This window comes from Mesorhizobium huakuii (assembly GCF_030160235.1).
Lineage (GTDB): Bacteria > Pseudomonadota > Alphaproteobacteria > Rhizobiales > Rhizobiaceae > Mesorhizobium > Mesorhizobium huakuii.
The window spans coordinates 1-54,204 of record NZ_BSNY01000041.1 but is presented as its reverse complement, the minus strand read 5'-3'; the positions used below and the strand labels follow the sequence as shown (position 1 = coordinate 54,204).

At 63.8% G+C, this 54,204-nt stretch carries 57 protein-coding genes and 1 pseudogene (1 of these 58 only partly in view); 34 read left to right on the top strand and 24 right to left on the bottom strand.

All coding sequences use genetic code 11. The annotated features are described in order from the left end of the window. Positions 1-519, top strand: the 3' portion of a protein-coding gene (locus QQK95_RS21330; protein ID WP_284276399.1) for a TerC family protein. Its footprint begins 249 nt before the window's first position; 519 of the gene's 768 nt are visible here — the last part of the coding sequence; its start codon lies beyond the left edge, outside the window; its stop codon occupies positions 517-519. Between the two features lie 117 nt (positions 520-636). Here the strand turns inward: QQK95_RS21330 and QQK95_RS21325 are convergent, their stop codons facing one another. From QQK95_RS21325 to QQK95_RS21310, 4 genes are read right to left on the bottom strand one after another with little or no spacing between them, the layout of a single operon-like run. After that, positions 637-1,104 (bottom strand): SRPBCC family protein, encoded by a 468-nt coding sequence (locus QQK95_RS21325; RefSeq protein WP_284276397.1) that lies wholly within the window; start codon positions 1,102-1,104, stop codon positions 637-639. A gap of 26 nt (positions 1,105-1,130) precedes the next feature. Further along, entirely contained in the window at positions 1,131-1,493 is a 363-nt protein-coding gene (locus QQK95_RS21320; RefSeq protein WP_284276395.1) for a hypothetical protein, read from the bottom strand. A 55-nt stretch (positions 1,494-1,548) separates the two neighbouring features. Next, positions 1,549-1,941 carry a VOC family protein gene (locus QQK95_RS21315; protein WP_284276393.1) on the bottom strand — a complete coding sequence of 131 codons (393 nt, stop codon included), beginning with the start codon at positions 1,939-1,941 and terminating at the stop codon, positions 1,549-1,551. A 23-nt stretch (positions 1,942-1,964) separates the two neighbouring features. Further along, positions 1,965-2,447, bottom strand: coding sequence for an SRPBCC domain-containing protein (locus QQK95_RS21310; RefSeq protein ID WP_284276391.1), 483 nt, complete (start codon positions 2,445-2,447; stop codon positions 1,965-1,967). A 51-nt stretch (positions 2,448-2,498) separates the two neighbouring features. On the opposite strand from QQK95_RS21310, the gene QQK95_RS21305 reads away from it, so the two are divergent. The 3 genes from QQK95_RS21305 to QQK95_RS21295 all read left to right on the top strand — a co-directional run bounded on the left by QQK95_RS21305 (position 2,499) and on the right by QQK95_RS21295 (position 4,128). Next, positions 2,499-2,822: an ArsR/SmtB family transcription factor gene (locus QQK95_RS21305; protein WP_284276389.1), complete on the top strand. Its 324-nt coding sequence runs from the start codon at positions 2,499-2,501 to the stop codon at positions 2,820-2,822. 212 nt (positions 2,823-3,034) lie between these two features. Next, the gene (locus tag QQK95_RS21300) at positions 3,035-3,784 is read left to right on the top strand and encodes a YebC/PmpR family DNA-binding transcriptional regulator (RefSeq protein WP_284276387.1); all 750 of its coding nucleotides are present in this window, start codon (positions 3,035-3,037) and stop codon (positions 3,782-3,784) included. 11 nt (positions 3,785-3,795) lie between these two features. Continuing rightward, complete coding sequence (locus QQK95_RS21295; protein WP_284276385.1) at positions 3,796-4,128, top strand: Rdx family protein; 333 nt, start codon at positions 3,796-3,798, stop codon at positions 4,126-4,128. A gap of 24 nt (positions 4,129-4,152) precedes the next feature. Here QQK95_RS21295 and QQK95_RS21290 read toward each other — a convergent pair whose 3' ends face one another. Together QQK95_RS21290 and QQK95_RS21285 are read right to left on the bottom strand one after the other, a co-directional pair. Continuing rightward, on the bottom strand, positions 4,153-4,629 hold the full coding sequence (locus tag QQK95_RS21290) for an anthrone oxygenase family protein (RefSeq protein ID WP_284276383.1): 477 nt from the start codon (positions 4,627-4,629) through the stop codon (positions 4,153-4,155). A gap of 1 nt (position 4,630) precedes the next feature. Next, complete coding sequence (locus tag QQK95_RS21285; protein ID WP_284276381.1) at positions 4,631-5,458, bottom strand: NAD(P)H-binding protein; 828 nt, start codon at positions 5,456-5,458, stop codon at positions 4,631-4,633. 124 nt (positions 5,459-5,582) lie between these two features. Here QQK95_RS21285 and QQK95_RS21280 point away from each other — a divergent pair, with 124 nt between their 5' ends. Next, positions 5,583-6,212 (top strand): TetR/AcrR family transcriptional regulator, encoded by a 630-nt coding sequence (locus QQK95_RS21280; RefSeq protein ID WP_284276379.1) that lies wholly within the window; start codon positions 5,583-5,585, stop codon positions 6,210-6,212. A 16-nt stretch (positions 6,213-6,228) separates the two neighbouring features. Here the strand turns inward: QQK95_RS21280 and QQK95_RS21275 are convergent, their stop codons facing one another. Next, entirely contained in the window at positions 6,229-7,302 is a 1,074-nt protein-coding gene (locus QQK95_RS21275) for a helix-turn-helix domain-containing protein (protein WP_284276377.1), read from the bottom strand. A 158-nt stretch (positions 7,303-7,460) separates the two neighbouring features. Between QQK95_RS21275 and QQK95_RS21270 the strand changes: the two genes are divergently transcribed. Beyond that, the gene (locus QQK95_RS21270; protein ID WP_284276375.1) at positions 7,461-8,168 is read left to right on the top strand and encodes a hypothetical protein; all 708 of its coding nucleotides are present in this window, start codon (positions 7,461-7,463) and stop codon (positions 8,166-8,168) included. A 56-nt stretch (positions 8,169-8,224) separates the two neighbouring features. Here QQK95_RS21270 and rpmE read toward each other — a convergent pair whose 3' ends face one another. Continuing rightward, on the bottom strand, positions 8,225-8,446 hold the full coding sequence (gene rpmE, locus QQK95_RS21265) for a 50S ribosomal protein L31 (RefSeq protein WP_096451251.1): 222 nt from the start codon (positions 8,444-8,446) through the stop codon (positions 8,225-8,227). Positions 8,447-8,649: 203 nt separating this feature from the next. Between rpmE and QQK95_RS21260 the strand changes: the two genes are divergently transcribed. Next, the gene (locus tag QQK95_RS21260; protein WP_284276363.1) at positions 8,650-10,452 is read left to right on the top strand and encodes an ABC transporter transmembrane domain-containing protein; all 1,803 of its coding nucleotides are present in this window, start codon (positions 8,650-8,652) and stop codon (positions 10,450-10,452) included. A gap of 36 nt (positions 10,453-10,488) precedes the next feature. Here QQK95_RS21260 and QQK95_RS21255 read toward each other — a convergent pair whose 3' ends face one another. Next, complete coding sequence (locus QQK95_RS21255; protein ID WP_284276361.1) at positions 10,489-11,976, bottom strand: carboxypeptidase M32; 1,488 nt, start codon at positions 11,974-11,976, stop codon at positions 10,489-10,491. Positions 11,977-12,118: 142 nt separating this feature from the next. Here QQK95_RS21255 and QQK95_RS21250 point away from each other — a divergent pair, with 142 nt between their 5' ends. Continuing rightward, positions 12,119-12,472 (top strand): DUF1304 domain-containing protein, encoded by a 354-nt coding sequence (locus tag QQK95_RS21250; protein ID WP_284276358.1) that lies wholly within the window; start codon positions 12,119-12,121, stop codon positions 12,470-12,472. A gap of 94 nt (positions 12,473-12,566) precedes the next feature. Here QQK95_RS21250 and QQK95_RS21245 read toward each other — a convergent pair whose 3' ends face one another. The 7 genes from QQK95_RS21245 to QQK95_RS21215 form a co-directional block, all read right to left on the bottom strand. Further along, positions 12,567-12,992, bottom strand: coding sequence for a hypothetical protein (locus tag QQK95_RS21245; RefSeq protein ID WP_284276356.1), 426 nt, complete (start codon positions 12,990-12,992; stop codon positions 12,567-12,569). Between the two features lie 248 nt (positions 12,993-13,240). Then, positions 13,241-14,272 carry a peptidoglycan -binding protein gene (locus QQK95_RS21240; RefSeq protein ID WP_019861763.1) on the bottom strand — a complete coding sequence of 344 codons (1,032 nt, stop codon included), beginning with the start codon at positions 14,270-14,272 and terminating at the stop codon, positions 13,241-13,243. Between the two features lies 1 nt (position 14,273). Next, positions 14,274-15,299 (bottom strand): MotA/TolQ/ExbB proton channel family protein, encoded by a 1,026-nt coding sequence (locus QQK95_RS21235; RefSeq protein WP_027047497.1) that lies wholly within the window; start codon positions 15,297-15,299, stop codon positions 14,274-14,276. A gap of 104 nt (positions 15,300-15,403) precedes the next feature. Next, entirely contained in the window at positions 15,404-16,090 is a 687-nt protein-coding gene (trhA, locus tag QQK95_RS21230) for a PAQR family membrane homeostasis protein TrhA (protein ID WP_284276353.1), read from the bottom strand. A gap of 82 nt (positions 16,091-16,172) precedes the next feature. Then, positions 16,173-16,973 carry an inositol monophosphatase family protein gene (locus tag QQK95_RS21225; RefSeq protein ID WP_284276351.1) on the bottom strand — a complete coding sequence of 267 codons (801 nt, stop codon included), beginning with the start codon at positions 16,971-16,973 and terminating at the stop codon, positions 16,173-16,175. A 24-nt stretch (positions 16,974-16,997) separates the two neighbouring features. Further along, positions 16,998-17,564 (bottom strand): elongation factor P, encoded by a 567-nt coding sequence (gene efp, locus QQK95_RS21220; RefSeq protein ID WP_019861758.1) that lies wholly within the window; start codon positions 17,562-17,564, stop codon positions 16,998-17,000. Between the two features lie 116 nt (positions 17,565-17,680). After that, a complete protein-coding gene (locus QQK95_RS21215) occupies positions 17,681-18,538 on the bottom strand; it encodes a LysR family transcriptional regulator (RefSeq protein WP_284276340.1) in 858 nt (285 codons plus the stop codon). 104 nt (positions 18,539-18,642) lie between these two features. Between QQK95_RS21215 and QQK95_RS21210 the strand changes: the two genes are divergently transcribed. Continuing rightward, entirely contained in the window at positions 18,643-19,659 is a 1,017-nt protein-coding gene (locus tag QQK95_RS21210) for a zinc-dependent alcohol dehydrogenase family protein (RefSeq protein WP_284276338.1), read from the top strand. A 14-nt stretch (positions 19,660-19,673) separates the two neighbouring features. Here the strand turns inward: QQK95_RS21210 and QQK95_RS21205 are convergent, their stop codons facing one another. The 3 genes from QQK95_RS21205 to QQK95_RS21195 form a co-directional block, all read right to left on the bottom strand. Beyond that, positions 19,674-20,714, bottom strand: coding sequence for a tetratricopeptide repeat protein (locus QQK95_RS21205; protein WP_284276336.1), 1,041 nt, complete (start codon positions 20,712-20,714; stop codon positions 19,674-19,676). Between the two features lies 1 nt (position 20,715). Beyond that, the gene (locus QQK95_RS21200) at positions 20,716-21,363 is read right to left on the bottom strand and encodes a thiamine phosphate synthase (RefSeq protein ID WP_284276335.1); all 648 of its coding nucleotides are present in this window, start codon (positions 21,361-21,363) and stop codon (positions 20,716-20,718) included. A gap of 159 nt (positions 21,364-21,522) precedes the next feature. Beyond that, positions 21,523-22,428, bottom strand: a complete 906-nt coding sequence (locus QQK95_RS21195) for a DMT family transporter (RefSeq protein ID WP_284276333.1) — start codon at positions 22,426-22,428, stop codon at positions 21,523-21,525. A gap of 131 nt (positions 22,429-22,559) precedes the next feature. Here QQK95_RS21195 and QQK95_RS21190 point away from each other — a divergent pair, with 131 nt between their 5' ends. From QQK95_RS21190 to QQK95_RS21180, 3 genes are all read left to right on the top strand, one after another. Beyond that, positions 22,560-23,018: an Lrp/AsnC family transcriptional regulator gene (locus QQK95_RS21190; RefSeq protein ID WP_284276332.1), complete on the top strand. Its 459-nt coding sequence runs from the start codon at positions 22,560-22,562 to the stop codon at positions 23,016-23,018. A gap of 82 nt (positions 23,019-23,100) precedes the next feature. Further along, a complete protein-coding gene (locus tag QQK95_RS21185) occupies positions 23,101-23,829 on the top strand; it encodes a class I SAM-dependent methyltransferase (protein WP_284276330.1) in 729 nt (242 codons plus the stop codon). A gap of 115 nt (positions 23,830-23,944) precedes the next feature. Further along, positions 23,945-24,715 carry a sulfite exporter TauE/SafE family protein gene (locus QQK95_RS21180; RefSeq protein ID WP_284276328.1) on the top strand — a complete coding sequence of 257 codons (771 nt, stop codon included), beginning with the start codon at positions 23,945-23,947 and terminating at the stop codon, positions 24,713-24,715. A gap of 39 nt (positions 24,716-24,754) precedes the next feature. Here QQK95_RS21180 and QQK95_RS21175 read toward each other — a convergent pair whose 3' ends face one another. After that, entirely contained in the window at positions 24,755-25,306 is a 552-nt protein-coding gene (locus QQK95_RS21175; protein WP_284276326.1) for a DUF2269 family protein, read from the bottom strand. Between the two features lie 334 nt (positions 25,307-25,640). Here QQK95_RS21175 and QQK95_RS21170 point away from each other — a divergent pair, with 334 nt between their 5' ends. From QQK95_RS21170 to QQK95_RS21145, 6 genes are all read left to right on the top strand, one after another. Beyond that, the gene (locus QQK95_RS21170) at positions 25,641-26,021 is read left to right on the top strand and encodes a hypothetical protein (protein ID WP_284276324.1); all 381 of its coding nucleotides are present in this window, start codon (positions 25,641-25,643) and stop codon (positions 26,019-26,021) included. Positions 26,022-26,447: 426 nt separating this feature from the next. After that, complete coding sequence (gene rcdA, locus QQK95_RS21165; protein ID WP_284276322.1) at positions 26,448-26,981, top strand: protease adaptor protein RcdA; 534 nt, start codon at positions 26,448-26,450, stop codon at positions 26,979-26,981. 93 nt (positions 26,982-27,074) lie between these two features. Next, positions 27,075-27,587: a crossover junction endodeoxyribonuclease RuvC gene (ruvC, locus tag QQK95_RS21160; protein ID WP_013892528.1), complete on the top strand. Its 513-nt coding sequence runs from the start codon at positions 27,075-27,077 to the stop codon at positions 27,585-27,587. Between the two features lie 13 nt (positions 27,588-27,600). Next, entirely contained in the window at positions 27,601-28,221 is a 621-nt protein-coding gene (gene ruvA, locus QQK95_RS21155) for a Holliday junction branch migration protein RuvA (RefSeq protein ID WP_284276314.1), read from the top strand. A 43-nt stretch (positions 28,222-28,264) separates the two neighbouring features. After that, positions 28,265-29,302, top strand: a complete 1,038-nt coding sequence (ruvB, locus tag QQK95_RS21150; protein WP_284276312.1) for a Holliday junction branch migration DNA helicase RuvB — start codon at positions 28,265-28,267, stop codon at positions 29,300-29,302. Between the two features lie 159 nt (positions 29,303-29,461). Further along, positions 29,462-30,358 carry a metallophosphoesterase gene (locus tag QQK95_RS21145; RefSeq protein WP_284276310.1) on the top strand — a complete coding sequence of 299 codons (897 nt, stop codon included), beginning with the start codon at positions 29,462-29,464 and terminating at the stop codon, positions 30,356-30,358. 15 nt (positions 30,359-30,373) lie between these two features. Here the strand turns inward: QQK95_RS21145 and QQK95_RS21140 are convergent, their stop codons facing one another. Next, complete coding sequence (locus tag QQK95_RS21140) at positions 30,374-31,621, bottom strand: glycoside hydrolase family 5 protein (RefSeq protein ID WP_284276309.1); 1,248 nt, start codon at positions 31,619-31,621, stop codon at positions 30,374-30,376. 57 nt (positions 31,622-31,678) lie between these two features. Between QQK95_RS21140 and ybgC the strand changes: the two genes are divergently transcribed. The 9 genes from ybgC (at position 31,679) to ftsH (ending at position 41,811) form a co-directional block, all read left to right on the top strand. Then, entirely contained in the window at positions 31,679-32,149 is a 471-nt protein-coding gene (gene ybgC, locus QQK95_RS21135) for a tol-pal system-associated acyl-CoA thioesterase (protein WP_284276308.1), read from the top strand. Between the two features lie 431 nt (positions 32,150-32,580). Further along, positions 32,581-33,291, top strand: a complete 711-nt coding sequence (gene tolQ / locus QQK95_RS21130; protein WP_010912029.1) for a protein TolQ — start codon at positions 32,581-32,583, stop codon at positions 33,289-33,291. Between the two features lie 10 nt (positions 33,292-33,301). After that, positions 33,302-33,754 (top strand): protein TolR, encoded by a 453-nt coding sequence (gene tolR, locus QQK95_RS21125; protein ID WP_091578780.1) that lies wholly within the window; start codon positions 33,302-33,304, stop codon positions 33,752-33,754. Between the two features lie 7 nt (positions 33,755-33,761). Beyond that, entirely contained in the window at positions 33,762-34,919 is a 1,158-nt protein-coding gene (locus QQK95_RS21120; protein ID WP_284276303.1) for a TonB family protein, read from the top strand. Between the two features lie 40 nt (positions 34,920-34,959). Further along, a complete protein-coding gene (tolB, locus tag QQK95_RS21115; protein ID WP_284276301.1) occupies positions 34,960-36,270 on the top strand; it encodes a Tol-Pal system beta propeller repeat protein TolB in 1,311 nt (436 codons plus the stop codon). A gap of 234 nt (positions 36,271-36,504) precedes the next feature. After that, positions 36,505-37,011: a peptidoglycan-associated lipoprotein Pal gene (gene pal / locus QQK95_RS21110; protein WP_010912025.1), complete on the top strand. Its 507-nt coding sequence runs from the start codon at positions 36,505-36,507 to the stop codon at positions 37,009-37,011. A gap of 210 nt (positions 37,012-37,221) precedes the next feature. Beyond that, positions 37,222-38,334, top strand: a complete 1,113-nt coding sequence (gene ybgF, locus QQK95_RS21105) for a tol-pal system protein YbgF (protein WP_284276299.1) — start codon at positions 37,222-37,224, stop codon at positions 38,332-38,334. 58 nt (positions 38,335-38,392) lie between these two features. Continuing rightward, on the top strand, positions 38,393-39,760 hold the full coding sequence (gene tilS, locus QQK95_RS21100) for a tRNA lysidine(34) synthetase TilS (protein ID WP_284276297.1): 1,368 nt from the start codon (positions 38,393-38,395) through the stop codon (positions 39,758-39,760). Between the two features lie 122 nt (positions 39,761-39,882). Further along, positions 39,883-41,811: an ATP-dependent zinc metalloprotease FtsH gene (gene ftsH, locus QQK95_RS21095; RefSeq protein WP_284276295.1), complete on the top strand. Its 1,929-nt coding sequence runs from the start codon at positions 39,883-39,885 to the stop codon at positions 41,809-41,811. A gap of 382 nt (positions 41,812-42,193) precedes the next feature. Here ftsH and QQK95_RS21090 read toward each other — a convergent pair whose 3' ends face one another. After that, positions 42,194-42,646: a hypothetical protein gene (locus QQK95_RS21090; protein WP_284276293.1), complete on the bottom strand. Its 453-nt coding sequence runs from the start codon at positions 42,644-42,646 to the stop codon at positions 42,194-42,196. Between the two features lie 287 nt (positions 42,647-42,933). Beyond that, a complete protein-coding gene (locus QQK95_RS21085) occupies positions 42,934-43,770 on the bottom strand; it encodes a hypothetical protein (protein WP_284276291.1) in 837 nt (278 codons plus the stop codon). A 368-nt stretch (positions 43,771-44,138) separates the two neighbouring features. Here QQK95_RS21085 and glmM point away from each other — a divergent pair, with 368 nt between their 5' ends. From glmM to serA, 5 genes are all read left to right on the top strand, one after another. Continuing rightward, positions 44,139-45,491: a phosphoglucosamine mutase gene (gene glmM / locus QQK95_RS21080; RefSeq protein ID WP_284276289.1), complete on the top strand. Its 1,353-nt coding sequence runs from the start codon at positions 44,139-44,141 to the stop codon at positions 45,489-45,491. A gap of 251 nt (positions 45,492-45,742) precedes the next feature. Beyond that, positions 45,743-46,603: an outer membrane protein gene (locus QQK95_RS21075; RefSeq protein ID WP_284276287.1), complete on the top strand. Its 861-nt coding sequence runs from the start codon at positions 45,743-45,745 to the stop codon at positions 46,601-46,603. A 252-nt stretch (positions 46,604-46,855) separates the two neighbouring features. After that, on the top strand, positions 46,856-47,638 hold the full coding sequence (locus QQK95_RS21070) for an outer membrane protein (protein WP_284276285.1): 783 nt from the start codon (positions 46,856-46,858) through the stop codon (positions 47,636-47,638). 201 nt (positions 47,639-47,839) lie between these two features. Then, positions 47,840-49,015 (top strand): phosphoserine transaminase, encoded by a 1,176-nt coding sequence (locus tag QQK95_RS21065; protein ID WP_284276283.1) that lies wholly within the window; start codon positions 47,840-47,842, stop codon positions 49,013-49,015. 62 nt (positions 49,016-49,077) lie between these two features. Beyond that, on the top strand, positions 49,078-50,679 hold the full coding sequence (serA, locus tag QQK95_RS21060; RefSeq protein ID WP_284276281.1) for a phosphoglycerate dehydrogenase: 1,602 nt from the start codon (positions 49,078-49,080) through the stop codon (positions 50,677-50,679). 54 nt (positions 50,680-50,733) lie between these two features. On the opposite strand, the gene QQK95_RS21055 is transcribed toward serA, so the two are convergent. Further along, positions 50,734-51,645, bottom strand: a complete 912-nt coding sequence (locus QQK95_RS21055) for a DMT family transporter (protein ID WP_284276279.1) — start codon at positions 51,643-51,645, stop codon at positions 50,734-50,736. 213 nt (positions 51,646-51,858) lie between these two features. On the opposite strand from QQK95_RS21055, the gene QQK95_RS21050 reads away from it, so the two are divergent. Both QQK95_RS21050 and QQK95_RS21045 read left to right on the top strand, forming a co-directional pair. Next, the gene (locus QQK95_RS21050) at positions 51,859-53,157 is read left to right on the top strand and encodes an adenylosuccinate synthase (RefSeq protein ID WP_010912013.1); all 1,299 of its coding nucleotides are present in this window, start codon (positions 51,859-51,861) and stop codon (positions 53,155-53,157) included. Between the two features lie 75 nt (positions 53,158-53,232). Beyond that, positions 53,233-54,204 (top strand): annotated as a pseudogene (locus QQK95_RS21045) (hypothetical protein); the annotation flags it as partial.

The following is a 54,204-nucleotide window of genomic DNA, read 5'->3' as shown; positions in this document are numbered from 1 at the left end:
CCGGTCTTCACCGCCTTCGGCCATGGCTTCTCGTGGCGCGACCTGATCCTGATCGCCGGCGGCCTGTTCCTGGTGTGGAAGGCGACCAAGGAGATCCATCACACGGTCGATCCCGACGACCACAAGGACACGATGATGGGCGAGACGATCAAGATCTCGCTTGCCGGCGCGATCTTCCAGATCCTGCTGCTCGATCTCGTCTTCTCGATCGATTCCATCATCACCGCCGTCGGCATGACCGACGAGATCGCCATCATGTACATCGCCGTGATCGTGGCCGTCAGCGTGATGATGCTGGCGGCGGGTCCATTGGCCGACTTCATCGCCAAGAACCCCAGCATCGTCATGCTGGCCCTGGGGTTCCTGTTGATGATCGGCATGACGCTGATCGCCGACGGCATGGGCTACCACGTGCCCAAGGGTTATATCTACGCGGCGATGGGTTTCTCGGCCCTGGTCGAAGGGCTCAACATGCTGGCGCGGCGGCGCAAGAAAGCGAAGTCCGGCGACGGGCATTGAGCATCGGCGTGCTGGGCAGACTGGAGCGGTTCACCGTGGAAACGCCGAACCGCTCCGTCTCTTACTTCGACGCAATTCCGGACGGGAAAACCGCTTTACACTTTTCCTGAGATTGCTCTAGCGCCCCGGCACACCCTTCGGGTGGCGATCGCCGATCAGGTCCAGTGTCAGGCCCTGCTCCAGCCAGGCCTTGGCGCCGGCCAGCACCAGTGTGAAGCCGCCGGTCGAGCCGATCGCCTCTTTCACCTGCTCGTCGGGCGTGCCGGAGAAGCCGAAGTTGCGGACCTCGAGAAAGGTCGCATCGCCGGGCATTTCGGTGAAGGTCCAGACCACGGTGGTCGGCGGATCGCCCCATTGCATGACGATTTTTTCGTTCCTGACGATCTCGCTGGCCTTGGCGGTCGTCGAGACGCCATACATGCGCCATTCCCAGCGGACCTCCGTGCCGCTGTCCAGCCGGCCGTTGCCATGGGTGAACCAGAATCTGGCGGTGATGGCCGGATCGACGATGGCCTCGAACACCTCGGCGACAGGCCGCCGGATCAGCATGCCGGCTTCGGCGGTCGGGGTTTCGCGGATCTCCATGGCGGTCTCCTCTCCGGCGTTGGCGCTCACCAGGCGTCGGGCTCGCGCAGCATGTGGACGATGCTGGCCGGGTTGGTGATCCAGCCGCCGCGAAAGCCTTCGCCCAAGGGCTCGATGGCATCGCAACGCACGATGCCGGCCTCGGCGAGGTGTGCGGCAGCGGTGGAAAAATCTTCGGTGAACAGTTCCAGCCAGACCTCGGCCTGGCTCAACATCGGCGCCTCGTCGATCCACAGGCGGTTAGGCCCGAGCTCGAAGCCGATGGCCGGCGCCTTGGCGGTGAATGGCTTCAGCCCAACGATGTCGCGGTAGAAGGCGATCGTCGCTTCATACTGATGCGGCGGCACCTTCATGGCGATATTGATGCCGCCGGTGATCTTTTGGGTCATTGCAGGCTCCGTTGTCATGTTCTGGTGCTGTCGGTCGGATCGGTCCTAGGGGCGGCTATGGCAGATTGATCTGCCATGAGACGCCGAACCTGTCGTTGAGCCAGGCGAAACGGCGGCTGAAACCGTAATTGTCGGGAGGCATCAGGAACCCGCCATCCTTCGCCAGTGCGTCGACAATGCGGTCCAGTTCCTCCGAGGAGGAGCAGTCGACATAAAACGAGACCGACGGCGTGAAGGTGAACGCGTGGTGCACGGGGCTGTTGAAGACCATGACGTCGAGGCCGGCGATGGAAGCGCGCGCCAGCTTCACCGTCCCTTCCGGGCCATCCTCGCCGGCGCCATAGCGGGTGATGTCAAGGATGCTGCTGCCGGGAATGGTCTCGCAATAAAGGGCCATCGCCTCCTCGGCCTTGCCCTCGAACATCAGGAACGGTGTCACTTTCGCCATCGCGGGCCTCCGTTTTTCCTTGCTCAAACATTGGTCTCGTTGGCGGGTTCGCCCTTCATCTCGCTGCGGTAATAGCCGTCGCGCAGATTGATGCCGTATTCGACATAGGCCTTCATGCAGGCCAGCATCTGCGACCAGCCCTCGCAGTTGAGATAGGATTTCTTCAGGCCGACCGCGCCTTCCTGCCAGCCGCTTTCGGCGATGGTGACGAAGGTGCCGCCATCGTCCAGCGGCTCGAAATTCATTTCGATGCGGGTCTTGTAGGCAGGCTTGCCGTCGGCATCCGTGGCGTCCCAGCGCAGCACGATGCGGCTGTCCTTGACCACTTCGTCGACCTCGACCGGCACCTTGCCCCACCAGACGACGCCAACACCGGTTTCAAGCGGCGCGCTGGCGCCGCCGATGGTGGTGAAATAGCCGCTCAGCTTCCTGGGGTTGACGACGGCGTCGAAAACTTCGGCGACCGGTTTGCCGATGCGGCCGGAAACGCGGAATCCAAGAGACATATCCACAGCTCCATCCTTGATCGGTTCGACGATATGTTATAGAAATATAACATGTCAAGCCGATCGCAAGATGACAATGTTTTCAAGGCGCTGGCGCATCCGCGCCGGCGCGAAATGCTCGATCGGCTGAAGGATGAGCCGAAGACCACCGGCATGCTGTGCGAGGCCTTCCCCGACATTGACCGCTGTACCGTCATGCTGCACCTGAAGGTGCTGGAGGAGGCGGAGCTGATCGTTGCGCGCCGCGACGGACGCGAGCGCTGGAACCATCTCAACGCACTGCCGATCAAGCAGATCCACGACCGCTGGATCAGCCAATATGCCGGCCATGCGCTCAGCATCATCGATCGGCTGAAGTCCGATCTGGAGGCGTAGGCATTGCAGCAGCCTGTCCGGTCGCGTCACGCGCGCGGTGCGGCTGGACGAATTGAGCCGATTTATCTATAAGCCGGCCATTCCGACAAAGAGCGCCGTACGTCCTCCGGACGCATCAAGGACGTTCCGAGATTTTGAATTCGAGCATTTTGCAAAAGGCGAGGTAATGCATCTCGCTGCAGAACGCTCTAGCCGAACACGACAGGGGTGCCATGGCTGGCCATTCACAGTTCAAGAACATCATGCACCGCAAGGGCCGCCAGGACGCGGTGCGGTCGAAAATGTTTTCCAAGCTGGCGCGCGAAATCACCGTGGCCGCCAAGAGCGGCACGCCCGACCCATCGATGAATCCGCGCCTGCGCCTGGCGGTCCAGAACGCCAAGGCTGTGTCGATGCCGAAGGACAACATCCAGCGCGCCATCAACAAGGCGTCGATGGGCGATGCGGAAAACTACGAGGCCGTGCGCTATGAGGGCTATGGCCCGGGCGGCGTCGCCGTCATCGTCGAGGCGTTGACCGACAACCGCAACCGCTCGGCGTCGAATGTGCGCGCCGCCTTCACCAAGGCCGGCGGCGCGATGGGCGAAACCGGCTCGGTGTCCTTCATGTGGGACCGCGTCGGCGAGATCTACTATCCGGCATCGGCCGGCAGCGCCGACAAGGTCATGGAAGCGGCGATCGAAGCCGGCGCCGACGACGTCGAAACCGACGACGAAGGTCACACGATCTATTGCGCCTTCGAGAATCTCGGTGAGGTGTCGAAAGCGCTGGAAGCCTCGCTCGGCGAGGCGGAATCGGTGAAGCTGATCTGGCGGCCGCAGAACAATGTTCCGGTCGACGAGGAGCGGGCGCAGTCGCTGATGAAGCTGGTCGCCACGCTCGAGGACGATGATGACGTGCAAAGCGTCTACGCCAACTTCGAAGTCGACGACGAAACCTTGGCCAAGCTCAGCGCGGCGTGATCGGCCGGGATATGAGCAAAGCTCAATCCGATACAAGCGAGGCGCCGTTGCCCGCCATCCGCATCAGCTATTGCACGCAGTGCCAGTGGCTGCTGCGCGCCGGCTGGATGGCGCAGGAGCTGCTCTCCACCTTCGGCACCGATCTTGGCGAAGTGACGCTGGTGCCCGGCACCGGCGGCGTCTTCACCATTTCCTGCAACGACGTGCTGGTCTGGGATCGCAAGCGCGACGGCGGCTTTCCCGATGCGGCAAAGCTCAAGCAGCTGGTGCGTGACGTGATCGACCCCGATCGCGATCTCGGTCATTCCGACCGCAAGGGCCACACGCAAAAGGACCCCGCCTGAGCGGGGTTCTTTGGGTTCCGCACCTTACAGCAATGCGAAGATAAAGCAGGCCATGGCCACGATGGCGGTGATGGTGCGGACGTGGTTCCACATCACCCATTGGCTCAGATGGTTCGCCCACACGGCGGCGCCGGTGCTGCTGGCCGGGTCGACGGCGGCGAGCGCATCGTTGAGCGGCACGTTGAAGACCATGGTCACTATCGGGTTGCCGATCACGTAGATCACCGCGCCGGCCAGCAGCCAGTACGAGCCGGACTGGCTCCAGCCCATGAAGGCGGCGGCGATAAGCACCAGGCAGAGCAGGCCAGTGCCGAAAAGCGCCGTCATGAAAGTCGGCGTGATCACCGTGACGTTGATCGAATTCATCGCGGCGATGCCTTGCGGGACAGGCAGCCGGGCAAGTGCTGCCATGACGAAGTTGGAAAAGGCGAAGAAGACGCCGCCGACGACGCCCGAGCCGATTGCGGCGATGATGGTGAGGGCGGGAACAAGCTTGCTCATCTCAGTTACTCCAGATGCCTGTTGCGGCGGTTTCGGTTGCGTAGGCGGAAAAGTCTTTCGGTGCACGGCCGAGCACGCGTTGGACGCCGCCGGTAAGCGATTCGTTGCGACCGTCGAGCACCTTGGTGAACAGCTCATCGAGCAGCCAGACGATTTCGGGCGGCAGTTCGTGCGTCGCGACAGCGGCGGTGAACTCGTCATGCGTAATCCTGACAAAGCGGATATCGCGTCCTGCCGCCTTGGCAATTTCGCCGACCGCGTCGGCGAAGTTCAACAGCCGCGGCCCCGTGAGCTCATAGAGCTGGCCGACATGACCGGGCTCGGTCAGCACCGCTTCGGCGGCGTCAACGATGTCGTCGACATCGACAAAGGGTTCGCCGACAGGCCCGACCGGCAGGGCCACTTCGCCCGCCAGCAATGGCTCGACGAGAAAGCCTTCGCTGAAATTCTGCGAGAACCAAGCGCAGCGCAGGATCGTCCAGTCGGCCCCGGAAGCTTTCAGCATCTCTTCGGCGCGCTGCGCCTCGTGCTCGCCGCGCCCCGACAACAGCACCAGCCGGCGAACGCCATGCTCCACGGCAAGGCGGGCGAAGGCATCGATCACTTCGGCGGCACCTGGCACGGCGATGTCGGGATAGTAGCTGATGTAGACCGCGCTGACGCCTTCGAGCGCGGGAGCCCAGCTCGCGGGAGCCTCCCAGTCGAAGCGCGGCGTGCCGGAACGGGAGCCTATCCGTACCGGTATGCCGCGCGCCGTCAGCCGCTCGGCAAGTCGGCGGCCGGTCTTGCCGGTACCGCCGAGGATCAGAGTTGGTTTGGTGTCGGTCATGGTGTTTTCCTATGTTCAAAAACATGAGTAATCCTCACATTTGCAAAACGTGATAAACCCTCGTATTTTGTGAGTCAAGCCATTTTCTCGGCGATTGTGCCGAATGCGTTGTTGGAGACAGTCCATGGAAGGCACGCCGGCTAACGAGCAGATCGCTTCGCCACGGCGGGCGCCAAGCCAGCAGCGCAGCCGCGAGCGGGTGGAGCGCATGCTGGCCGCGGCCTCGGCGCTGATCACCGAGCAAGGCAGCGACGCCATGCGCATGGGCGAGGTCGCGGAACGGGCAGGGGTGTCGATCGGTTCGCTCTACCAGTTCTTTCCCGACAAGCGGGCGATCATCTGGGCACTGGCCGAGCGCTACACGGCCGAGAGCCAGGCCTGTATCTCGGCAGCGCTCAAGGATGTCGGCGACGCCGAAGGCTTGCGGCGGGCTTTCTCGGAGCTGGTCGACATCTACTACGGGCTGTTCCTGGCCGAGCCGGTGATGCGCGACATCTGGTCGGGCACGCAGGCCGACAAGGCGCTGCGCCAGCTCGAGCTCGCCGACAGCCGTGCCAATGCGGAGTTCCTCGTGGCGGTGCTGAAGCGCTTGCGCCCCAGCGCCGACCCCGTCGGCCTGGAGACCACGGCGTTTCTCATCTGGCAAATGGGTGAGGCCGCGGTGCGGCTGGCCATATCGGTCGACCGGCAGGAGGGCGACAGGCTGGTCGCCGCCTACAAGCGCATGGCGCTGCGGGAACTGGCTGGAGACTGAATGGCGCCGCGCCTGTTCACGTTTCTTGGTTCGACCTCGCCGACACCGCACTGCCTGGCGGCTGGTGCTCAAGCCGCCAGGCCTTCGGACTCAGGCCGGTGATGCGCAGGAACTCACGGTTGAAGTTCGATTTGCTGAGGAAACCGGCGTCGAACATGATGCGGGTGATCGGTTCGTCCGTCGTCGCCAGCAGGCGGCGCGCCTCGTCGATCCTCTGGTTGTTGACATATTGCGACACGCTCGATCCGTGGATGCGATTGATCGCCGACGACACTTGCCGGGCCGGCAGGCCGAGCCGCCTGGCGATGCGCCCAAGGTTGAGATCGACGTCCTTGTAGAGCTCCTTCTCCCGCATCAGCGCGTCGACCGCCGCCGCGATCGCGGACTCTTCGCTGGTTGCCCGTGGCATGGTCTGCGCCCGAGGCCCTTCGTCTTTCTCCTCGTCTTCGTCTGGAGCAGCCGCTTCGCTGGCGACAGCGGCGGCGCCGCCGAGCAATAGCAGCGCCAGCACGTTGCCGCCGGCAATGACCGCGCCGGAATGAACGCCGCCGGTCCATTGCATGTCCAGGCTGATGATGATGTCGGTGATGGGCGATGCGAGGATCGCCAGCGCGGTCACCCACAGCGATCGGTAGGACCGCAAGACGCCGTCGAGGCGCGATTCGACCAGGATATCCGGGCCGGCCAGCGCAAGCCAAAGCAGGGCCACCCCATACGACAGGAACACCAGGATGATCACCGGCCCGACCGGCTCGCGCCAGAAGATCAGCAGCAGGGCAACCAGGCAGGCCGGCAACAGATGCGGCCACAGCCGTGTCAGGCGACGCGCCGACCGTTCCTTCGTCAGGCCGCTGAAGGTGATCCAGGCAAGCGGCGCGATCAGCGCCGCCAGCACCGACAGGACCGGCATGACGACCCTGGCATCATAACCCCAGCGAATACCGATCAGCACCGACTGCAAGGCGTAGACCGCCATCAGCAGCATGAAAGAGATGTTCTCGCGCAGGTCCGTCTCGCTTCGGCGGATCATCTGTATGAGCAGGATGACGAGCAACAGGGAGACGACGAACGGCAGGGGAATGAAGATCATGATCGCAGGCGTGGTTCCGAGGCTGGCAGCGACCGACAATGACCTGGATTGCGTTCACGGTCGTCCCGGATCGCGATCGAGGTCGCGGAAATCGACATTCCCGATCACTCCGACAACGCCACGGTCCAGCCAGGACCGTCACATGATCGGAGATATCGATGAAGTCCGCAATTCTCGCCTTGCTGTCATTTGGCAGCGTAGCACTTGCGTCGCCGGCAAGCGGTGATGCCGGCAAGACACTCGATCTCGCCGGTGTGAGCGCCGTCATCATATCGGGCGAAGCCAGTTCCGTTAGGCTCACCACTTCGGTCTCGGCCCCTTACCAGGCGACGATCGGCAGCCGCCGCGAAGGCTGGTTCGCGCGCTGGTATTCGAACTGGTTCGCCAATGACTGCAGCCTCGCCAGCGACATGAGGCTGGAGGCCTCGACATTGCGTATCGACGTCGCGCCCTCCTCATGGCTGGATCCCTCCGACTGCAGGGTCGAGATCAACGCCAACATTCAGCCGGAAAGCTCGGTGTCGATCGAACAGGCGGCGCTGCAGGTCAAAATGGCGGGGAATTTCTCCGCCATCGCCATAACCGGCAAAGCGGCCGATGTTTTACTGGAAGGGCATGCGTCCACCGTCGACCTCAAAAGCGATGCGCTGAAAGCCAATCTCGCCTTTGGCAGCGTCAGGCAGGACGAAAACATCGCCATCACCGGCAAGGTACTGGATGCCACGCTGTCTTTCGGGCAGGGGGCTGCGATCAGCTATTCGGTCACCGCCACGGCGTCCTTCGTCGAGAGCACGCTTCCCAACACCGCCGGCGCCAAGCCCTCGGTCGTCATGAAGGGCGACTTTGTCAGGGCAACCATTCGCTGAACAAAAAAACCCGCCACAAGGGCGGGTTTTTGATCTGCGACAATGCCGAAGTGGGCTTAGAGGCCGAAACCTTCGAAACGCTTCTTGAACTTGGAGAGGCGGCCGCCGCGGTCGAGCAGGGTCTGCTGGCCGCCGGTCCAGGCCGGGTGGGTGGTCGGGTCGATATCGAGGTTCATCGTATCGCCTTCCTTGCCCCAGGTCGAACGGGTCATGTATTCGGTGCCGTCGGTCATGACGACCTTGATGGTGTGGTAGTCGGGATGAATAGCGCTCTTCATGGTTCGGTTCCTGGCTTGTCGACGCGGCTGACGGGCATGAGCCTGCGTCGATGCGCCTCTTTTTAAAACTCGAAGCCGTAGCTATTGAGGAGCCACGGCTTCTAAAACGGTCGGCGAGCCTATACATCAGCCGAAATTGAATCACAAGGCCGCGTCCAACGCATATTGATGGCGCGCACGAAAAGGGCCAGAGGAAAACGGTCATGGCGGACATCAGTGGCGATGCGGACGAGCGTCGGCGCTCGCTCAAGCCGCTCAGGCGCCTGTTCCCCTATCTTGGCCGCTACCGGAAACTGGTGATCGGTGCCATGATCTCGCTGACGGTCGCGGCGGCGACGACGCTGGCCTTGCCGCTGGCGGTGCGGCGAATGATCGACCACGGCTTTTCGGCATCGGATTCCAGCTTCATCGCCGAATATTTCGGCATGCTTGTGGTGATGGCCGCCGTGCTGGCGGCGGCGTCGGCCTGCCGCTACTATTTCGTCATCACGCTCGGCGAACGTGTTGTTGCCGACATCCGCAACGACGTGTTCAGCCATGTGACGACCCTGTCGCCATCCTTTTTCGACACGTCGCAGTCGGGAGAGATCGTATCGCGGCTCGCGGCCGATACGACGCAGGTCAAGTCGGCCGTGGGGGCCACCGCCTCGGTCGCGTTGCGCAACGTCATCCTCGGCCTCGGAGCCGTGGCGATGATGGTCTTCACCAGCCCGAAGCTGTCCGGCCTGGTCATCGCAGCCATTCCCGTCATCGTCTTGCCGCTGGTCGCCTTTGGGCGCTCGGTGCGTCGCAAATCGCGGCTGGCGCAAGACACGCTGGCCAATGCGACCGCCTATGCCAGCGAGCAGATCGGCGCGGTGCGCACGCTGCAGGCCTTCACCAACGAGAAGCTGGTCACCGGTCGCTTTTCGTCCGCCGTGGAGGCTGCGTTCGAGGCTGCGCGCGCCTCGATCTTTGCCCGCTCGTTCCTCACCTTCTTCGCCATTTTCATGATCTTTTCCTCTGTCGTGGCGGTGCTGTGGTTCGGTTCGCGCGACGTGCTCGAAGGCACGCTGTCGCCAGGCACGCTCGGCCAGTTCCTGCTCTATTCGGTCTTCGCCGCCGGCGCCCTCGGCGCGCTGTCGGAGGTCTGGGGCGAGCTTGCCCAGGCAGCGGGCGCGGCCGAACGGTTGACCGAGATCCTCGCCGAAAGGCCGGCAATCCAGGCGCCGGCCGAGCCGAAGCCGCTGCCGGCGGTCGCCAAGGGCGCGATCGTCTTCGACGACGTCTCCTTCTCCTATCCGGCGCGGCCCGACCGTGCCGCCGTCCACGGCTTGAGTTTCCAGGTCATGCCCGGCGAGACGGTGGCGATCGTAGGCCCCTCGGGGGCGGGCAAGAGCACGGTCTTTTCGCTGATCCTGCGCTTCTACGATCCCGAAACCGGCAAGATCCTTGTCGATGGCATCGACGTGCGCGAAGCCGATCCGGTTTCGGTGCGCGAGCGCATCGCCATCGTGCCGCAGGACGTCACCATCTTCGCGGCGAGCGCGCGCGACAATATCGGCTTCGGCCGGCCGGGCGCAGGCAATGCCGAAATCGAGGCGGCCGCGAAGGACGCGCTGGCCGATGAATTCATCCTCAAGCTCGAGAACGGCTATGACAGCCAGGTCGGCGAGCGCGGCGTGACGCTGTCCGGCGGCCAGCGCCAGCGCGTGGCGATCGCCCGCGCCATCCTGCGCGATGCGCCGATCCTGCTGCTCGACGAAGCCACCTCGGCGCTGGACGCCGAAAGCGAGACGCTCGTGCAGACGGCGCTGGAGCGGCTGATGCAAGGCCGCACCACGATCGTCATCGCGCACCGGCTGGCAACGGTGCTGAAGGCCGACAGGATCCTGGTGATGGATGGCGGCCGCATCGTCGAGGAAGGCACGCACCAAAGCCTGGTGGCCAAGGGCGGCATCTATGCCAGGCTGGCCAAGCTGCAGTTCGAGACCGGCGCCAGTGCCTTCAGGGGCGCGGCGGAGTAGGCAGGCCTTATCGGCCTTGCGGTTCCCTCCCGAGCCTCACGCGGTTCCATAACGTTTGCGCAGGTGATCGACGAAATACACGGCGTTGAGCTTTTCGCCCGTGGCGCGTTCGAGCAGGTCCGGCGTCGACCAGCGCGAGCCCTGCGACCATATCTTCTTGCGGCGCCAGTCGTTGATGGCGGTGAAATTGCCTTTCGCCAGGTCGTCGTCGGCGGAGGGATGTTCGCGCGTCAGCGCGGCCCATTGCTGCGCCGCCATCATCGCGCCCAGCGTGTAGGACGGGAAGTAGCCGAAGGCGGCGCCCGGCCAGTGCACGTCCTGCATCGGCCCGTCGGCCGGGTTGTCCAAAGTGGAGAGGCCGAGATAGTCGCGCATCTTGGCGTCCCAGGCTTCGGGCAAATCGGCAACCTCCAGCCCGCCCGAGACCAGCTCCTGCTCCAGCTCGTAGCGCAGGATGACATGCAGGGGGTAGGTCACCTCGTCGGCGTCGACGCGGATCAGGCCGCGCTCGACGCGATGCACATGCGGCAGGAGATCGTCGAGCGACCAGGCCTCGCCGAGATGTTTGTCCACCACCGGCAGCGCCCAGCGCCAGAAGGCGGGATTGCGGCCGATCTGCTTTTCGACGAACAGGCTCTGGCTTTCATGCACGGCCATGCCGCGCGCCTTGCCGAGCGGCCAGTGCGACCACGCCTTCGGCAGGTTCTGTTCATAGAGCGCATGGCCGGTCTCGTGCAGCACGCCCATCAGCGCCGACAGGAAATCCGATGTCTTGTAGCGGGTGGTGATGCGCACGTCGCTGGGCACGCCGCCGCAGAAGGGATGGTGCGACACCGACAGCGAGCCGTGCGTCAGGTCGAAACCGACCGCCGCCATCATGGCAAGGCCGAGTTCGCGCTGCTTGTCGATCGCGTAGGTGCCTGAAAGCGGCTTCAGCGGATGCTTGCGCAGCCGCGCTTCCTGGATCGCCAGCGCCTCCGGCACGAATCCTTTGAGGAAAGCTTTCAAATCAGCGAAGACAGGGGTGATGTCTGATGTACGGTTGCCGGGGTCGAATTGCTCCATCAGCGCATCATAGGGGGCGAGGCCGAGCACGTCGGAACGCAAAGCCGCCTCTTCGCGCACCAGCGCCACCACGCCCTCGAGCGCCGGCTGGAAACCCGCCCAGTCGTTCTTGGCGCGCAGGTCGCGCCACAGCTGCTCGCAGCGCATGCGCGCCGTCGTCTGGCGTTCGACGAATTCGACCGGCAGGCAGGTCAGGTTGGTGTATTGCCGCCGCAGTTCGCCAAGCGCCGCGCGCTGTTCGTCGTCGAGCGCCTCGCCTTCGGCGGCGGCGATCCAGTCGGCGATTTCCGGCGCGGTCGCCCTGGTGTGGTACATGCCGGCCAGTGCCGCCATCGCCTCGGCGCGCTTCTCGCCGCCGCCGACGGCCATGTGCGTGGCTTCGTCAGCGCCGAGGATGGCCAGCGCATGCTCAAGCGCTTCGAGCTTGTGGCCGAGATCGTCGAGTTTCTGAAAGGACATGGCGGCTTCCGTGATTGAGGACGGCGCGAAAAGACACCAACGCAAAAGCGTTGGCAACCCTCAGATATCGTCCGGCAGATGCACCTTGCGCAGGCGCTGCCACACATGAAATGCTGCCGGCAACGCATGGAGGGGGAGCAAAATGATCGGCAACATCCTGGTCGGGCTGGTGGCCTTGGTCCACGTCTACATCGTCTATCTCGAGATGGTGCTGTGGGACACGCCGCGCGGGCACAAGACATTCCGCCTGACGCCGGAATTCGCCAATGCGTCGAAGGTGCTGGCCGCCAATCAAGGCCTCTACAACGGATTTCTCGCCGCCGGCCTGATCTGGGGGCTTTACCTCGGCGCCGCCGGTTTTCAGGTCAAGGTGTTCTTCCTGTTGTGCGTGGCCATTGCCGGCCTTTACGGCGCGGCAACGGTCGGCCGCAAGATCCTGTTCATCCAGACCGTGCCGGCGGTGGTCGCCCTGATCGCGATCTGGCTTGGTTGGTAGGCAGGCCGGGCTGGCGAGAGGAAAAAGGACGCCCGCGGGATTGGGGTCCCGAAGGCGCCAGGTGGTCCCTTCCTCTTGGACCTTTCCAGAGGCCTCAGCCGTTCGGATAGTTTCCGCCGTCCGAGCCATCACCCATCATGAAACCGCTGCCGGTATCGACCCGCAGCCGCTGGTCGACATTGTCGAGACGGCGCAGCAGGTCATGATATTGCGCGGCCGGTATCCTGCCGTGATCGGACGCGGCTATCTTTTCGGCTGCCTGGCTGATGCGGGCGGTGCGCATTTCCAGGCGCTCGGCCACCGCCGGGGTGATGTTGTTGGCCTGCCTGGCGTCGACTATGCCCTGGTGGACGCCCTGGACCTGTTCGATGAGAGCCTCGACACGCGGGCCCGTCAGGTCAGTCGGGTCGCTCACGTCCAGAGCGCCCTTGTGATGGCCCGCGGCATAGGCGCCGGCGAGCGGGGCGGCAATGAGAACGGCGGCAAGCGTTGCCGTCTTGAGAGATGCTGATGTGCGCATGGGGCGCTTCCTCCTGCTAGGAAGGGAGCGGTCGCGCCGCCTCGCCTTCCGACCGTTTGGGTCGTCCAGTTCCGTCGCGTCGCGATGGGAGGCATCGCCGGCGGTTCTCGGCCCTGCGTGGCAAGCTAGGAGCGCTCCGGCGGGAAGTGTAATTAAAAAAAGATAATCTTTTCAGGCCTTGCCGGCCTCGGCCTGCGCCCTAGAGTTGAGCCGGCGAACAAATTCGCGTGAGTTCGCGTGATGAGAAATCAACGTTCGGTGAGCTTCAGTTCAATGCGGCGGTTCTTGTTGCGCGCTTCGTCGGTGTCGGCGGGGTCGAGCGGCTGGAACTCGCCGAAGCCGGCGGCGACCAGGCGGTTGGCCGGCACGCCATTCTCGATCAGGAACTTGACCACCGAGGTCGAACGCGCCGTCGACAATTCCCAATTGTCGCGGTAGCGGCCGGTGCCGGAGAGCGGCTTGTTGTCGGTATGGCCGTCGACGCGCAGCACCCAGTTGATCTCGGGCGGGATTTCCTTCTGCAACTCGATGATGGCGTCGGCGAGCTTCTTCATCTCGACCTTGCCGGCATCGTTGATCACCTCGGAGCCGGTCGGAAACAGCACTTCCGACTGGAAGACGAAGCGGTCGCCGACGATGCGGATGTTCTCGCGGTCGGCAAGGATCTCGCGCAGACGTCCGAAGAAGTCGGAGCGGTAGCGGTTCAACTCCTGCACGCGCTGCGCCAGGGCGACGTTCAGCCGGCGGCCGAGATCGGCGATCTTGGTGTTGGAATCGCGGTCGCGGGCCTCGGACACATTGAGTGCGTCCTCGAGCGCGCCGATCTGCTTGCGCAGCGCGGCGATCTGCTGGTTGAGGATCTCGACCTGGCTCAACGCCTGCTGGCTGATCTGGCGCTGACTGTCGAGTTCGCCCGAAAGCGCCGCGGCGCGCTGGTTGGCCTGGTCGCCGGCGCCGGCGCCTTGCGCCAGCAACTGTTCGAGCCGGCTCTTCTCCGCCTCGGCCGCGGATAGAGACGCCTGCAGATTGGCGAGCGAATCGTCCTTGTCCTGCGCCGTCGAGCGCTCCAGTGCCAGCAACTGGGTCAGTTCGTTGATTTGCGAGTTGAGACGGGCGAGCACCGTATCCTTGCCGGAAATCTCGCGGCCGAGCAGGAACTGCGCCAGCACGAAGACGGTGAGCAGGAACATGATGGCGAGCAGCAGCGTCGACAGGGCGTCGACAAAGCCCGGCCAGTAGTCGATGCGGCGATCGGTGCGCCGGCCCCTGGCAAGCGCCATGTCAGTGCACCCCGGGTTTCTTCAGGGCGTCGGCGATCTTTTCCAGCGTGTTGCGCATCGCCTTCTGCTCATCGGACTGGGCCTCGACCCAGTCGCGCATGATCTGCTGCTCGGAGCGCATGTTCTTGACCAGGCCGGAAATGCCGTCGGCTAGATTGGCCATGGCGGTGGCGACGCGCGGATTGGAGCCGCCGCCATTCTCCTGCATGCTGCGCAGCCGTTCCGACAACAGACGGATTTCGTCGGATGGTTCGCTCTTGGCCGGGTCGGAGACGACGATGTCGGAGGAGAGATCTGTGACCGAGGACAGCCAGTTCTCGAGCTCGGTGTAGAAGCGCGTCTGGGCGCGGCCCGCCTGCAGGTCGAGGAAGCCGAGCACGAGCGAGCCGGACAGGCCGAACAGCGAGGACGAGAAGGCGGTGCCCATGCCGGCCAGCGGCGCCGACAGGCCCTGCTTCAAGGAATCGAGCACCGCCGCGGCGTCACCCGTACCGGGGTCGAGCGATTCGATGGTCTCGCGGATCGAGCCGATCGTGTTCAACAGGCCCCAGAAGGTGCCGAGCAGGCCGAGGAACACCAGGAGGCCGACCAAATAGCGCGAGGTGTCGCGGCTCTCGTCGAGGCGCGTGGCGATGGAATCGAGCATGGTGCGCATCGAGGAGGTCGAGAAGGCCATGGTCGAGGAGCGGCCGATCATGGCTTTCATCGGCGCCAGCAGCACCGGTTCGGTGGTCTCGGAGCCGGCGCGGAAGGAGTTGAGCCAGCGCACTTCGCGAAACAGCCGCCCGACCTGGGCGAAGGCAAGCAGGATGCCGACCGCGAGCACGCCGATGATCAGGCCGTTGAGCCCGGGATTGGTGACGAAAGCCGTCGAGATCTGGCGGGTCAGGATGGCGGCAATGAAGGCGACGATGGCCAGGAAGATGACCATGGTCAGCAGGAACACCTGCGGACTCGACAGTTTATGCGGATCGTAGATCAGTACGTCGGAGCGCCTGCCCATGCCGAAGGATCTGAGAAAAGCCATCCGTGCCCCGTTTTCGCTGCCGCTGCCGCCGATCACGTCGTTCGCGACTCTAAACGGAATTGTGACCAAATTGAATGGCGCTTGGCAATATTGCCGCAGGCGGATCAGAAACGGTTTATCACCAGGCAGTCGACCATGGCCGCCAGATGCAGGCCCGCGCCAGTGACGACGAAGCCATGCCACAGGGCGTTGTGAAAGCGCAGACCCTTCCAGGCGAAGAAGATGACGCCGCAGGAATAGACGACGCCCCCGGCGACGATGAGCACGATCGACGTCGTCGGCAGCGTCTCGACGAGCGGCTTGGCCAGGACGATGCCGCTCCAGCCGATGGCGAGATAGAAGACGATCGCCAGCCGGTCGAACCGGCCGGGAAGGAACACCTTGATGGCGATGCCTGTCGCCGCCGCGATCCAGACCAGCACGATCATCCAGCGGGCCAGCGGCGAAGCGTCGAGCTGGGCCAGAAAAGGCGTGTAGGTGGCGGCGATAAGAAGATAGATCGCGGCGTGATCGAAGCGCCGCAGAACCCATTTGGCCGGGGATGACACCGGCCACAGATTGTAGGCCAGCGACACCGACAGCACGGTGAGCAGCGAAACGACATAGAAGGCGGCGGCGATGTATTCGCCGGGTCCGACGCGAAACGCAGCCAGCGCCAGCAGCGCCGAGCCGGCCGCGATCGCCAGCACGATGCCGACCGCATGGACAATGCCGTCGGCGATCATCTCGGCGCGGGAGTAGTGCCAGCGCCCGACAAAGGGGATTTCGAGTTGCGGCGGGATGTCGGTCATCTGCGGTCCTGCGTCACCCCATATCTGGGCAACCGCCTGACAGTATTTCAAGCTTAGGTGGCGGTTTTGCGACCGCGGCCGTTCAGCGCGCCGCGAGAGGCTTTTTCACCGTCTTCAGCAGTGCGCGCTGGATGACCTCGTTGCCCGCGACCACCGAGCCGTTGTCCAGCATGTCCTGCCCGCCATCCATGTCGGAGACGAAACCGCCGGCTTCGCGGATCAAGAGCAGGCCCGCGGCGATGTCCCAGGCCGACAGGCCGGTTTCCCAGAAACCGTCCATGCGGCCGGCAGCGACATAGGCGAGATCGAGCGCGGCGGAACCGAGACGGCGCACGCCCGAGACCTCGGCCATGACGTTACGCAATTCCACCAGGAAATTGCCGTGGTGGCCGCGTCCCAGATGCGGCATGCCGCAGCCGATCACCGTGTCGACCAGCTTGATGCGGCCGGCCACGCGCAGCCGGCGGTCGTTCATGAAAGCGCCGCCACCGCGCTCGGTCGTGTAGAGCTCGTCCATGGCCGGGTTGTAGATGACGCCGGCTACGATCTGGCCCTGCCGCTCCAGCGCGATCGAGACGGCGAAAAGCGGAATGCCGTGCAGGAAATTGGTGGTGCCGTCGAGCGGATCGACGATCCAGCGGTGCTGGCTGTCTTCGCCTTCCACCGCGCCGCGCTCTTCCATCAGGAAACCGTAGCCTGGGCGCGCCTTCGACAATTCGGCGAAGATGATGTCCTCGGCCTTGCGCTCGGCCTGGCTGACATAGTCACCAGGTCCCTTCAACGAGACCTGCAGGTTCTGGACCTCGCCGAAGTCGCGCGACAGCGAGCGGCCGGCCTTCATTGCGGCCTGGACCATGACGTTGAGAAGGGCTGAGCGTGCCATCGTGTGTCTTCCTGCTGCAGCGCGTCAGTCGGCGCGGCGCACGTAAGTGATTTCGTTGGTGTCGACGATGATGCGTTCGCCGGCGCCGATGAAGGGCGGCACCAGCACGCGAATGCCGTTCTCCAGCACCGCCGGCTTGTAGGAGGATGCCGCTGTCTGGCCCTTCACCACCGGGTCGGCCTCGGTGATGGTCAGGGTCACATAGTCGGGCAGCGAGATGCCGATCGGCCTCTCCTCATAGAGCTGGACCGTCACCATCATGCCGTCCTGCAGGAACGCGGCGCGGTCGCCGACGAAATCCTTGTTCAGTTCGAGCTGTTCGTAGCTCTGGGTGTCCATGAACACCAGTGCATCGTCCTGCTCGTAGAGAAAGGAAAAGTCCTTCAGGTCGAGGCGGATCTGCTCCACGGTCTCGGCCGAGCGGAAGCGCTCGTTGAGCTTGGTGCCGTTGATGAGGTTCTTCAGTTCGACCTGGTTGTAGGCGCCGCCCTTGCCGGGTTTGACGGTGTTGGTCCTGACCGCCACCCACAGCCCGCCATCATGCTCGATGACGTAACCGGGACGGATTTCGTTGCCGTTGATCTTGGCCATGATGATGGGATCCGGAATGAGATTTTCGCCGGGACAAGCGATTTAGGGGCTCCCAAGACCACAAATCGTCCGGAGAGGCAAGGGACGCCGGATCGGCCCCCGCCGGTCAATCGCGATCAGGCCTTGATCTCGATGGCTTCGCCGACGGTCTTTGCAATGGCCTCCACGACCTTCGCCAGCCGGTTGAGATGTGGCGAGCGCAGTGCCACGACCTGCAATGAAAGGTCGACACCTTCGAGATCGACAAGCGCGAGACCGTCGGGAAGTCCTCGCGCCGCGAGCCGCAACGGCATGAGGCCAAGGCCGAGTCCCCGCCGGACCCATTCCATCTGCATCGCCGGATCCTGAATTTCCGCCGCCACGACGAGCGAATGCCGTTCGCCGCCCAAACTGGACAGGAGCGTCTGACGCGCGTCGCAAGGCTCGGGGCTGAGAACCCAAGGCATGGGAGTCCGACCGCCCGTGAGATGGGCGCCGGCCTGCGCTATGATGCCAAGACGCTCGGTACCGAGCGCGTCCGAGCCTCGATGGTCGGCAGGTCGCAGAACGATCGCCATATCGAGCTGACCGCGTTCGAACTGTTCGATGAGCTCCGCGCTCCAGCCGGTCTTGAGCCGCAACGATATCTTTGGAAACGCGGCGGCCGCGCCGGCGATAGCGCCGGCAACGCTTGCATCGGACAAGCCATGCGCCATGCCGACACGCAGCACGCCCTGCGGCTCGGCGTCGGCGGCGAACGCTTTCAGAGCCTCGACCGAAGCCAGTATGTCCCTTGCGCGCGCCAGCACCTCCAATCCCGCCGCGGTCAGCCGCGGCGGTTTCTGCCGGCGATCGAGAAGCGTCGTCGCGAGCAGTTCCTCCAGCCGCTGCATCTGCCTTGTGACGGCCGGCTGCGTCAAAGGCAGGCGGCGGGCCACATTCTGGATCGAGCCTTCCTCGGCGAAGAGGACAAGCGTGCGCAATTCTTCCAGCATTCCTTTAGTCCTCAAATGCATAATCATTCTGAATATTATGAATTTGAAATCATGTGCCGGCAAGCGATTTTCCTTTCGACGGATTGTCAAAAGGAAGGAACGACATGAAGGCGATCGAATTGCAGGCCCCCGGCGGCATCGACAATCTCAGGCTGGTCGAGCGGCCGATGCCGGAACCGGGCCGTCAGGAGATGATCATCGAGGTCAAGGCAACGGCGCTCAACTACCGCGACGTCGAGATTGCCCGTGGCAGCTACCACACCGCCTTTGCACTGCCGCTGATACCGCTTTCGGACGGTGTGGGTGAAGTTGTCGCGGTTGGTGCCGAAGTGACCCGCTTCAAGATCGGCGACCGCGTCTGCGGCACATTCTGGCAGCGCTGGGTCGGCGGCGGTTTCGCCATGGCCGAACCCTCCTATCAGCGCGGCGGCCCCATCGATGGTCTGCTCAGCGAGTTCGCGCGGCTGGACGAACAGGCGGCCGTGCTTGCGCCGCCACATCTGAGCGATGTCGAAGCGGCGACATTGCCTTGCGCCGCGGTCACGGCGTGGCACGCGCTGTTCACCGAAGGCCAGCTGAAGCCGGGCGAGACGGTGCTCAGCCTGGGCACTGGCGGCGTCTCGCTGTTTGCGGTGCAGTTCGCCTCGGCAGCCGGCGCACGGGTCATCGTCACGTCAAGCAGCGACGACAAGCTCACGCGGGCAAAGATGCTTGGCGCGCAAGACGGCATCAACTATCGCGACATTCCCGATTGGTCGTCAGCCGTGCTGGCGCTGACCGACGGCTGCGGCGCGGACCATATTATCGAGGTCGGCGGGCCGCGAAGCTTCGCCCAGTCGCTGAAGGCTTCAGCGCGTGGCGCCCAGATCAACGTCATCGGCTATCTCGGCGGCAGCGAAGGGTCGATCAATCCCCTCGACATCTTCCGCCGCCAGGTCAGGGCACGCGGCATACCCGTGGGCTCACGCGAATCCTTCGAGGCGATGAACCGAGGCCTGACAGTCAACCGGATAAGACCCGTGATCGAGAAGGTGTTTGCCTGGAAGGATGCGGCCGCCGCCTTACGGCACCTCGAACAGGGGTCGCCCTTCGGCAAGGTCGTCCTCGACCACATGCAATAATCGAGCAGCCGCCATCAGGGCAGGCGGTTCGCCTTCTGCAGGGCCTGCTTGGTCTGGTCGTCGCTCAGCCCTTGCAGGAAATCGTCCATGTCGGGGTCGATGAGGCCGGCGCGGCGGGCGACGATGTACCAGGCGCCGGCGAGCACCAGGTCCGGGTCGGTGCCGATGCCTTGCATGTAGAGTTTGGCCAGGCGGTTCTGCGCGGCGACGTTGCCGCCCTCGGCTGCCTGCTTCGTCCAGCCGAAAGCCGATTTCAGGTCGCGGGCGCCGCCGCGGCCCTCGATCATCCAGGCGGCGAGATCGATCTGCGCGGTGTCGTAGTTCTGCCGCGCGGCCTGCGCCAGGAAGCGTCTTGCCTGCGCGTCGTCGCGCGGCTTGCCGCCGGCGCCGTTGGCATAGATCTGGGACATGGCGTATTGCGCGTCGGCGAGGCCAGTCGCGGCGGCGCGCTCATAATAGGAGACCGCCTTGGCCAGACCCGCGTCGCCGGGATCCTGCCGGACCAGCATCTGCGCGAAATTGAACTGCGCCAGCTGGTTGCCGGCCTCGGCGGCGGCCTGCATCAGGGCGTAGGCCTCTTTCGGATCCTTCTTGACGTAATGGCCGTCGAGCAGCATCAGCGCATACTGGAACTGCGCCTCAGGCACGCCCTGTTCGGCGGCAAGCGCATACCATTTCGAGGCTTCCGCCGCATTCAACGGCACGCCGAGCCCGCGCGACAGGATCTCGGCCACCAATGTCTGCGCCGCCGGGTCACCGTTCTGCGCGCGGGTCAGCGCCAGATTATAGGCCGTTTTGTAGAGCCCGCGCTGGAAGGCGCCATAGGCCGCGTCCGCCGGCTTGGCGCCGAAGCGGTCAGGATTGATGCTGTCGACCGAGGGCAGCGGTGCGGGCTCCGCCGTGGTGGCGGGCTGCGGTAGCTGATTCTCGATCGGCTTGTCGGTGTGCGCGCCGGTCTCAGGCTTGGGCTGCGGCAGGGGTATGGTTTCGGCGGCGGCGGCCTGGATCATGACCGCTGCAAGCAAGGCCTGAAGGGGAAGCCTTACCGAAGCCACATCAGTCCTCGAAGCGCGGCGCGGTTTCGTCGAGCAACGCGTTGGCGCGGGCCACGGCCGTTTTCGGATCGACACCGTCGGCGAACACCGCGCTCGACAGCGCGACGAACTCGGCGCCGGTGGCGGCCACGTCCTCGACGGAAGCCAGATCGGATCCGGCCATGACGATGCAAGGGATCTGGATCATCTGCGCCCACCACTCGCCCAGCGACAGGTTGCGCGGATGCGGCTCCGGCTTGTTGTCGTAGCCGAAGCGGCCGAAGAAGATATAGTCGGGCCTGACCTCGCCAAGCTCGAGCGCGTCGTCGCGCTTCTTGGCGCCGCCGGCGCCGACCATCATCTTCGCCTGGAAATGTTCGATCGTCTCGGCGAGTTCGGCCTTGGAGGCCTCGACATGGATGCCGTCCGCCTGGACACGGCCCGCGATGCGGGTGTCGCCGGCGATGATCACGGCCACGCCCGCGGACTGTGCCGTCGGCACGATCTGTTCGGCAAAGGCCTGGAAGGAAGCCTCGTCCATGCCGTTCTCGGGCAGGATCAGCGAGGCGACGTCGCCGCCGTCGAATGCGGTTGCGATGCGCGCGGCCGGCACGCCGGGCGGCGCGATCAGCACGATACGGCAACGATTTGGGGGTGTGGCGTCGTTCATGGTTCTTAGATCCCGGGTTTCGCCTATGCCGGGCGAAGATGGTTGGATTGCGGCATAGAGCAAACTGCCCGCTTTGAACAGGCGGGCAGTCGGGATCACGTTTTCTGGCCGCCGGGCGGCAGGTGTTTTCTGGCCGCCGGGCGGCAGGTGTGCTTGCGCCTACTTGACCGGCTCAGGGTTTGCTGCGACCGGTTTCGGTTTCCACAAGGACCAGCCGAGGTTCATGCCGGCGGCAGCCACCAGGATGGCGGCGGCGCCGGCGACCTGGCTGAGATGCAGCCGGTGACCGAAGGCGGTGACGTCGATCAGGATGGCAACCACCGGATAGATGAAGGACAGCGATCCCTGCAGATGCGTCGGCAGCTTCTGGATGGCGCCGTACATCAATATGTACATCAGGCCGGTGTGGACGATGCCGAGCGTCGCCAGCATGGCCCAGCTCCAAGGGTCGGCGGGAAGATGCGAGAGATTGGCGAAGGGCGCTAGCATGACGACACCGACGCAGACCTGGATCAGCGCGATCAGATGCGGTGGCGTGCCCTTGAGCTTTTTGGTGACGATGGCCGCGACGGCCCAGAAGAAGGCCGCGGCCAGTGCCATGAGGATGCCGGCGAAATAGTTGGTGCCGACATCGCCGGCGTCAGGGGCGGCCTCGACGATCAGCACCATGCCGGCGAAGGCTATTGCCAGCCATGTCAGCTTGGTCAGCGTCAGCCGTTCGGCGAAGAAGAACGCACCGAAGCCGACCAGAATGAAGGGCTGGGTGTTGTAGACGGCGGTGGCGATCGAAATCGACGCGCGGGAGAAGGCGCTGAACAGCAGCAGCCAGTTGATGACGATGGCCGCACCGCCAAGCGCGGCGAGGCCGATGACGCGCGGCGAAAGCCTGCCGCGCAGCAATCCCAGGCATGCGCAGATGATCAGCAACGTCACCGCGCCGAACGCGCAGCGCCAGAACACCACGTCCATGATCGGCTGGCCGGACATGATGACGAACCATCCGATCGTCCCGAGGATCGCCATTGCGGCCGACATTTCGACCGTGCCACGCACCGTATCGTTCATGATAACCTCTGTGTCGGTTGAGGCCGCATAATCTCATGCGGGTTGGCCGCTTTCCATCTCATTGGAAAGGTTGTATGATTGTATGGCCTAATTATATTAGGCGTATGCCGCGAATTTGTGAGAAATCTGAAATGCTTGACGATCTCGACCGAAATCTCCTCGAAATCCTGGTCAGGGATGCGCGGACCTCGCTGAAGCAGCTGGCTGCCCAGGTCGGGCTGTCGTCGCCGAGCGTTTCGGAGCGGCTGCGGCGGCTCGAGGAGCGCGGTGTCATCCGGGCGTTCACGGTCGAGATCGATCCGCTGGCACTCGGCTATACGCTGCAGGCGATCGTGCGCATCCGGCCTTTGCCGGGCAAGCTGCACATCGTCCAGAAGTTGATCGAGGAGATCGCCGAATTCGGTGAATGCGACAAGGTGACGGGTGACGACTGTTTCGTCGCCCGGTTGTTCGTCCGCTCGATCGGCGATCTTGACGGCATTCTCGACCGCATTGCCGACAAGGCCGAGACCAGCACCGCCATCATCAAGGCGCAGCCGATCCGGCGGCGGCCGCCGCCGCTGGGGACATCATCGGCCTCATCGTCTTGACTGCGCATGGCCGTGGTGGACAGGCGAGACCAGTCCACTAAATGTCAGTCCGCCGGATGATTGGCTGACAGACGAGGAAGACATGGCGCAGAATATCTACGACCAGCCGGATTTCTTCGCCGGCTACAGCCAGCTTGCCCGGTCGATCGAAGGCCTTGACGGTGCCGCCGAATGGCCGGCGCTGCGCGCCATGCTGCCTGAAGTCGGCGGCTTGCGGATCGTCGACCTCGGCTGTGGCTTCGGCTGGTTCTGCCGCTGGGCGCATGAGCATGGGGCGAGCCATGTCCTGGGGCTGGACCTGTCGGAGAAGATGCTGGCCCGGGCGAGGGCCACCGGCCCCGACACCGGCATCACCTATGAACGGACCGACCTCGACAAGCTCAGCCTGCCGCAAGACAGCTTCGATCTCGCCTACAGCTCGCTTGCGCTGCACTATGTCGAGGATGTCGCGCGGCTGTTCAGGACGGTGCATCAAGCGCTGTCGCCCGGCGGCCATTTCGTCTTCTCGACGGAGCATCCGATCTACATGGCCCCGACCAGGCCCGGCTGGGCGGTCGATGCCGAAGGCCGCAAGACATGGCCTGTCGACCGCTATCTGGTGGAAGGCCCGCGCAAGACCGACTGGCTGGCCAAGGGCGTGGTGAAACACCACCGCACCATCGGCACCACGCTCAACGCACTGATCCAGTCCGGTTTTACGATCGAGCATGTCGAGGAATTTTGTCCGACAGACGCACAGATCGCGGCTAGGCCGGACCTGGCGGAAGAGCTCGAGCGGCCGATGTTCCTGCTGGTGTCGGCGCGCCGCTAGGGCACAAGCCGGACATTGGCGGGTGTTCGGCAACCGGTCCGGATTTACAGTCGCCCAAAGCGCAATTCTGGGCTATTCAGGCGTTGACGCCTTCCCTCCAGACCAGTCCCTCCCCATGTCAGGCCTGCTTCTCGATCCGTGGTTCTACGCGGCCGCCATTCCGGCGGTCATTCTGGTCGGCCTGTCCAAGGGCGGGTTCGGCGGCGCTGTCGGCTTCGTCGGCGTGCCGCTGATGGCGCTGACCATGCCGCCGGTGCAGGCGGCCGCCATCCTCTTACCGATCCTGTGCCTGATGGACATCGTCTCGGTTTGGACGTGGTGGGGCGTGTATGACCGCAAGATGCTGGTCGACATGATGCCGGGCGCCGGCATCGGCATCGGACTCGGCTGGCTGACGGCGGCCTTGGTCACCGAGGAGGCGGTGCGGCTCATCGTCGGCGCCGTCGCCATCATCTTCGTGCTGCGCTGGCTCTATCTGCAATTCCGCCACGGCGCCGACCATGCCGCTGAACCCAACCGCGTGGCTGCCGCGGTCTGGGGCACGGTCGCCGGCTTCACCAGCTTCGTCGCCCATGTCGGCGGCCCGCCCTTCCAGGTCTATGCGCTGCCGATCCGGCTCGACCCTAAGGTGCTGTCGGGCACGGCCGCGATCTTCTTTGCCGCGACCAATGCGCTGAAGCTCATCCCCTATTTCGCGCTCGGCCAGTTCGACACAGCAAACCTGACGGCGTCGGCCGTGCTGATGCCGCTGGCGCCGCTGTCGACCATCGCCGGCGCCTGGCTGGTGCGGCGCATGCGGCCGGAGATTTTTTATCCCTTCACTTACGCGACCGTGGCCGTCGTGGCCGTCAAACTGCTGTGGGACGGCCTTGCCGGCCTGATGTAACAGGCGAGGCGGCTGCTCAGCCGCTCTCACCGTCAGGGGTCAGGCGGCGCTCGGTACGAGGCGACGGTTGCCGCCAAAGGCCAGTATAGCGCCCGCCGCTATGACCAGCGCCATGCCGGCGAGGATGCCGATATCATGCGTGGTCGGCTTGAGCACCATGTCGGCGACGATCACCAGCATCACCGCATAGTCGAAGCGTGCCGCCCTCATCATGCGCTGGCCAATGGCAAGCACGGAAGGCGTCACCCCCTCCTTGGCGATCATCGCGCCCATGCGCTCGCCGGTCGGTTTGAAGATGAGCATGCCGATCGAGAAGGTCGTGGCGTAGCCGGCCAGGCCGATGATGATCCACAGATCGGAGAAGCCGACCCAGAAGCCGCACATGACGAGGCCGAAGAGCAGGGTCAGCATCGACATCGGCGCGAAGAACCGCCCGCCCAGCTGCCCGCTGGCCCGCATCGCCTGAAGCTTGTCCTCGATATTGCCGGCGCGCTCGGCAAGCATGCCGAGCAGGAACAGCACGAAGCCGCCGCCGACCCACAAAATGGCTGAGACGATGTGGAGAAATTTGACGATCGAATACCAGTCCATTGATTGCTCCTGGGACATTTCCTGTTGTTGGCAGCCGAGCGGATATGCTCCAGCCGTCAGAGGAGCGGGCGTTTAGCGTGACGCCTGTTTCGGCACGATGTCGCGAAAAAACAGTTTTTGTTTCGGCGGTTTTCGACCAGCGCTGGTTCTTAACAACCACCGATGTTCGGCTTCATTTTCTGCTATTGTGCGAAGTGCGGGGAGGGGGCGGCGCGACATCATACAGAAACATGATCGATGCTAGTGCGCGGCGCCGGAGGCCCGGTGGCGACGGCAGTCGTCTGACCATCAACCCATTCCCGAAAACGGGAAAAGGCAATTCGAGGGGACACGCATGCAAGGCATAGCCCGAAACTTCTTTACACTGGCCATCATCTACGCGCTGTGTGGCATGGCGCTCGGCATCCACATGGCCATCAGCCAAGACCATGGCCAGATGCCGACTCACGCTCACATTATGGTGGCCGGCTGGCTGATGTCGGCGGTCTTTGCCTTCTTCTACCATCTGTTTCCTGCGGTCGGGCAAAAGACGATCGCCGTCGTTCACTTCTGGCTGACTGCGATCAGCGGAATTGGGCTCATGATCGGCCTCTTCATTCTGCTCGCCGGCACGCCCGCAATCGAACCGCTGTTGGGGATAGCCTCGATCGGCTTCTATGCCGGCATGCTGCTGTTTGCCTTCATCGCTTTGCCGGTGGTGTGGAAGAAGGCCTGAGCGGAGCCGGTGTGGAACTCTGCGCTGGGGCCAGAGCAAAATAGGCTGTGAGCCTCAACTGACCTCGTCTCTGTGCTGTTACGGCACAGGAATGGGGCGTTCGGTCAAAAAACATCGGAGCCGTTAAAGGTTCATTAAGCTTTACAGGCGTTTACTATGCGCATCCAGTGATCTGGATTCTTACCGAGTGGTTGGAGCCACTTTGTTTGACGCCTCCCTGTTAAACTCCTGAGAGCCGCCTTATCCGCGGCTCTTTTTTTGTCCCCATTCCGGGGGCCTTGGCGCAGCGGCCAGCCGTTAACCTTCTGTTAAACATGTGCTTGCCTTCACCCCGTGCAAAGCGCATTTTCAAGCTTCAGTCATATAGGGTGCCGGGTGTATCGGCAGTGAACCGAATCGGCCGGTTGCAAGTGCAGGGGCGTATCAATGAACGAGCCTTCGAAGGGCAGTGCGAAAACCGTCAAACTGGCGGAGCGTCGGGTTTTTTCGCACTCCTTTAAACCGCTCTACCAGGAAGGCATGGGGCTGGTCGAGCAGGCGGCCGAGTATCTCGACGGCAAGGGCCGCGCCGAGGCCAAGAAGCTGTCGCGGCTGGCGGCCACGCTCTACGCGGCCGAATCGATGCGGCTGACCACCAGGCTGATGCAAGTTGCCTCCTGGCTGCTTTTGCAGCGCGCGGCCAATTCCGGCGAAATGACCCGCGACCAGGTCGCTTCGGAAAAATCCAAGGTGCGCCTCGACACCGCTTCCGCGCATGACGAAGCCGCAGGCTGGGCCGAACTGCCCGCGGATTTCCTCGACCTCGTCAATCGCTCGCTTCGCCTGCAGGCGCTGGTACGCCGTATGGACGACGAGATCTACGGTCCCGGCGCGGTGGTCGACATGCAGCCGATGGGCCGCCGGCCCAATCCGGTTTCCGACCAGATCAGCCTGCTCAACACTGCGTTCGCCCGCAACTGAGCGGCTTCGGAATATTTCCGGCTCGATAGGTCTCCGTTTCTGGTTTGTTCACATTTCGCTGGCATCGCTGTCCCCCGGAGGTAAAGTGACGGGATGGGGGACGCGATTCGCATCATTGGCATCGATCCGGGGCTCAGGCGCACCGGCTGGGGCATCGTCGAGAGCCTCGGCAATTCCTTGCGCTTCGTCGCGTCCGGCACCGTACGCTCCGAGGACAAGGCGGCGCTGGCGACGCGGCTCTGCCAATTGCATGACGGGCTCGCCGAAGTTCTGCATGCGGCAATGCCGCATGAGGCGGCCGTCGAACAGACTTTCGTCAACAAGGATGCCGTGGCGACGCTGAAGCTCGGCCAGGCGCGCGGCATCGCCATGCTGGTGCCGGCGCGTGCCGGCCTGGTCGTCGCCGAATATGCGCCCAATGCGGTGAAGAAGGCGGTCATCGGCGTCGGCCATGGCGACAAGAAGCAGATCCACATGATGGTGAAGGTGCTGCTGCCCAAGGCGACGTTCGACACCGAACATGCCGCCGACGCGCTGGCGATTGCGATTTGCCACGCGCATCACCGCCAGAGCGTCGCCTACCGGATGGCGGCATTGGCATCGTGAGGAATTGTTGAGCATGATCGGCAAGCTCAAGGGCACGTTGGACGAGATCGACGAGGATCATTGCCTCGTCGACATTCATGGCGTCGGCTATGTCGCCTACTGCTCGGCGCGCACACTTGCCGCGCTGCCCTCGCCCGGCGAGGCGGTGGTGCTGTTCATCGAGACCTATGTGCGCGAGGACATGATCCGGCTCTACGGCTTCCAGTCGGCGCTGGAGCGCGAATGGTTCCGGCTGTTGATGAGCAATGTGCAGGGCGTCGGCGCCAAGGTGGCGCTGGCCATCCTGTCGACGCTGGCGCCGGCCGACCTCGCCAATGCCATCGCGCTGCGCGACATCGCCATGGTTTCCCGCGCGCCCGGCGTCGGCAAGAAGGTGGCCGAGCGCATCGTCACCGAATTGAAGAACAAGGCGCCGGCCTATGCGGGCGCCGCCTCGGGCACGATCGGCCTGAAACAGGAGCTCGGCGAAGGCGTGGCTCCGGCGCCGATCTCCGACGCCGTCTCGGCGCTGGTCAATCTCGGCTATTCGCGCGACACCGCCGCCAATGCGGTGGCCGCGGCGCTGAAGACCGCGGGCGAGGATGCGGACGCCTCGAAGCTGATCCGCTTCGGGCTGAAGGAATTGGCGCGGTGAGGGCACGCTTGTCCGTTCCCCTGCCATATGCAAGGAAGACGGCATGAGCCTGCCGCCCCGTCTCATAGCTCCGGAAAAACGCGGCGAGGATGCCGACCAGACCTTGCGGCCGCAGACGCTCGCCGATTTCGTCGGCCAGGCGGCGGTGCGGGCCAATCTCAAAGTCTTCATCGAGGCCGCCAAGGGCCGCAACGAGGCGCTCGACCATGTGCTGTTCGTCGGGCCGCCGGGGCTCGGCAAGACGACGCTGGCGCAGATCATGGCGCGCGAACTCGGCGTCAATTTCCGCTCGACGTCCGGACCCGTCATCGCCAAGGCCGGCGATCTTGCCGCGCTGCTCACCAATCTCGAAGAAGGCGACGTGCTGTTCATCGACGAGATCCATCGGCTCAACCCGGCGGTGGAGGAAATCCTTTATCCGGCGATGGAGGATTTCCAGCTCGACCTGATCATCGGCGAGGGGCCGGCGGCGCGCTCGGTCAAGATCGACCTCGCCCGCTTCACCCTGGTCGCCGCCACCACGCGGCTTGGCCTGCTCACCAATCCGCTGCGCGACCGGTTCGGCATTCCGGTGCGGCTCAACTTCTATACGGTCGAGGAACTGGAGCAGATCGTCCGTCGCGGCGCGCGCATCCTGCAAATGCCGCTGGGCGACGACGGCGCGCTGGAAATCGCACGGCGCGCCCGCGGCACGCCGCGCATCGCCGGGCGCCTGTTGCGCCGCGTGCGCGATTTTGCCTCGGTCGCCGGCGACGGCCATGTCGACCGTCTTATCGCCGACGAGGCGCTGACCCGGCTGGAAGTCGACGCGCTCGGCCTCGATGCGCTCGACCGCCGCTATCTCTCCATGATCGCCCGCAATTTCGGTGGCGGGCCGGTCGGCATCGAGACGATCGCCGCAGGCCTGTCCGAGCCGCGCGACGCCATCGAGGACATCATCGAGCCCTACCTGATCCAGCAAGGCTTCATCCAGCGCACGCCGCGCGGCCGCATGCTGACGGCCAATGCCTGGCGCCATCTCGGCCTCGACGCGCCAAAGGATTTGGCGCAGCAGCAGATCAACCTGTTCCAGGAAGAATAACCGCCAGGCGTTCAGGCGCGTGTTCCCAGACCAGTGATCAAGGATATGTGACCGGTCCTGCGCAAAATCTGCGCGTCTTCGCCGATTTGCCGGCGTAATCGTGGATTTTATCGGACGCGCGCGGGGAACCGCTGCGCTCGAAGGGCTGGGAGCCAATCCATGATTACCAGACGCGGGTTCCTGCGCTTCATCGGCGGGTCGTTCCTGACCGCTGCCGCGCTCGGCGCCTATGCGGTCGGCATCGAGCCCATGCTCTTGACCCATGTGAAGCGCTACGCGCTGACGCCGCCGCACTGGCCTGATGGCCTGAAGCTGCGGGTTGTGGCGCTCACCGATATCCACGCCTGCCGGCCCTGGATGACGCAGGAACGGATCGCTTCGCTCGCCGAAGAGGCGAATGCACTGCAGCCGGACGTCATCGTGCTGCTGGGTGACTATATCGCCGGCATGCCCATGGTGACGGGACCGGTGACGCCATCGCAATGGGCATCCGCGCTGTCGGGCCTCAAGGCACCACTCGGCGTGCTGTCGATCCTCGGCAATCACGATTGGTGGAGCGACGGCTTCGCGCAGCGCGCCGGGGCCGGCCCGACGATCGCGCGCAAGGCCCTCGAGAAGGTCGGTATCCCAGTGCTGGAGAACGATGTCGTTCGCCTGGAGAAGGACGGCCATGGCGTCTGGATCGCTGGCCTGGCCGACCAGCTGGCGCTGTTGCCGACCAGGAAGGGCGACGACTGCAAGGGACTGGACGATCTCGACGGCACGCTGGCCAAGGTCGGCGACACCGCGCCAATCATCCTGCTCGCCCATGAGCCGGACATTTTCCCGACCGTGCCGTGGCGGGTTTCGCTGACCCTGTCGGGCCACACCCATGGCGGGCAGGTGCGGCTGTTCGGCTATTCGCCTGTCGTGCCCTCACGTTTCGGCAATCGCTACGCCTATGGCCATGTCGTCGAGAACGACCGCAATTTGATCGTCTCCGGCGGGCTCGGCTTCAGCATCATGCCGGTGCGTTTCGGCGTGCGGCCGGAAATCATGCAGATCGACCTCGGCTGATGTGAGGAAGAGTTCTCAGTGAAGCGAGCGGATCACGTCCATCACATCCGGCTCGGCCTTGTCACCATTGAAGGCATCGACGATGCCGAAGGCGCCGCCATAGCCCCACACGGACCATGAGAAACCATGCGCCTCGGCGCGGGCGATCATGTCCTTGACGTAGGCGGCGCGGTACTCGCCCGGCATCACATAGGCATTGCCGTATTCCTGGCGGATCATGCCGAACTCGCCCAGCGTGATGTTTTCCGGCTTGATGCCATTGGCTTTCGCCCATGCGTCGACCCTTTTGAACGGCGCGTCCATCAGGCCGAGCAGTTTTTCGGATGTGTCCATGCTGGCGACCTGTTCGTCGAGATAGGCCAGCAGGCCGCTTTGCCGTGTCCATGGCGCCTCGGCCTTGATCCGGGCGCGGATGGTGTCCAGCGTCAGGTCGAGCCGCGCCTTCGGCACGGCGCCGAGCGGATAGGGTAGTCCGGTCACATAGGGGATAAAGTCGCCGGCCCAGGTCGCACCCTGGTGGGTGAGCAGGAACGGATCATAGGAGTGAAAAGTCCAGATGACATTGTCGTCGGGGATCGCCTTGGGATCGATCTTCTCCAGGGACGAAGCGGCGGAATAGCAGGCGCCGGTCAGCACCAGGGTCAATTTCACAGCCGATGACCGCGCCGCGGCGAATAATTTGCGCTGGCGGTCCGGCCAAAGGCTGGTGCCGGCGCTGTCGCAATCGACGATCGGTTCGTTCATAAGCTCGAAGGCGACTTGGCTCGGATCTTCGCCGGCCAGGGTGCGGGCCATCTTGCGCACCATATCGAGGTAGCGGTCGAACGTCTGGGGATCATCCATCACCTCGGCCATGCCGATCTTGCGGCTGCCGCCGGCCGGGATCAGGTGCATGTCGACGATCACCTTCAGGCCGGCGCGGTTGATCATGCGCACCGAGTCCAGCACGCTGGCATAGAGGTCGTCACGCAACGCCGTTGTCTGGCCGGACAGGAAAGGCGACGGGTCGACCGGCATGCGCAGGAAATCGAAACCCGCTTCCTTGAGCGCTCTGAGATCGTCATTCCCAAGGAATTTGCGCCATTCCGGATAGGGCAGGATGGCTTTGCGATCACCCCAGTGATCCTCGCCGGGCCAGGTGACCCACTGGTCGAGATTGAGGCCGCGCTTCATCGTGAAGGTCGCCGCCTGACCAGGCAGCGCCAACGCCAGCAGCACGAACAGCGCCGCCAAACTCTTGATCATCGCCGTCAACAGTGCCATCCGATGCTTTGTCGCGCGGAGAAGAGGTGCCTCTTCGGGACTTAAAAAGGAAGCGCAATGGGCGATCATGGTGAATCGGCGACGCTGCTGGCGGGGCTTTCCGGCGCGCTGACGGCGTTCGGCCACCGGCTGATGGCGCGGGTCTACTATGCCGACACCGATTTCTCCGGCGTCGTCTACCATGCGCGCTATCTCGAATTCCTCGAGCGCGGCCGCTCCGACTATCTCAGGCTTACCGGCGTGCATCACACGGAACTCGCCGACGGCAAGCATGGCGAAAGAATAGTCTGGGTGGTGCGGCGCATGGAGATCGACTTCCGCAGCCCCGCCCGCATCGACGACATCCTGACCGTCGACACCCGCACCGACACGATTTCCGGCGCGCGCATCTTCATGGCCCAGCAGCTCAAGCGTGGCGAGGAGGTGCTGGTCGAGGCCAAGGTCGAGGCGGCGATCATCGGCGAGAATGGCCGGCCGCGGCGGTTTCCCAAGGAATGGGTGGCGGCGTTCATGCCCAAGGTGGGTTGATATTCAGGTTAGGCCGGCCTGCAAACGGCGGTCTCCTGCGCTTCCCCGTTCTACTGCGTCGCAGTAGAACTGTGCTCACGTACCCAAAAGTACGCTCCGCTCCGGTTCTCGGAGCCCACCGTTTTCGACTCGGCCTAACCTGAATCTCAACCCACCTTTGAACGGCATCTGAGTTGACGCAGGCCCGGTTCGGTTGAGTGGCAGGCGCGGCAATGCGCCGCGCCTTATTTACTAACCCATCCTTAACCATAACGGTTCATGAAGAGATTGGTGAAGATTGGCGCTATCCAGCGCCTTCCTTTCACCAATATTTGCCCTGAAAAGGCCGCTAACGGCACGGTTTGGGGCGTCCGGTAGCTTCGTGCGAACCGACCACAAGGGATGCCAGGGGCCAGCCGCCAGCTTCGCCCGGAAATCTTAAGGACGTAATGATGGAAAATATCGCACTCGCCGATCCGGGCGCGCAATTGTCGATTTGGGCGCTGTTCATGCAGGCCAGCTGGGTGGTCAAGCTGGTCATGATCGGGCTGCTCTGCGCCTCGGTCTGGACCTGGGCGATCATCATCGACAAGCTGGTTGCCTATGGCCGCATGCGGCTGGCGCTGAACCGCTTCGAGCAGGTCTTCTGGTCCGGGCAGTCGCTGGAAGAGCTCTACCGCACGCTCGCCGACCGCAAGACATCAGGCATGGGCGCCATTTTCGTCGCCGCCATGCGCGAGTGGAAGAAGAGTTTCGAGAAGGGCGCCAAGACGCCGCTCGGTCTGCAGACGCGCATCGACAAGGCGATGGACCTGGCGCTGACCCGCGAGATGGAAAAGCTGGAGGGTCGCCTCGGCTTTCTCGCCACCACCGGCTCGGCGGCCCCGTTCATCGGTTTGTTCGGCACGGTCATCGGCATCATGACCTCGTTCCAGGCCATTGCCGGCTCCAAGAACACCAGCCTCGCGGTGGTCGCGCCCGGCATCGCCGAGGCGCTGCTGGCGACGGCCATCGGCCTGCTCGCCGCCATCCCGGCCGTCATCGCCTACAACAAGCTGTCATCGGATGCGAGCAAGCTCGCAGTGCGCATGGAGGGGTTCTCCGACGAGTTCTCCGCCATACTCTCGCGCCAAATCGATGAAAAAGTCGCGCCGAAGGCCTGAGGAGTAGCTGATGGGTATGTCCGTAGGCATGGCGGGACGCGGCGGGCGCGGCCACAGGCGGCGCGGCCGTCACCACGCTCTGATGTCGGAGATCAACGTCACGCCGATGGTCGACGTGATGCTGGTGCTTTTGATCATCTTCATGGTCGCGGCGCCGATGCTGACCGTCGGCGTGCCGATCGACCTGCCCGACACGCAGGCCAAGGCGATGAATGCCGACACGCAGCCGATCACCGTCTCGATCAACGCAGCCGGCCAGATCTATCTCCAGGAAACCGAGATTCCGATCGAAGAGCTGGTGGCCAAGCTGCAGGCGATCTCGAAGACCGGTTACGAGGAGCGGATCTTCATCCGTGGCGACAAGTCTACCGACTATGGCACGGCGATGAAGGTGATGGCCCGCATTTCGGCCGCCGGCTACAAGAATATCGGCCTGGTTTCGCTGCAGGAACAGGATCAATAGACGCGCGATGAAGACCGGCCTCACCACATCGGTGATCTTGCACACGGCGGTGCTGGCCTTTGGCCTGTTCACCTTGTCGGCGCCGGCCGCGCTTCCGTCCGCCGATGTCGAGTCGGTCGCGGTCGATATCGTGCCGATGGAAGCCATCGCGCAGACGCTGCAGGGCGACAAGAAGGCCGTGATGCATGAAAAGCCGGCGCCGCTGCCGACGCAGCGTCCCGACATCGTGCCGGCCGCGCAGAAGGTCGGCGAAAACAGCGTCGACACTGACAAGCCGATAACGCCGGAGGCCAAGCCGAAGCCCGTCGACATGACCTCGGCCCCGCCGCCCGCGCCGACCCCCAAAGAGACGCCGAAGACCGAGGACGTGCCGAAGCCGCAGGAAAAGCCGAAGCCCATTCCGGCGACGGAAGTGGCGCCCGCGCCGACCCCCAAGGAAGAGGTCAAGCCCGAGCCGGTCAAGCAGACCGAGCCCAAGCCGACGCCGGTCAAGCCGGCGCCGACCCCGCCGCCGCAGGACAAGACCGCGGCCATCGATCCGACGCCCGAAGTCAAGCCGGATGCCGTTGCCGAAGCCATAGCCAAGGACCCGCCGACCGAAGAGACGCAACTGCCGAGTTCGGCTCCCGCGCCGGAAGCGCGGCCGAAACCGCAGCCGGCACAGGCTGAAAGCGCCAAGGCGCCGGAACGCAAGGATGCCGACAAGCCGGTCAAGGAAGCGTCGTCGAAGCCGAAGTCCGACGACAAGCAATTCAACGCCAATGAGATATCGGCCCTGCTCGACAAGCAGAAGCCATCCGGTGGCGGTGCCAAGCGTTCGACGCAGCAGGCTTCGCTCGGCGGCGACAAGGATCAGGGCCAGAAGCTGTCGAAGTCGGAGCAGGGCGCCCTGGAAAGCCAGTTGGGTGGTTGCTGGACGTTGCCGGTCGGCCTCGAGGGCTCGGAGAATTTCGTCGTGGTCGTGCGCTTCAACCTGAATAACTCCGGCAAGCTCGACGGCCGCCCCTCCGTCGAGAAGTCCAGCGGCAACCGGCAGTTCGATGAGAGCGCGGTTCGCGCGGTTCAGAAATGCGACGTGGCCGGCCTGCAGGTTCCTGCAGGCAAGCAGGATATCTGGAACGACATCCGGGTCACTTTCGATCCAAGGGAAATGCTCGGCCTCTAGGCCTGGCGCCCACCCAATCAAAGAAGAGAAGCGAGAAGATATGAGATCCTTCCTCAAGCCGCTCCTGACGATTGCAGCCATGGCGCTAGGCATGGCGGCCGTGGTCCCCATGCCGGCATGGGCGCTCGTCGAGCTCAACGTCAACAAGGGCAATGTCGAGCCGCTGCCGATCGCCATCACGGATTTCCAGGGTGGCGACGCGCTTGGCGCCCAGATTTCCCAGATCGTCACAGCCGACCTGAAGCGCTCCGGCCTGTTCGCGCCGATCGACAAGAGCGCCTTCATCGAAAAGATAACGAACCCGGATGCGGCTCCTCGCTTCGACGACTGGAAGGTGATCAATGCACAGGCGCTGGTTACCGGCAGCGTCAGCAAGGAAGCTGACGGACGCATCCGCGCCCAGTACAGGCTTTGGGACACCTTTGCCGGACAGCAGATGGCCGGTGAGCAGTTCTTCGCCAACGACGCCAATCAGCGCCGTGTCGCCCACATCATCGCCGACGCCATCTACGAGCGGCTGACCGGCGAAAAGGGTTATTTCGACACGCGCGTCGTGTTCATCGACGAATCCGGCGCCAAGAACGCGCGCAAGAAGCGCCTGGCCATTATGGACCAGGACGGCGCCAATGTCCGCTACCTCTCGGATGGCCGCTCGATCGTGCTGACGCCGCGTTTCTCGCCGAACCGGCAGGAAATCACCTACATGTCCTACGAGAGCGGCCAGCCGCGGGTCTATCTCCTGCAGATCGAGACCGGGCAGCGCGAACTGGTCGGCAATTTCCCCGGCATGACCTTTGCGCCGCGCTTCTCGCCCGACGGCCAGAAGGTGATCATGAGCCTGCTGCGCGACGACGGCAATTCCAACATCTTCGCCATGGACCTGCGCAGCCGCTCGACGACGCGGCTGACCAACTCGACGGCCATCGACACCTCGCCTTCCTATTCGCCCGACGGCAGCAAGGTGGTGTTCACCTCCGACCGCGGCGGCCGCGCGCAGATCTATGTCATGGGCGCCGACGGCTCGGGCCAGACCCGCATCTCCTTCGGCGACGGCGTCTATTCGACGCCGGTGTGGTCGCCGCGCGGCGATCTCATCGCCTTCACCAAGCAGACCGGTGGCGAATTCCAGATCGGCGTCATGAAGACCGACGGCTCGGGCGAGCGCATCCTGTCGTCAGGTTTCCAGCAGGAAGGACCGACCTGGGCGCCGAATGGCCGCGTCTTGATGTTCTTCCGCGACTCCAATGGCGGCCCGAAACTGGTTTCGGTCGACCTGACCGGCCGCAACGAGCAGCCGATCCCGACCTCGAACTTCGCATCCGATCCGGCTTGGTCGCCGCTGCTGGAATAAGTTCGGCCGAATTGCCACACATGCTGAAAAGGGGCCGTTTCGGCCCCTTTTCCATGCATTGGTCGCGTTTTGGCCGTATTTACGCCTACGGTCCGCGTGAAATGTGGCTTCAAGCCAATGGTTGCGGACGGGCAGCCTAAACCAAATTTTAACCGTGTTTCTTGAATGCCGGTTAACCCAAACGTGGTTACTGGGTGATCAACGAAATCACTCGAAATGCGAAGGAGAGGCGGCATGGGCCGTATCGCAGCACTTACCAGAAACCCGGTCATGATCGCGCTGGTGGCGATGCTCGCCATCGCCGGTTGCGCTTCGAAGAAGACGCCGAACAACGCCGCCGACCTTGGCCTCAATGGTGCCGGCGCCGCAACGCCCGGCTCGGCGCAGGACTTCACCGTCAACATTGGCGACCGTATCTTCTTCGATACGGATTCGTCGTCGATCCGCGCCGACGCGCAGACGACGCTTGCCCGCCAGGCGCAGTGGCTGAACCAGTACAAGCAGTATGCCATTGTCGTCGAAGGTCACGCCGACGAACGCGGCACGCGCGAATACAATCTGGCGCTCGGCGCCCGCCGCGCCGCCGCCGCCCGCGACTTCCTGGTTTCCAAGGGTGTCGCTTCCAGCCGTCTGAAGACCATTTCCTACGGCAAGGAACGTCCGGTCGCGGTGTGCGACGACATCTCCTGCTGGTCGCAGAATCGCCGTGCCGTCACCACGCTCAGCGGCGCCGGGTCCTGAGTTGCCGGCGTCGGGAGACGCGAGCGCGCCGACTGGCAAAAATGCAACACAGCTTCGCGAAAGGCGGCCTTCGGGCCGCCTTTTTCATATCCGGGTGCCCGAAACAAAATTTGGCCGAAGTCTCGCGTCCTGCTATGAGCCGAGGGCGCTTGGCTGGTCCCATTCTGATTGGAAGGCGCGAACAGACTAACGACACACGGCGAGAGGCACATGCATTTGAGATCGGTTCTGAGCGGCACGCTTGCGGCGCTGCTCCTATCAGGCTTCACCGCCCTGGCAAGCGGCCCGGGGGCAAGCGGCACCGGGCAATCGACCGACAGCGGCTTTTCCTTCCATCTGCCGAGCATCGAGTTGCCCAGCCTCTTCGGCGACAAGAAGAAACCCGACCAGGTCCAGTTCGCGCAGCAGTCGAACGGCGCCGGCGCCACCGGGCTCGAGGACCAGCTGCGCCAGATGAACGGCAAGATCGAAGAGCTCAATTTCCAGATCCTGCAGATGCAGGAACAGATCCGCAAGCAGCAGGAAGACAACGAGTTCCGCTTCCAGCAGCTTGAAGGCGGCGCGCAGGGCGGACAGCCGCCGGCGCAGAAGAAATCCGACGCCACCACCGGCACCAACACCGATGTGGCGGTGGCCCCGGCAACGCAGGCTCCGGCTGATGCCGGCGCCGCGCCTGGCGGCAATCAGTCCGCGGGCGGCAAGACGGTCGAGGACGTCATCGTCGAATCCCCCGATGGCGATCCCGGCAAGGTGATCCCGGGCACGGGAGCGCCGGAAAAGACCTTTGGTTCCATCACCGTCGACAAGAACGGCAATGTGATCGATGCCGGCGGCAACACCCAGTCAACCGCACCGGTGCAAGACACGGCCCCGGCGACCAAGGCCCCGGCCAAGGCCGGCAAGTCCAATGGCACGATCGTCGCGGCGCTGCCTTCCACCAAGGACCCGGAAGAGCTTTACCGCAATTCCTATCAGTTCATCCTATCGGGCGACTACAGCACCGCCGAGCAGGGTTTTCGCGATCATATCTCGCGCTTCCCCCGTGATGCGAAGACGGCGGACGCGCATTACTGGCTGGGTGAATCGCTGCTTGGCCAGCAAAAATACCGCGACGCGGCCGAGGTCTTCCTCGCCGCCAGCAAGGACTACCCCAAGGCCAAGAAGGCGCCCGACATGCTGCTGAAGCTCGGCGTGTCGCTGGTCGGCCTCAAGCAGCACGACGTCGCCTGTGCCACCTTCAGCGAAGTCGGCAAGCGCTACCCCGACATCTCCAATGCACTCAAGGAACGCGTCAAGCAGGAGAAGGCCCTGGCTGCGTGCTGATCTCTCCCAGGCATGTCTTGGTCTCCGGACCGCGACCATTTTTGGACGACATGCGTTGATGCTCGACACCGAGCCTGATCTTTCGACCAGACTTTTTTCGCATATCGATTTTACCCACGGCGCCGTCGCGGCCGTGTCCGGCGGCAGCGACTCGACCGCCCTGCTTCTCCTTCTCAAACAGCATCTCGACCGAACCGCATCGTCCGCGAAACTGCTGGCCGTGACGATCGACCATGGCCTGCGACAGGGCTCGGCAGCCGAGGCGCAAGCCGTGGCGAAGCTGTGCGCTGAGCGCGGCATTGCCCACCGCATCCTGACGTGGTCCGGGCGCAAGCCATCGACCGGCCTGCCGGCGGCGGCGCGGGAAGCGCGCTACAATCTGCTGGCCGAGGCGGCGCGCGCGGAAGGCATCGGCCTGATCGCCACCGGTCATACCGCCGACGACCAGGCCGAGACGGTGCTGATGCGACATGCACGAGACCGGGAGCCTGCCGACATGGCGGGCCGTGGGCTTGCCGGCATGGCACCTGGCACTCTCTATGACTGGCGCGAGTGGATCATTCGCCCGCTTCTGGGCATGCGGCGCTCGGCGCTTCGCGATTTCCTGCGGCGCGAACATGTCGGCTGGGCCGATGACCCGACCAATATCGACGAGGCCTTCGAGCGGCCGCGCGTGCGCGCAGCGGTTGCCGGCGAAAGTGCCGGGCATGTGGAGGATGTGCTGAGGCTCGCCGGCCAGGCCGCCGTCGAGCGCAGACAGCTTGGCGCTGGCGCCGCCGATCTCATCCGTCGCTTCGCCAGCCAGCCGGGCACGGGCCTCATCCGGCTCGATCCAGCCCTGCTGACCGCAGGCGACGACCGGGCGGCCATCTATGCGTTGCGCATCCTGCTGGCCACCGCCGGAGGCGTTGCCTTCCTGCCGGACCAGACGCGCAGCGAGGCGCTGTTCGGCCGGCTGAAAGCCGGATTTCTTTGCGCCACATTGTCGCGGACGGTGGTCGATTTCCGACGCGCCGGCCTCTTCCTGCGCCGCGAGGCGCGGGGCTTGCCACCCGCCGCAACCGCTGTCGACAACACTATCTGGGATGGCCGTCGCCACATCACATTGAACGACAGGGCCGACGCATTGTTGATCGCACCATTGGGCGCGACAGCGGCAAGGCGGCTGGCGATCGATGATGAAGAAACCCCGGCAAGCCTGATGCGCGCCGCATTGGCCGCGGAACCGGCATCGCGGCAAGCCCTTGAAAACCCTGATTTGCCGCAGGGCGAGCCGGGGTCGCCAGCGTTCGTGGCGCGACCGGTCGTGTCGCCTTTTTCCCACTTCCTGCCGTCCTTCGATCTGGCGCCGGCGCGGGCCGTCGCCGAATTGATCGGCGCGTCAGCGCTTCCCGCTTCGCCATGGGGCGGCCACAGTGCCGATTGATGGTGGTCGAAAGCTTAACCCAGACGTGCTGTTCTGCTTGGCAAGGGGGGGCGCTCTCCCTATGTTAGGCCCAAGTTTCCTCTCATGATGCTGTCCGTGCGCGGACGCCAACGGGACAATTGATGAATCCGAACTATCGCAACCTCGCGCTCTGGGCGATCATAGCGGTCCTGCTCATCGCTCTCTTCAATCTGTTCCAGACGCCGCAGACGCGCGGGGCTTCGAGCGATGTGCCTTATTCGCAGTTCCTGCAGGATGTCGCTGCCGGCCGGGTCAAGACGGTGACCATTGCAGGCGCCCGCATCACCGGCACCTACACCGACAATTCCACCGGCTTCCAGACCTATTCTCCCGGCGATCCCCAGCTGGTCTCGCGGCTGCAGGACAAGAACGTCACCATCAATGCGCGACCTGAAACCGACAGTTCCAATTCGCTGTTCGGTTACCTGATCTCCTGGCTGCCGATGATCCTGATCCTCGGCGTCTGGATATTCTTCATGCGCCAGATGCAGTCCGGATCCGGGCGCGCCATGGGTTTTGGCAAGTCGAAGGCCAAGCTTCTGACGGAGGCGCATGGCCGCGTGACCTTCCAGGATGTCGCCGGTGTCGACGAGGCCAAGGAAGATCTGGAAGAGATCGTCGAGTTCCTGCGCGATCCGCAGAAGTTCCAGCGCCTCGGCGGCAAGATTCCGCGCGGCGTGCTTCTGGTCGGCCCTCCCGGGACGGGCAAGACGCTGCTCGCCCGCTCGGTCGCCGGCGAAGCCAACGTGCCGTTCTTCACCATTTCGGGTTCGGACTTCGTCGAGATGTTCGTCGGCGTCGGTGCATCCCGCGTGCGTGACATGTTCGACCAGGCCAAGAAGAACGCGCCCTGCATCATCTTCATCGACGAAATCGACGCGGTCGGGCGCCATCGCGGCGCTGGCCTCGGCGGCGGCAACGACGAGCGCGAGCAGACGCTGAACCAGCTGCTGGTCGAGATGGACGGCTTCGAATCCAACGAAAGCATCATCCTGATCGCCGCCACCAACCGTCCCGACGTGCTCGATCCGGCGCTGCTGCGTCCGGGCCGTTTCGACCGCCAGGTGGTGGTGCCGAACCCCGACATCGTCGGCCGCGAGAAGATCCTCAAGGTGCATGTGCGCAACGTGCCGCTGGCGCCCAATGTCGACCTCAAGGTGGTTGCGCGCGGCACGCCGGGCTTCTCCGGCGCCGACCTCATGAACCTCGTCAACGAGTCGGCACTGATGGCGGCGCGGCGCAACAAGCGCCTCGTCACCATGGCCGAGTTCGAGGACGCCAAGGACAAGATCATGATGGGCGCCGAGCGCCGCTCGTCGGCCATGACCCAGGCCGAGAAGGAGCTGACCGCCTATCACGAGGCCGGTCATGCCATACTGGCGCTCAACGTGCCGTCGGCCGACCCGCTGCACAAGGCCACCATCATCCCGCGTGGCCGCGCGCTCGGCATGGTCATGCAGTTGCCGGAAGGCGACCGCTATTCGATGAGCTACAAATACATGATCTCGCGCCTCGCCATCATGATGGGCGGCCGCGTCGCCGAGGAGTTCAAGTTCGGCAAGGAGAACATCACCTCGGGCGCTTCCTCTGACATCGAGCAGGCGACCAAGCTGGCTCGCGCCATGGTCACGCGCTGGGGCTTCTCCGACAAGCTCGGCCATGTCGCCTATGGCGACAACCAGGAAGAAGTGTTCCTCGGCCATTCGGTGGCGCGCACGCAGAACATCTCGGAAGAGACCGCGCAGATCATCGACGCCGAAGTGCGCCGCCTGATCGACGAGGCCTATTCGACGGCGAAGTCCATCCTGACCAAGAAGAAGAAGGAATGGATCGCGCTGGCGCAGGGCCTGCTCGAATACGAGACGCTGTCGGGCGACGAGATCAAGCAGCTGATCGCCGGCGAGAAGCCCGCGCGCGACCTCGGCGACGACACGCCGCCCAGCCGTGGCTCGGCCGTGCCGAAGTCCGGCGGCCGCCGCAAGAAAGGCCCCGAGCCCGAAGGCGGCATGGAGCCACAGCCGTCGAGCTGAGCAGAACGTTGTTGAGTTTAAGAAAACGCCGCGGCCTTCTCCGCGGCGTTCTCGTTTGTGAAGGCACCGCCGTGGTTCGCCAGGACCAAGGCCGGCCAATTGTTGAAGTCGGCGCCGCCCCTCATTGCCCTGCCGGGCATTTCTCCCCGTATGTGACGGGGAGAAAGTAGCTTGCCGCAACGTCGTCGCTTTTTGCGGCGCTAGTGATTGGCGAAACTATAGATGAGAGCGCCCCTCTCCCCGTCACTATACGGGGAGAGGATGCCGGCAGGCAGGTGAGGGGCAGCGCAAACGCGTGTAGATCGCTCGGCAATTGCGAACAAAGAAAAGCCCACGAACCTTGCGGCTCGTGGGCCTTTCCTTGTTGAGCTATTGCTGCCGATCAGGTCTTCAGCTTGGCATTGCACAGGCTGTAATAGCCGCCACCCTTCTGGATCCACTTGAGGCCGCTCAACGTGCCGGCATCCTTGTTGCTATGGTAGCCTTGCAGGCAGGTCTTCATCCGCGCCTTCGCGGGCTTTTCGGTCTTGAACTCGGCGGCGAGGGTGGTTGGGAATGTCACGCCCGCCGGCGCTACAGTGGGGGCGACTGCCGCTTCGGTTTCCTTTTTCGGCTGCGGCGCGGTTTTGACGGTATCCCCGCTGACACTCTCCGCAGCGGGCGTCGCGCATTTCTCCTTGCGGAAAGCGGCCCAGTCCATGCCGTTCAGAGTGCCGCCTTCTTTGGCTGTCCGATAGGTCTCGCCACATTCCTTCATCGTCAGTGCGCTTGCAGGGGCGACGCTCCAAGCAACCGATGCCGTCACAGCCAATACCGCCAATTTCAAATTGGGCATAAGAACCTCCCGGTTGATAACAAGTTAGTTAGACATCCTTTTGTATATTGTTTGTTCCTGATATGTTCAACTAGAATCTTTGGGAGCTGGCGATAAGTCCGGCGGTGGGCGGTGTGGGCGAATTGATGCCGGAAGCTCCCGCGATAGATGCGAACAAGGCCGCGCGAGCAACAAAAGGCCCGCGAAGCAGATGCATCGCGGGCCTTTGCCTATCCTTGCCAGACTTTCTGTCTAGCTCAATTCGATCTCAGCCGGCTCATGCCTCATCGATCCGGGGAATGCGTAGCCTAGCCCTTCAGCTTGGCGTTGCACAGGCTGTAGAAGCCGCCGCCCTTCTGGATCCACTTCAGGCCGCCAAGCGCGTTGGCGTCCTTGAGGACATAGTACTGGTCGAGGCAGGTGTGCATGCGGCCCTTTCCGGGGGTCTCGCTGGCATATTTCGGCGAGATCGCGGACGGGAAGGTGACGCCCTTGGGCGCAGCCGTCGTCGGCTTTGCCGGCTCCTTGGTGTAGTTTGCCTCGCTCGGAGCAGGCACGCTGTCGTCATCGGCGGCGGCGGCGCCGCATTCTGCCTTGCGGAAGTCGTTCCACTTCTGGCCTTTCAGCGTGTTCGCCGTCTTGGCAGCCTGGTACTTGGCGCTGCATTCGGCCATGGTCAGGCCCTTGCCGTCGGCCGGAGCCGCGGCTGCCTTGGTGGTTGCCGGCTTGGTGGTGTCAGCCGCGGCGGACGCGCCGGCGGCGCATTCGCTCTTGCGGAAGTCGTTCCACTTCATGCCGTTCAGCGTGCCGGCGGCCTTCGCCGCCTGGTACTTGGCGCTGCATTCCTTGGCCGTCAGGCCTTTCGCGGCGCCCGCGTCGGCGGCCGCTGCCTTGGCCGGCTTGGCCGGCTTGGTTTCGGCTGCCTTCTTCGTGTCGGCCGGCTTGGTATCCGTCGTGGCGGCGGCATCGGTGCCGCATTGTGCCTTGCGGAACTGGTTCCAGGTCTGTCCGGCCAGTGTCCCCGCATCCTTGGCGGCGTTATACTTCGTGCTGCACTCGGCCATCGTCAGTGCGTTGGCTGGCGCGGCCAGGAACAACGTCACTACGGCGAGGCCGGTCAAAGTGGCAAGTCGGTGGATGAGCATAGCGTTTCTCCGTTGCAGCAGCCCATTATACGTCCCAGCGAATCAATAACGCTCAACGGTCGGTTGCGCCAGATGCTAAGTGGCGTATATATCGCCCAAAGCCTGCTCCTCCCGATAAGGTGATGAAATCATTGTCCCTTGCCGGGTTAAAAACAAGATTTTCCGCGTGCAGCTGCAGCGTATAGCTCGCAGAACTGGTATATTGCAGCGCCGCGGTGCCGCCAGGTCAGGATGCAGCCTTGTTGTGTGCGGTGCACAACAATGATTTTCTAAGGATTGGTAACATATAATCACACAATGTGATCATGACGCGCTGGCCAATTATGGCATGAGATGCCGGCAAAGAACCTTCAGGGAATTGAACTAGCATGGCAGGGAATTACTTCGGCACGGACGGTATCCGCGGGCGCGCCAACAAGTTTCCGATGACCGCGGAAATCGCCATGCGGGTCGGCATGGCTGCCGGCCTTTCGTTCCAGCGCGGCAGCCACCGTCATCGTGTCGTTCTGGGCAAGGACACTCGGCTTTCCGGCTACATGATCGAGAATGCGATGGTGGCGGGTCTCTGCGCCGCCGGCATGGATGTGTTCCTGCTCGGCCCGATCCCGACCCCGGCCGTCGCCATGCTGGTGCGTTCGCTACGCGCCGATATCGGCGTCATGATATCCGCTTCGCACAACCCCTATTACGACAACGGCATCAAGCTGTTCGGTCCGGACGGCTACAAGCTCTCGGACGAGATCGAAGAGCGCATCGAGGGCATGCTCGACAAGGATATCGAACTGACACTCGCCGATTCCGACGGGCTTGGCCGCGCCAAGCGTGTCGACGGCGTGCATGACCGCTACATCGAGTTCGCCAAGCGCACATTGCCGCGCTCGATGTCGCTTTCGGGCCTCAGGATCGTCGTCGATTGCGCCAATGGCGCGGCCTACAAGGTGGCGCCCGAGGCGCTGTGGGAACTCGGCGCCGAAGTCGTGGCCATCAATGTCGAACCCAACGGCTTCAACATCAACAAGGAATGCGGCTCGACGCATCCGGCCGGCCTGCAGAAGAAGGTGCATGAAGTGCGCGCCGATATCGGCATCGCGCTCGATGGCGATGCAGACCGTGTCGTCATCGTCGACGAGAATGGCGCGATCGTCGACGGCGACCAGATCATGGCGATGATCGCCGAGTCCTGGCACCAGAGCGGACGGCTTGCCGGCGGCGGCGTGGTTTCGACGGTCATGTCCAATCTCGGCCTCGAACGCTTCCTCGGAGACATGAAGCTGCAGTTGCACCGCACCAAGGTCGGCGACCGCTATGTCGTGGAGCATATGCGCGCGCATGGGCTCAATGTCGGCGGCGAACAGTCGGGCCATATCGTTCTGTCGGATTTCTCGACCACCGGCGACGGCCTGGTGTCGGCGCTGCAGGTGCTGGCCTGCATCAAGCGCCAGGGACGCCCGGTGAGCGAACTGTCGAAGAAGTTCGAGCCGGTGCCGCAGCTCTTGAAGAATGTCCGTATCGCCGGCGGCAAGCCGCTCGAGGAAGCTCCGGTCAAGGCCGCGATCGAGGATGCGCGCAACCGTCTCGGCAAGGCCGGGCGTCTGGTCATCCGTCCGTCCGGCACCGAGCCGCTGATCCGTGTCATGGCCGAGGGCGACGATCCGCAACTGGTCGAGGCCGTCGTCAACGACATTGTCGACGTCATTTCGGAGACCCGCAGCGCGGCCTGATCTCCGGCGCGCCGAGGCGCGTCACACCACCGTTCCGGTTGCATCAAGGCCCGCCATTTCGGTGGGCTTTTTATTGGCCGGGGACCGACCCCCTTACTATCGAAATCATTCCCGGATTCCTCGAATTTTAGAGATTCGTGGTTAATCGACAGGGTTAAACGCCTTTTAACTTTTCCAATTCATTATCCACGCCTGAAAGCCAATCTCGTTCGGACGCGATCGCGTGCCGAGGGTTCCTAGGGGTGACAAGCATGTTCAATACAGCAAGAAAGGCCCTGTTCGCGTTGCTGTTCGCGGGCCTGGCCTGGCCGGTGTTCGCAGCCGACCTGCCTGAGCCGCAGGTCGAAGAGGCGCCGCCACCACCAGTCTACGAGCAGCCGGTCGACGTCGGCGGCTGGTATATCCGTGGCGACATCGACTATCACAAGTCGAAGATGGGTGACATCGACTACATCACCTATGGCGCGGCACCTTGCCCTTGCGGACCTCCTGTCGGGGTCGCTGGCAGCAAGTCCTTCGACTATGGCAAGCTCAAGGGCGGCTTCTCGCTCGGCGCCGGTGTCGGCTACAAGATCAACGAACACTTCCGCACCGATCTGACCGCCGACTATTGGTTCAAGTCGAACTTCAACGGCGCCACCTCGGATCTGGTCTCGACCTCGGTCGAAGCGTCGAAGATGAGCGCCCTGCTGCTGCTCGCCAATGCCTATGTCGATATCGGCACCTGGCACGGCATCACGCCTTATGTCGGCGCCGGTATCGGCGGCGCGCGCGTCAAGTGGGATACCGTCTACGACCCGACCCCGGGCGCCACCGAGTCCAACCCGGGAGTATCCAGCTGGCGCTTCGCCTACGCGGTCATGGCCGGCGCCTCCTACTGCCTGACCGACAAGGTCATCCTCGATGCTGGCTACCGCTTCTCCCATATCCAGGGCGGTCGCATGTTCGAGTATGGTCCAAGCGGCGCCACGCCGGGCGCCGGGCCGGGCTTCGATCACGGCTTCAGCACCCACGAAGTGCGTGGCGGCCTCCGCTATCAGTTTGGCGGCAACAACGGGTGCAGCGTACCGGTGGCCTACCAGCCCGAACCCGAGCCGATCTACACCAAGTAAGACTTTCCTGCCTCGAATGGTCGCGAACCGCCCGGCTCAGCCGGGCGGTTTTCGTTTGAGCCGGCGCTGATGAGGGACCTGGAGCATCGCCTCGAAACGAAGGTCATTTTGGGCGACATGCGTCAGCGAAATCAATTCGCTAACGCTCTGTTAGCCTTAACCGCGACTTAACCACTATGGTTAACAATGCTCTCTGAAAACGATGGCTGCCGTGTTGGTTGCAGCTGTCGTAAAATCCGGGAGTCGGGGACCATGACACTCATATCGCGTATTGTGCTGGCGCTTGCCGGACTCGGCCTCTTGCCGCTGACACCGGCATTCGCCGCCGACTACGATCCACCGATCTACGCCGACCAGGCGCCCGACTATGTGCCGGTCGAGGTCGGTTCCGGCTGGTATCTGCGCGGCGACGTCTCCTATCTGGTGCAGAAGAGCTTCGAAAATGGGGATTTCACCTTCCCGTCAACGATCAACAACGAAAGCTTTGGTGAGAGCGAAGACGCATTATTTGCGAGCGTCGGCTTCGGATATCATTTCAACGATTACCTTCGCGCCGATCTCAACTTCGGCTATCTGCCCGGCAACAACGCCAGCGCCAGCTATAATGATACAGCGGTCATAACGTTGCCGACATTGCCGACCGTGGCATCGGTATCGTTGAAGAATTACGCCTTCTCGGGGCTGCTCAATGGCTATGTCGATCTCGGCACATATGTCGGGATCACGCCTTATCTCGGCGCCGGTATCGGTGTCGTGCGCAGCACGCACAAGCTTTCGGCGCGCTACACGGACAACAATGTCCCCGCCAACAGTTTCAACGTGCAGGACAACAAGACGCAATACTCCTTGGCCTATACGCTGAATGCGGGCCTTGCCTACCAGGTGACGAAGAACGTTTCCGTCGATCTGGGCTATCAGTATTTCTCCGCTCCGGATGCCGAATATGTGACGGCCGAAAGCCTGACCTCCTTTCCGGTCAAAAAGGGGATCAGCAATCACCAGGTCAAGCTCGGGCTGCGCTACGATCTCTGGTAGGCTTGGGACAGATCAGGATTTTGGCGGCGGATCCCAGTGGTCCGCCGTTCGCGTTTGAAATCACGCGATCCTGATCGCGGATCGCCGGTATCCCGGCAGCGACAAAAACTTTCCTCTTGACGCCCGAGGCCTGAACGCATATCGCCGTCCGTGGGCCACCCCTCCCCAACGAGGGGCCACTATCTGGAAGGATAGACCACGATGACGACGCATACGAAGCCCGGATTCCGTCCGGCAAACCCCAATTTCTCCTCAGGTCCCTGCGCAAAACGCCCCGGCTGGTCGGTCGAGGCGCTGAAGAATGCCGCGCTCGGCCGTTCCCATCGCGCCAAGATCGGCAAGACCAAGCTCGAACAGGCGATCGAGCTGACGCGCGAAATCCTCCAGGTTCCGGCCGACTACCGCATCGGCATCGTGCCGGCGTCGGACACGGGCGCCGTCGAGATGGCGCTGTGGTCGCTGCTCGGCGAGCGCGGCGTCGACATGGTCGCCTGGGAAAGCTTCGGCTCCGGCTGGGTCACCGATGTGGTCAAGCAACTCAAGCTGCCCGACGTGCGCAAGCTCGAGGCCGGCTACGGCGAATTGCCGGATCTGGCCAAGATCGATTTCGACCGCGACGTGGTCTTCACCTGGAACGGCACGACCTCTGGCGTGCGCGTGCCGAACGGTGATTTCATTCCTGCCGACCGCAAGGGCCTGACCATCTGCGACGCCACTTCGGCGGCGTTCGCGCAAAGGCTCGATTTCGAAAAGCTCGATGTCGTTACCTTCTCCTGGCAGAAAGTGTTGGGCGGCGAGGGCGCGCATGGCATACTGATCCTGTCGCCCCGCGCCGTTGCGCGGCTGGAGAGCTACAAGCCTGCATGGCCGCTGCCGAAAATCTTCCGCCTGACCTCCGGCGGCAAGCTGATCGAGGGCATCTTCAAGGGCGAGACCATCAACACGCCGTCGATGCTGTGCGTCGAGGACTATCTCGACGCGCTGCACTGGGCGAAGTCGATCGGCGGCCTCGATGCGCTGGTCGCCAGGGCGGATGCCAATGCCGCCGTGCTCGACGGATTCGTCGACAGGTCCTCGTGGCTCGGTCATCTCGCCGTCCAGCCGGAGACGCGGTCGAACACGTCGGTCTGCCTGTCCTTCACCGATCCGGATATCGCGGCGCTCGACGCCGACGGTCAGGCGGCTTTCGCCAAGGGGCTGGTCTCGGCGCTCGACAAGGAAGGTGTCGCCTATGACATCGGCTCCTATCGCGACGCGCCTCCGGGACTGCGTATCTGGTGTGGTGCGACGGTCGAGACGTCGGATCTCGAGGCGCTGCTGCCCTGGCTCGAGTGGGCTTTCGCCGCGCAGAAGGCGTCGCTGAAAGCGGCGGCCTGAGACTTCCGTGGCGGCCTGCGGGCCGCCCATTCCCGGATCAATCCCATTTCAAGGAGGCCGCCATGGCGCCCCGCGTTCTCGTCTCTGACAAACTCTCTCCCACCGCCGTGCAGATCTTCAAGGATCGCGGCGTCGAGGTCGACTATCTGCCCGACCTCGGCAAGGACAAGGAAAAGCTGCTCGAAGTGATCGACCAGTATGACGGCCTTGCCATCCGCTCGGCGACCAAGGTCACCGAAAAGCTGATCAACGCCGCCACCAGGCTCAAGGTCATCGGCCGCGCCGGCATCGGCGTCGACAATGTCGATATCCCGGCGGCGAGCCGCAAGGGTATCATCGTGATGAACACGCCCTTCGGCAATTCGATCACCACAGCCGAGCATGCCGTGGCGATGATCTTCGCCCTGGCGCGCCAGATCCCGGAAGCCAACGCCTCGACCCATGCCGGCAAGTGGGAGAAGAACCGTTTCATGGGCGTCGAGATCACCGGCAAGACGCTGGGCGTCATCGGCTGCGGCAATATCGGCTCGATCGTCGCCACACGCGGCGTCGGCCTGAAGATGCATGTCATCGCCTTCGACCCGTTCCTGTCGGACAAGCGTGCCGAGGAGCTCGGCGTCGACAAGGTGGAACTGGAGGAGCTGTTCGCCCGCGCCGACTTCATCACGCTGCACACGCCGCTGACCGACAAGACGCGCAACATCATCGATGCCGCGGCAATCGCCAAGATGAAGAACGGCGTGCGCATCATCAATTGCGCGCGCGGCGGGCTGGTCGTCGAGGCCGATCTGATCGCGGCGCTGAAGAGCGGCAAGGTGGCGGGCGCCGGCATCGACGTGTTCGAGGTGGAGCCGGCCGAGCAGAACGCCTTGTTCGGCATGGAAAACGTGGTCGCGACGCCGCATCTCGGCGCCTCGACGGCGGAAGCGCAGGAGAATGTCGCGCTGCAGGTCGCCGAGCAGATGTCGGACTATCTGATCAAGGGCGCCGTCTCCAACGCCATCAACATGCCGTCGATCACGGCCGAAGAAGCGCCGCGGCTGAAGCCCTTCGTCAAGCTCGCCGAAGTGCTCGGCGCGTTTGTCGGCCAGGTCACCGAGGATCCGATCAAGGAGGTCGAGATCCTGTTCGACGGCTCCACCGCGACGATGAACACGCGCGCGCTGATCAGCGCGACGCTGGCCGGGCTGATCCGGCCGCAGGTCGCCGACGTCAACATGGTTTCGGCGCCGATCATGGTGAAGGAGCGCGGCATCATCGTCGCCGAGGTCAAGCGCGACAAGTCGGGCGTGTTCGACGGCTACATCAAGCTGACGGTCAAGACCGAACACAGGACGCGCTCGATCGCCGGCACCTGCTTCTCCGATGGCAAGCCGCGCTTCATCCAGATCAAGGGCATCAACCTCGACGCCGAGGTCGGCCAGCACATGCTCTACACCACCAATGCCGATGCGCCCGGCATCATCGGCCTGCTCGGCACTGTGTGCGGCGAGAATGGCGTCAACATCGCCAATTTCCAGCTTGGTCGCAACCGGCCGGGCGGCGACGCCATCGCACTGCTCTATCTTGACGCGCCGTTCCCGGAAAAGGTGCTGGAGCAGGTGCGGGCGCACAAGTCGATCGATTCTGCCAAGCGGCTGCAGTTCGACGTCGGCGGGATCTGATCCCGGCTTTCGCCAAGATCGGAAGGCGCGGCGTTTGCCGCGCCTTCTTGCTGCTCAGCGCGCCTTGGCCCGCGGGGGCACCGCCATCTTGCGCCCGCTATGTTCGGCAAGCCCGATGCCACCCAGCACGAGGACCAGCGCCAGCGCCTGATAGAGCTGGAACGTCTCGCCGACGATCAGCACCGAAAGCAGCGTGCCGAAGATCGGCACCAAATTGATGAACAGGCCGGCGCGGTTGGCGCCGATCAGCTCGTTGCCCCTGATGTAGGTTATCTGCGAGACGACCGAGGCGCCGATCGCGGTGTAGACGATGACCGTCCAGCCGCGCGCGTCGGGCACGATGGCCTTGCCGGCTGCGACCTCCCACAGCACGAAGGGCAGCGAGGTGATGAGCGCGGCGATCGACATGGCCAGCATCAGGCTCTGCCAGCGCATCGCCGGCTTCAGCCGCAGCCCGACCGAATAGCCGCTGTAGAGGACGACCGCCACCAGCATGATGGCGTCGCCGAAATTGAGCTCCAGCGTCAGCAGCCGGCGCGGATCGCCGTGGCAAGCGGTCAGGATCACGCCGGCAATGGTCAGCACGACGCCGGCGATCTGCGCCCAGTTCACGCGCAGCCGGAAGAAGATGAAATTGGCCGTCATGATCAGGATCGGCATCGCCGCCTGTTCGATCGAGACGTTGATCGCCGTCGTATAGTTCAGCGCCGTGTAGAAGATCACGTTGAACAGCGTGAAGCCGCTGGCGCCGAGTGCCGCCAGAATGAACCAGTGCCGGCGCACCACGGGCCAGTCCTGCTGGATCGTGCGCCAGCCGATCGGCAGCAGGATCGCCACTGCCAGCACCCAGCGCAGGAAGACCAGCATCATTGGCGAGACGTGATCGACCGCCAGCTTGCCGGCCACGGAATTGCCACCCCACAGCAAGGTGGTGAGCAGCAGGAGTAGATAGGCGCTTCGATGCATCGCGGGATTCCGGCCGCGACGTATGCGTCGCGGTGTTTGCCGGCCTATTGCCCCTCTCAGCCCAAGTAAATGATGTCAAAGCCGAAAATTGTTGTGCCTCAGGGCATTTTCGACGGCAAAGAAAGGTCGCACTCGCGAGGTCTTGACGCTATAGAGGCCTGTCGTTTCGAACCATATCCAAGCCGCTCGGCGGCGTCTCAAGGGAAAAGAAACATGGCCAATGTGGTGGTCGTCGGCTCGCAGTGGGGCGACGAAGGCAAGGGCAAGATCGTCGACTGGCTGTCGGAGCGCGCCGATGTCGTGGTGCGTTTCCAGGGTGGGCACAATGCCGGCCACACGCTGGTCGTCGACGGCAAGGTCTACAAGCTGTCGTTGTTGCCGTCCGGCGTCGTGCGGCAGGGCAAGCTGTCCATCATCGGCAATGGCGTTGTCTTCGACCCGCATGCCTTCGTGGCCGAAGTGGCCAAGCTCAAGGCGCAGGGCGTCGAAGTGACGCCGGATCGCCTGAAAATAGCCGAAAACACAGCGCTTATCCTGTCGCTGCACCGGGAGCTGGACGGATTCCGCGAGGACGCCGCGTCAAATTCCGGGACGAAGATTGGCACGACCCGCCGGGGCATTGGTCCGGCCTATGAGGACAAGGTGGGTCGGCGCGCGGTGCGGGTGATGGATCTGGCGGATTTGGAAACGCTTCCCCTGAAGGTCGACAGGCTGCTGACGCATCACAATGCGCTGCGCCGCGGGCTTGGCCATGGTGAAGTCACGCATGACGCGATCATGGCCGAATTGACCTCGGTCGCCGACGAGATCCTGCCCTATATGGACCGGGTCTGGAAGATCCTGGACGACAAGCGCCGCGCCGGCGAACGCATCCTGTTCGAGGGCGCGCAAGGCACGCTGCTCGACATCGATCACGGCACCTATCCGTTCGTCACCTCGTCCAACACGGTGGCCGGGCAGGCAGCAGCCGGCTCGGGCGTCGGTCCGGGCGCCATCGGCTATGTGCTCGGCATCACCAAGGCCTACACGACACGCGTCGGCGAAGGTCCGTTCCCGACCGAACAGAAGAACGAGATCGGCGAATTCCTCGGCACGCGCGGCCATGAGTTCGGCGTCGTCACCGGGCGCAAGCGCCGCTGCGGCTGGTTCGACGCGGTGCTGGTGCGCCAGGCCGTCGCCGTCAACGGCATCAAGGGCATCGCGCTGACCAAGCTCGACGTGCTCGACGGGCTGGACGAGATCAAGGTCTGCACGGGCTATCGCCTCGACGGCGAGATGATCGACTATTTGCCGGCCAGCCAGGGCGCGCAGGCCCGTGTCGAACCGGTCTACGAGACGCTGGAAGGGTGGAAAGGCACCACTGCCGGCGCGCGCAGCTGGAACGACCTTCCGGCCCAGGCCGTCAAATATGTCCGATACATAGAGGAGTTGATCGGCGCGCCGGTGGCACTCCTCTCCACCAGCCCGGAACGGGACGATACGATACTTGTGACCGATCCGTTTCAAGACTAGTTTCTGAAGCCTTTCCGGGCATCACGGCTGATTTGCGGGGGCCGGCGCGGAAGCAAAATACAGGTCGACTGAAGCATGGCAGATTTTGTTGCTGTTCTGAAAAAGGCGCTCGACAAGCATGGCAACGAGACGCCCGAAAAGCGTACGCGCATCTATGAGAGCGTTCGTTCCATGCTGGCCAAGAAGCTTGCGGAATATTCGCCGCCGCTGGCCACCGAAGCCATAAGCGCGCAAAAGCGCTCACTGGAAAACGCCATAACGAGCGTCGAGCGCGAGTATGCCAAGAGCGTGCCGGAAACGGACCCGCTCGCGGAGCTGGAACACATCTTCTCCTCGATCGACCGCAACAAGAACCAGCCGAGCCACACGCGCCAGCCGGTGAAGGCGGAGCCGGCGTGGCCGGCACCGCCAGCCGCCAAGCCCGAGCCTTACCGACCCGCGTCGCCGCCTGCCGCCACGCCGGAACCTTACCGGCCCGCGCCGCCGCCCGCAGCCAAGACCGAGCCGAGCTGGCAGAAACCCACGCCGGTACAGCCGGCGGCCCCCGATCCCGCCGACCATGCCTTGCCGGGCATGGATGCGGACCAGGACGATGGCCGCGCCGATGTCTTCCCGAACGATGAGGAGCCGGCGGCGGCCGATACTTTCCGCCTGCGCCCGGCCGAGCGCAAGCGCAGCTATGGCGGGCTGATCGCCGCCGTCGTCGCCTTGCTGGTCGTTGCCGGCGGCGGTTATGGCATCTGGCTCAACAAGGGCGCCTTCAGCAAGATGCTGGGCCTGGACGGCAGCAAGGTCGTCGCCAAGACCGAACCGGTGAAACCGGCGCCGGCCAAGCCGGCGACCGACGCCGCCGCGGCGCCAGCGCCCGCGGCAGGTGCCGAGGGGACGAAATTCACGCAGCGGCTGACGCCCGAAGGCGGCGAGACCGACCCGGGCCCGGCCGGTGGACAAACCGGCGTAGGCGAGGGTGAATCCGTCGCCGCGCTGACGACGCCGCCGACCGCGACGAATGCGCCGGCCAATCCGCCCCCGGCTGCAGCCGCGCCC

Excerpts from the sequence above, each read along its gene's own strand:
- QQK95_RS21325 (WP_284276397.1), bottom strand. The coding sequence starts at position 1,104 with ATGGAGATCCGCGAAACCCCGACCGCCGAAGCCGGCATGCTGATCCGG.
- QQK95_RS21320 (WP_284276395.1), bottom strand. The coding sequence starts at position 1,493 with ATGACCCAAAAGATCACCGGCGGCATCAATATCGCCATGAAGGTGCCG.
- QQK95_RS21315 (WP_284276393.1), bottom strand. The coding sequence starts at position 1,941 with ATGGCGAAAGTGACACCGTTCCTGATGTTCGAGGGCAAGGCCGAGGAG.
- QQK95_RS21310 (WP_284276391.1), bottom strand. The coding sequence starts at position 2,447 with ATGTCTCTTGGATTCCGCGTTTCCGGCCGCATCGGCAAACCGGTCGCC.
- QQK95_RS21305 (WP_284276389.1), top strand. The coding sequence starts at position 2,499 with ATGTCAAGCCGATCGCAAGATGACAATGTTTTCAAGGCGCTGGCGCAT.
- QQK95_RS21300 (WP_284276387.1), top strand. The coding sequence starts at position 3,035 with ATGGCTGGCCATTCACAGTTCAAGAACATCATGCACCGCAAGGGCCGC.
- QQK95_RS21295 (WP_284276385.1), top strand. The coding sequence starts at position 3,796 with ATGAGCAAAGCTCAATCCGATACAAGCGAGGCGCCGTTGCCCGCCATC.
- QQK95_RS21290 (WP_284276383.1), bottom strand. The coding sequence starts at position 4,629 with ATGAGCAAGCTTGTTCCCGCCCTCACCATCATCGCCGCAATCGGCTCG.
- QQK95_RS21285 (WP_284276381.1), bottom strand. The coding sequence starts at position 5,458 with ATGACCGACACCAAACCAACTCTGATCCTCGGCGGTACCGGCAAGACC.
- QQK95_RS21280 (WP_284276379.1), top strand. The coding sequence starts at position 5,583 with ATGGAAGGCACGCCGGCTAACGAGCAGATCGCTTCGCCACGGCGGGCG.
- QQK95_RS21275 (WP_284276377.1), bottom strand. The coding sequence starts at position 7,302 with ATGATCTTCATTCCCCTGCCGTTCGTCGTCTCCCTGTTGCTCGTCATC.
- QQK95_RS21270 (WP_284276375.1), top strand. The coding sequence starts at position 7,461 with ATGAAGTCCGCAATTCTCGCCTTGCTGTCATTTGGCAGCGTAGCACTT.
- rpmE (WP_096451251.1), bottom strand. The coding sequence starts at position 8,446 with ATGAAGAGCGCTATTCATCCCGACTACCACACCATCAAGGTCGTCATG.
- QQK95_RS21260 (WP_284276363.1), top strand. The coding sequence starts at position 8,650 with ATGGCGGACATCAGTGGCGATGCGGACGAGCGTCGGCGCTCGCTCAAG.
- QQK95_RS21255 (WP_284276361.1), bottom strand. The coding sequence starts at position 11,976 with ATGTCCTTTCAGAAACTCGACGATCTCGGCCACAAGCTCGAAGCGCTT.
- QQK95_RS21250 (WP_284276358.1), top strand. The coding sequence starts at position 12,119 with ATGATCGGCAACATCCTGGTCGGGCTGGTGGCCTTGGTCCACGTCTAC.
- QQK95_RS21245 (WP_284276356.1), bottom strand. The coding sequence starts at position 12,992 with ATGCGCACATCAGCATCTCTCAAGACGGCAACGCTTGCCGCCGTTCTC.
- QQK95_RS21240 (WP_019861763.1), bottom strand. The coding sequence starts at position 14,272 with ATGGCGCTTGCCAGGGGCCGGCGCACCGATCGCCGCATCGACTACTGG.
- QQK95_RS21235 (WP_027047497.1), bottom strand. The coding sequence starts at position 15,299 with ATGGCTTTTCTCAGATCCTTCGGCATGGGCAGGCGCTCCGACGTACTG.
- trhA (WP_284276353.1), bottom strand. The coding sequence starts at position 16,090 with ATGACCGACATCCCGCCGCAACTCGAAATCCCCTTTGTCGGGCGCTGG.
- QQK95_RS21225 (WP_284276351.1), bottom strand. The coding sequence starts at position 16,973 with ATGGCACGCTCAGCCCTTCTCAACGTCATGGTCCAGGCCGCAATGAAG.
- efp (WP_019861758.1), bottom strand. The coding sequence starts at position 17,564 with ATGGCCAAGATCAACGGCAACGAAATCCGTCCCGGTTACGTCATCGAG.
- QQK95_RS21215 (WP_284276340.1), bottom strand. The coding sequence starts at position 18,538 with ATGCTGGAAGAATTGCGCACGCTTGTCCTCTTCGCCGAGGAAGGCTCG.
- QQK95_RS21210 (WP_284276338.1), top strand. The coding sequence starts at position 18,643 with ATGAAGGCGATCGAATTGCAGGCCCCCGGCGGCATCGACAATCTCAGG.
- QQK95_RS21200 (WP_284276335.1), bottom strand. The coding sequence starts at position 21,363 with ATGAACGACGCCACACCCCCAAATCGTTGCCGTATCGTGCTGATCGCG.
- QQK95_RS21195 (WP_284276333.1), bottom strand. The coding sequence starts at position 22,428 with ATGAACGATACGGTGCGTGGCACGGTCGAAATGTCGGCCGCAATGGCG.
- QQK95_RS21190 (WP_284276332.1), top strand. The coding sequence starts at position 22,560 with ATGCTTGACGATCTCGACCGAAATCTCCTCGAAATCCTGGTCAGGGAT.
- QQK95_RS21185 (WP_284276330.1), top strand. The coding sequence starts at position 23,101 with ATGGCGCAGAATATCTACGACCAGCCGGATTTCTTCGCCGGCTACAGC.
- QQK95_RS21180 (WP_284276328.1), top strand. The coding sequence starts at position 23,945 with ATGTCAGGCCTGCTTCTCGATCCGTGGTTCTACGCGGCCGCCATTCCG.
- QQK95_RS21175 (WP_284276326.1), bottom strand. The coding sequence starts at position 25,306 with ATGGACTGGTATTCGATCGTCAAATTTCTCCACATCGTCTCAGCCATT.
- QQK95_RS21170 (WP_284276324.1), top strand. The coding sequence starts at position 25,641 with ATGCAAGGCATAGCCCGAAACTTCTTTACACTGGCCATCATCTACGCG.
- rcdA (WP_284276322.1), top strand. The coding sequence starts at position 26,448 with ATGAACGAGCCTTCGAAGGGCAGTGCGAAAACCGTCAAACTGGCGGAG.
- ruvC (WP_013892528.1), top strand. The coding sequence starts at position 27,075 with ATGGGGGACGCGATTCGCATCATTGGCATCGATCCGGGGCTCAGGCGC.
- ruvA (WP_284276314.1), top strand. The coding sequence starts at position 27,601 with ATGATCGGCAAGCTCAAGGGCACGTTGGACGAGATCGACGAGGATCAT.
- ruvB (WP_284276312.1), top strand. The coding sequence starts at position 28,265 with ATGAGCCTGCCGCCCCGTCTCATAGCTCCGGAAAAACGCGGCGAGGAT.
- QQK95_RS21145 (WP_284276310.1), top strand. The coding sequence starts at position 29,462 with ATGATTACCAGACGCGGGTTCCTGCGCTTCATCGGCGGGTCGTTCCTG.
- QQK95_RS21140 (WP_284276309.1), bottom strand. The coding sequence starts at position 31,621 with ATGGCACTGTTGACGGCGATGATCAAGAGTTTGGCGGCGCTGTTCGTG.
- ybgC (WP_284276308.1), top strand. The coding sequence starts at position 31,679 with ATGGGCGATCATGGTGAATCGGCGACGCTGCTGGCGGGGCTTTCCGGC.
- tolQ (WP_010912029.1), top strand. The coding sequence starts at position 32,581 with ATGGAAAATATCGCACTCGCCGATCCGGGCGCGCAATTGTCGATTTGG.
- tolR (WP_091578780.1), top strand. The coding sequence starts at position 33,302 with ATGGGTATGTCCGTAGGCATGGCGGGACGCGGCGGGCGCGGCCACAGG.
- QQK95_RS21120 (WP_284276303.1), top strand. The coding sequence starts at position 33,762 with ATGAAGACCGGCCTCACCACATCGGTGATCTTGCACACGGCGGTGCTG.
- tolB (WP_284276301.1), top strand. The coding sequence starts at position 34,960 with ATGAGATCCTTCCTCAAGCCGCTCCTGACGATTGCAGCCATGGCGCTA.
- pal (WP_010912025.1), top strand. The coding sequence starts at position 36,505 with ATGGGCCGTATCGCAGCACTTACCAGAAACCCGGTCATGATCGCGCTG.
- ybgF (WP_284276299.1), top strand. The coding sequence starts at position 37,222 with ATGCATTTGAGATCGGTTCTGAGCGGCACGCTTGCGGCGCTGCTCCTA.
- tilS (WP_284276297.1), top strand. The coding sequence starts at position 38,393 with ATGCTCGACACCGAGCCTGATCTTTCGACCAGACTTTTTTCGCATATC.
- ftsH (WP_284276295.1), top strand. The coding sequence starts at position 39,883 with ATGAATCCGAACTATCGCAACCTCGCGCTCTGGGCGATCATAGCGGTC.
- QQK95_RS21090 (WP_284276293.1), bottom strand. The coding sequence starts at position 42,646 with ATGCCCAATTTGAAATTGGCGGTATTGGCTGTGACGGCATCGGTTGCT.
- QQK95_RS21085 (WP_284276291.1), bottom strand. The coding sequence starts at position 43,770 with ATGCTCATCCACCGACTTGCCACTTTGACCGGCCTCGCCGTAGTGACG.
- glmM (WP_284276289.1), top strand. The coding sequence starts at position 44,139 with ATGGCAGGGAATTACTTCGGCACGGACGGTATCCGCGGGCGCGCCAAC.
- QQK95_RS21075 (WP_284276287.1), top strand. The coding sequence starts at position 45,743 with ATGTTCAATACAGCAAGAAAGGCCCTGTTCGCGTTGCTGTTCGCGGGC.
- QQK95_RS21070 (WP_284276285.1), top strand. The coding sequence starts at position 46,856 with ATGACACTCATATCGCGTATTGTGCTGGCGCTTGCCGGACTCGGCCTC.
- QQK95_RS21065 (WP_284276283.1), top strand. The coding sequence starts at position 47,840 with ATGACGACGCATACGAAGCCCGGATTCCGTCCGGCAAACCCCAATTTC.
- serA (WP_284276281.1), top strand. The coding sequence starts at position 49,078 with ATGGCGCCCCGCGTTCTCGTCTCTGACAAACTCTCTCCCACCGCCGTG.
- QQK95_RS21055 (WP_284276279.1), bottom strand. The coding sequence starts at position 51,645 with ATGCATCGAAGCGCCTATCTACTCCTGCTGCTCACCACCTTGCTGTGG.
- QQK95_RS21050 (WP_010912013.1), top strand. The coding sequence starts at position 51,859 with ATGGCCAATGTGGTGGTCGTCGGCTCGCAGTGGGGCGACGAAGGCAAG.